The sequence below is a fragment of the Caballeronia mineralivorans PML1(12) genome, assembly GCF_001028175.1.
In the GTDB taxonomy this organism is placed as follows: Bacteria; Pseudomonadota; Gammaproteobacteria; order Burkholderiales; family Burkholderiaceae; genus Caballeronia; species Caballeronia mineralivorans.
The window spans coordinates 1-57473 of the sequence record NZ_AEJF01000231.1 but is presented as its reverse complement, the minus strand read 5'-3'; the positions used below and the strand labels follow the sequence as shown (position 1 = coordinate 57473).

Genomic DNA, 57473 nt, shown 5'->3' with positions numbered 1-57473 from the left:
ATCGCGCGACGATCTTATCGAATGCGCGGCGTTGCTCGATTGCGTGGCGCGCGGAGAACTCGATGCGCTGCATATTCCCCAAGCGCCGCTCGATATCCTCGCGCAGCAGATCGCGGCCGAAGTGGCGTGCCGCGAATGGAGCGAGGACGCGCTGTTCGACCTTGTGCGCCGCGCGATGCCGTACGCAGCGCTGAGTCGCGAGCAATACGACGAGGTGCTGCGGATGCTCGCCGAGGGCTACACGAGCCGGCGCGGCGTGCGTGGGGCGTATGTGCATCGGGACGCGGTGACGCGCAGTTTGCGCGGCCGGCGCGGTGGCAAGCTGACCGCGGTGACATCGGGCGGAGCGATTCCCGACAACGCCGACTTCGCCGTGCTGCTTGAACCGCAGGGTTTGCAGATTGGTACGGTAAACGAAGATTTCGCGGTTGAAAGTCTCGCCGGCGATGTGTTTCAACTCGGTAATGCGTCGTACAAGATCCTGCGTGTGGAAGGCGGGCGTGTACGGGTGGAAGACGCGCATGGCCAGCCGCCGAACATTCCGTTCTGGCTTGGGGAAGCGCCGGGGCGGAGCGATGAATTGTCGTCGGCGATCGCGCGGTTGCGTGCTGGCATCGACGCGTGGCTCGGCGAATTCTCGCTCGACATCGCCATTACCAAGCTGGTTAATCAAACCGGTATCGGCGAGGAAGCGGCGCGGCAGATCGTCGATTATCTGGCGCGTTCCCGTGCGGCACTTTCTGTTCTGCCGACGCAGGATGTGCTGGTGATGGAGCGTTTCTTCGATGCCTCCGGCGGCACACAGCTCGTTATTCACGCACCGTTTGGCAGCCGCGTGAACCGCGCGTGGGGGCTTGCCCTGCGCAAGCGCTTTTGCCGGACGTTCAACTTCGAATTGCAAGCGGCCGCGACCGAGGACGCGATCGTGCTGTCGCTAACGGGCAGCCACAGCTTTCCCCTCGATGAAGTCTGGCGTTATCTGCGTTCAGCCACGGCGGAACATGTCCTGATCCAGGCGCTGCTAGACGCGCCGCTGTTCGGCGTGCGCTGGCGCTGGAACGCGACCAATGCGCTCGCGTTGCCGCGCTATGCGGGCGGGCGCCGGGTCGCGCCGCAATTGCAGCGCATGAAAAGCGAGGACCTGCTGGCGACCGTGTTCCCCGATCAGGTTGCGTGCGTCGAGAACGTGGTGGGCGAACGCGATGTGCCGCGTCATCCGCTGGTGGATCAGACGATCGACGATTGTCTGCACGACGCCATGGACTGCGACGCGTGGATCGCGTTGCTGCGGCGGATAGAAAGCGGCGAGGTGCGGCTTGTCACGCGCGATTTGCCCGCGCCGTCGCCGTTGGCGGCTGAGGTTTTATCGGCGCGTCCGTACGCCTTTCTCGACGATGCCCCTATAGAAGAACGCCGCACCCGGGCCGTGCTGGCGCGCGGCTGGACTGACCCTCAATCGACCGATGACCTGGGCGCGCTCGACGCCGATGCCATCGCGGGCGTGCGCGAAGAAGCGTGGCCGTCGGTGCGCAACGCCGACGAAATGCATGAGGCGCTATCAGGACTTTCATGCATCACCGAAACCGAGGCGCAAGCGAACGACGGCTGGCCAGCCTTGCTTCAAACGCTCTCGGCTTCAGGGCGCGCGACGCGTTTGCAGGTGACATCGGCGGATGGTTTGTGGGTGCCGGTCGAACGCCTGACATGCTTGCGCGCCCTCCACCCGGTCGCGCCGATGCAGCCGCCGCTCGAAGCGCTTCCCGGTTTCGATGAAACCTGGACGGAAGACGACGCACTCGTCGAAATCGTGCGCGCGCGGTTAAGCGGCTTTGGTCCATTGCCAGCGCCTGTTATCGCCCGGGCTTTGGCGGTGCCGGTCTCATCAGTGGCGCTTTCACTGACGCGCCTCGAAGCTGAGGGCTACGTGATGCGCGGCCGCTTCACGCCGGGCGCTACGGAAGAGGAATGGTGCGAGCGGCATCTGCTTGCGCGTATTCATCGATACACCGTGCGGCGTTTGCGGCGCGAAATCGAGCCGGTCGAGTTGCAGGATTTCATGCGTTTCCTGTTTGACTGGCAACACCTCAGCGCAGATTCCAAAGCCGACCCGCACGGCGACGGCCACGACGCGCTGATGCAGGCTATCGAGCAATTACAAGGTTACGAAGCGCCCGCCGTGGCGTGGGAAGACGAGATTCTGCCCGCCCGCCTGACTGACTATTCGATGACTTGGCTCGACGATCTCTGCCGCTCTGGCAAGGTCGTCTGGAGCCGGCCGGGCGCACGTTCGCGCAGTTCGGGCGGTCCGGTGCGCACCACGCCCATCGTGTTGCTGCCGCGACGCAACCTGCCGGCGTGGAACCCGCTGATGCAATCGATGCAAACGCCGGAACCGTCGTCGCGCGCCCAACTTGTGTTCGATGCGCTCACGAAACACGGCGCCATGTTCTTCGATGAACTGCGCTCGGACGTCCGCCTGCTGGATACCGAGCTTGAAACCGCACTGGGCGAACTGGTGTCGCTGGGACTGGTGAATGCCGACAGCTTCGCCGGCCTGCGCGCGTTGCTCACGCCGGCTGCGCGCCGCAACAGTTTTGGCCGGCGGCCCCGGCGCGGCGGGCGGTTTATCGGCGGCATGAACGACGCCGGGCGCTGGGCCTTGCTGCGTCGCTCTGAAAGTAGCGACCGAGTCGCTCCCGGCAACGATTCACTCGAACACGTCGCAATGACCCTCTTGCGCCGATACGGCGTGGTCTTCTGGCGCCTGCTCGAACGCGAAGCCGATTGGCTGCCGCCGTGGCGTGACCTGCTGCGGGTATTTCATCGGCTGGAAGCGCGCGGCGAAATTCGCGGCGGCCGTTTTGTCGCGGGGCTGGCCGGCGAACAATTTGCGTTGCCCGAAGCCGTGCCGCTTCTGCGCGACATGCGCAAGCGGCCCGCCGACGGCAGCTTTATCGCGATAAGCGCGGTCGATCCGCTGAATCTTGCGGGAACCTTGCTGCCCGGGGAGAAGGTGCCGGCGCTGCCGGGCAATCGCGTGTTATATCGCGATGGTTTGCCGGTGGGGGCGGTTATCGCAGGGAAAACGCGCTTTCTGATAGAACTCGATACCGAGTCGCAAGAGCGCGTGCGCTGGCATCTCGTCAGACGCAGTTTCGACCATATGCCGAGTTCTACGATGGTTATGAGCCGTTGAAAACACGCCATCGCGTTCTCACGATAAAACGCTGATTTCCTTGATAAAACTTACCGTGTAAAACAAATCGAGAAATCGTAAACGCGTTTAGCGAACCCGTCCCTTATTAATCCGGTCCGGCCATGGGTTTCTGAGCGAGGGGCTAGGCGAACCGCGACAAAAACCAGTAACCGATATACGGGCGATCCCACGCGAGTCGCATTATCGATTCCAATGCCTTTATTAATAAGCACTTAGCCGCATTCCTTGGCGCATCGGCGGACGGCGGCGTCAGGAAAGCCGCTGCCCCGATTGACCCGTTCCGCAAGAAAATAAACCTGAAAATAGCGATAACCCCCGGTTCCCTCAGGATCGTTTTAAACACATGCTAAAGTTTTAGTGCTAAAACGCCGTTAAATTCTTTGAGATGTCGGATAAAGGCATGAAAGCCTGGTCCGAAAAATCTGCAATGCCATGTCGAACCCTGCTGCTATGGAGGCTGAGTAACACCATGTCCCCGCCCATCAGATTCGACAGTGCCGAGTTCGCGGAGAACGACGCAGAGGAAATCTGGCGCGAAGGAATCGACGCCATATTCGAGATCCAGCGTCCGAAAGATCCACCCGCGCCATTTCGCGCAAAGATGGAAAGCTGGGCCCTCGGCGGGATGCTGCTTATGTCGCACGTCGTGGGCGGCGATGTCGAGTTTCAGCGTACCCGCCGCAGGATTGCGACCTCCGGCATCGATCATTACCTGGTGCATTGCCTGCTCGACGGCACGCTGATGTCGACGTTCGGCCGCGACACCCAGCAGGTGCCGCTCGGCTCGGTGGTGATGCGCGACCTCGTCGTGGAAAACATCGGCTTTACCCGGGACGCGCCCATGCTCACGCTCACTATTCCGCGTCAGGCGATCGACCGGCGCACGGGCGGCGCGTTGCGGATGCACGGTTTATCGTGGGACCCCACCGACCCTATCGGCGTGCTGATCGCTTCGCACATGCGCACCCTCGCGAGCGTCGCGACCGCGATGGACGACGAGCAGGCGCTCGTGGCCGGCGAAGCCACGCTCGACTTCATCGCGGCTTGCGTGCTGCGGCGCGCCGAGCGCTGGGCGGAATCCGGCGACCCGCGCCTGACGCCGGTGATCCGGGCTCAGGCGCTGAGTTATATCGAAGGCAATCTGGCGGACACGAGCCTCGGCCCGGCGAGGCTGCGCGAAATCCTGAAAGTATCCCGAACGGCGCTATACGAACTCTTTGAACCGATGGGCGGCGTCGCCGAATATGTGCGGGCTCGCAGGCTCGATGAAGCTATGCGCCGGCTCGAGTCGCCGCTGCACGCGCGCGATCTTATCGGCGCGATTGCCAGTGCGGTCGGATTCATGAGCGAATCGACGTTCAACCGCGTGTTCAAGGAGCGTTTCGGCTGTACGCCGACAGAAGCGCGGGGACGACGCGCGGGCGGCGTTTTTACGGGTTTCGGCGTGACGGCGACGGGAAATGGCGCCGGGCACCCGGACGATGCGCGCGGCGTCGGGGCCATGACTGCCGCGAAGATCCGCGACCTGCGCGCCTGAGCACGTAAGGGGCGAGTAATGAGTGCGTAATGGATATGCGGGGGTGTAGGAGGAAGTAGACATTTCATCGGCATCCCGGAACGAAATGGGCGAAAAGAGCGGACGGAATGAGAGGGCGGCAGGGCGTGTCGAGGGCATCATGTGCGGACTTTGACGCAGGCGTCGTGGACGGTGTCGACCCGACGCTGAAGTGGCTCAAGTGTGGAGGTCGACTATTGCGCGGTCGCGGCTTGTATTTCGATCCGGCTGGCCGCTTTCGGCGCAGGACAGCACCCTCCCAGCGCGTGTTGCACGCGTGGCCGGCGCCTTCTGCATCGCACGCACACGCCAGGGATCATCGCGTGCGCGTTCCCGACAAGCGCCACCAAGGCGGCCCTAATCGGCCAGCAGGACTACGACCATGCGCGCCGCGCGGCGGGGATGTTGTGATTCTGCTGGACCATCCATCGCCAACGCCGCCGCGAAGCGTGGGAGAGGCTCCACGCCCATCGACAAGCCCACGCCTGAGCGCTGCAAAGTACAGGAATCGCCGGCTGAGAGAGAAAGCGTCATCAAGACGCTTCACGGCGAAAAAGCGCCTCGCGGGGACATGTCACCGACATGCGACCCGCCGCGTGTTCGATCCTAAACCAAGAAAAAAGTGACTTCGGGAAAACTCATGTGGCTGTTCGCTTTCTTCCAGGCTGAAACCCCGCTAGGCCGGATCCTCAAGACGGGCGTGTGCGGCGCGGCAATCGTCGCGTTTTATAACGGTCTCGCCTCGACACCGCAATCGAATGCCCAGATTGGACTATCGCTGGCTGTGATCGTGGCGCTCTGGCTGCATGGTTTTCGGGAAAGCCGGCGGTTGTCGTATGCGTCGGCGTTATGCGACGCCGAGATCCGTGAGGAGGAGGGCCGGATTCGCGTGGCCGGCGGCGGTCTCGATCTCGTTTTGCATCTCCCATCGCGAACGCTCACCGTGAACAAAGTGGCTAGGCGGTTCGTCTCGCCCGATGCCCCCGGTGAATTTCAACGCTTGCGCTCCGGTCGCTTCGAGTGGCCGTTCGGTGCGCTGGCCGTCGAGCCCGAGCTGACTGCGGCGAATGCTCGCGCCGCGTCAAAGCGCTGGACGGGCGAGGCGGTAACGATCCCTTCCGGCACCGCCGATACGGCAGCACGCGAGGCCGCTAGCGCGAACGAGACACCGATCGGCGAGCGCGAAATCGACGTGTACTGGATGCATCCGGGCCAGGGAGATCGCCTGTTGTTTTCGGTGGCTGGCCCAGCGGGAAAATACGAAGCGATGGAACGCGCGTTTTCGATCTTCGCTGCGTGGACCGATCGAGAGGACGACGCAAGGCGCGCGATCGAACGCCGGCATAAGGCGGAGGCCTGGCAACGCGACTGGGAAGCGAAACGGCTGGCGGAGGAACTCGAACAAACGCGGCGCAGAGGGGACGGCGCCACCGACGAAACTCCTCCGCACTTGCTTGCCACGGCCAGGACGATGACGCGATCGAGAAGGTGGTAACCGCTGTACACCTTCTGAAAAACGGCTGACGGAGTCGCTTTACTGCTGGGGAATGGCATAAACGCGCAGGCGATGGCCGTCCGGGTCCAGCGCGACGAAGGTAAGGCCAAATTCCATTTCCGTTGGACGCTGGATGATTTCCAGGCCGCGCTTGACCCAATCGGTGAAGACGCCATGCACGGTGTCGTTGTCGTTCACCGGGAAGGCGATCTCGCCGCCGCCCGCCGCTGTCGCCGCGGGTTCAACCGTATGCCTTGACCACAATCCCAGCTTGAGACCCGACTCAAGGACGAACATGGCGAACGCCGGGGAAGACTCGACGGGTGTCTTGCCCAGCAGGCCGGCATAGAAATCGGCACTGGCCGAAGCGTTGTCCACGTACAGGACGATGAAGTTGGGATCGGTCATAGTGAGCGCTCACGAAGGGTCGGTGGGAAGCAGCCGGCGTGCTGCCGGTGTTTGAAGCCGAGCCCATCGTAAGTGTTGCGACTGCCAGTTTCTGTCAGCAGCGCAAGTTGGGGGAGCAGCGTCCTTTATTCACCGATCTTGTCAGTCTTTAGTTCGTAGTCGACTCGCCAGCCTCTTCCCGGTTCACCTCCATACAAACCCGGATTGTCCCCGTCAATTCGGCGCTGCTATCGTTCGCAAGCGCTTGTGGAAGCGCTTCCACTCCAACGTTCAACAGGAGTTCTCGTGGCACTCGACGCATCCGTTGTCTCCAGCGATCCGTTTTCCCCACCCTCCGATTCAGCCCTCTGGCGACGAGATTTCCTGCTCGGCGCAGCAACTGCTTCCTACCAGATCGAAGGCGCCACGCACGAAGATGGCCGCCTCCCGTCGATCTGGGACACGTTTTCGGCCACGCCCGGCAAAGTGCTGGCAGGCGACACCGGCGAGGTTGCCTGCGATCACTATCATCGATGGGAATCGGACCTCGAGTTGCTCTCCGCGCTTAACGTCGATGCATACCGTCTTTCCATTGCATGGCCGCGTGTGATGGACGAAGCAGGGCGCCCGAACCGGAAGGGTATCGACTTCTATAAGCGGCTTATCGGCCGGCTGAAAGAGAAGGGGCTCAAGACCTTTGTCACGCTCTATCACTGGGACTTGCCGCAATATCTGGAAGACCGCGGCGGCTGGCTCAATCGCGACATCGCGTATCGCTTCGCTGATTACGCCGACCTGATGAGCCGCGAACTCACAGGCCAGGTCGATGCCTGGGCCACGCTCAACGAACCCTGGTGCTCGGCATATCTCGGTTACGGCAATGGCCATCACGCACCGGGTCTTGCCAATGACCGCTACGCCACGCAGGCGATGCATCATCTGCTGCTTGCGCACGGCAGCGCAATACCGGTCTTGCGCGCGAACGATCCCGCATCGCTCAAGGGCATTGTCGCGAACGTCGGCCGTGGAACCGCCGATACCAACAGCGAAGCTGACACACGCGCCGCGCATCTTTTCGAAGTCCAGCATAACGCCTGGATCCTCGACCCACTGCTGAAAAAGGCCTACCCCAAGGATCTTTTCGAACTATGGCCAGGCACCGAGCCGCTCGTGCTCGATGGCGATATGGAAACTATCGGCACGCCGCTCGACTTCCTCGGCATCAACTATTACTTCCGTACGAACGTGAAAAGCGATGGCGCGCACGGCTTTACGGAAGTGCCGCTGCAAGGTGTCGAGCGCACGCAGATGGGCTGGGAGATTCATCCCGATGGCCTGCGCGACCTGCTGATCGGATTCAACAAGACCTATGCTTCCTTGCCGCCGATCTATATCACCGAGAACGGCATGGCGTCGGATGACAAAGTGGTCGACGGCCGCGTCGATGATCAGCAGCGTATCTCCTTCCTCAAGCGCCACCTTGCCGCCGTCGATAGCGCGATCAAAGCCGGCGTGGACGTGCGCGGATATTTCATCTGGTCGCTGATGGACAACTTCGAATGGGCATTCGGTTATGAGCGGCGTTTTGGCGTGTTTCATGTCGACTATGAAACGCAGAAACGCACCATGAAACACAGTGCCGAACTGATCGCGAAGTTCCTTAAGGAGCGCAAGACCCGCACCTGAATTAAATCCTGACCTGCAGCAAGATTCAATGCCGAATCCGTTGGACCACATGGGTGCGACAACCCGGAGGAGACTCAATGAACAGCATGAAGAAACTGGTCGTCAGTGTTTTTGCAGCCGTCGCTGCGAGCAGCGCAGCGCACGCCGATCCGCTGAAAGCCACCGTGATCCACTGGTGGACCTCGGGCGGGGAATCGGCGGCTATCAAGCAGTTCGCCGATGCCTATAACAAAGCCGGCGGTTTGTGGGTCGACAACGCCGTGGCCGGTGCGGACCAGGCGCGTTCCACTGCGCTCAACCGCATCATGGGCGGCGATCCGCCCACGGCCGCGCAGTTCAATACATCGAAGCAATTCCACGACATCATCGACCAGGGTTTGCTGAACAACGTCGACGACGTGGCCGCCAAGGAGAACTGGGACACGACCTTCCCGCCTTCGATCATCGCCAGCATCAAGTCGAACGGGCACTTCTACGCTGCGCCCGTGGACATCCATATGCCGGCCTGGTTCTTCTATTCGAAGCCGGCCTTCCAGAAGGCGGGCATTGCGAAAGAGCCGGCCAACTACGATGAGTTCATCGCGGACCTCGACAAGCTGAAAGCGGCGGGTGTGATTCCGCTCGCGCTCGGCGGTCAGGCATGGCAGGAGAAGATCACCTTCGACGCCGTGTTCGCCGATGTCGGTGGCCCGGACCTGTACCTGAAGATCTATCGCGATCGCGATGTGAACGCGGTCAAATCCGACGCGTTCAAGAAGGTGCTGACGCAGTTCAAGCGCCTGCACAACTACATTGATCCGGGTTCGCCGGGACGTAACTGGAACGACGCAACGGCGCTGGTGATCTCGGGCAAAGCCGGCGTGCAGATCATGGGCGACTGGGCGAAGGGCGAGTTCGTTGCTGCCAAACAATCGGCGGGCAAGGACTTCGGCTGCTTCCCGGGCTTTGGTCCGCATTCGCCGTATCTCGTGGCAGGCGACGTGTTCGTGTTTCCCAAGACCGACGATGCCAACGCGGTGAAGGCTCAGAAATTGCTGGCGAGCGTGATGACGTCGCCGGCTGCACAGGTTGCGTTCAGTGCGAAGAAGGGTTCGATTCCGATCCGCTCGGACATCGACGATTCGAGCCTCGATATGTGCGCGAAGGAGGGCATCGCGATCATGAAGGACAAGTCGCGGCAGTTGCCGAATCCGGAAATGCTGACCCCGCCTGATATCAATGGCGCGTTGCAGGACGTCATCACTAACTTCTGGAACAAGAACCAGTCGGTGGAAGACGCACAAAAGGCCTTTGCCAGCGGGCTGAAAAGCTGATGGCCGTGACGCCCGCCGACAAAGCCTTGCACGAATCGGTCCGGCAGGCGAAGCGCAAACCGCTGAGGAAGCGGCTTGCGCTGGGAGCCTATATCGCGTTGTTGCCGATGGCCTTGACGGTCGTGTTCGCTTATCTCGGCACGATGTTATGGAGCTTGCGCACGTCGTTCACGAACTCGCGCACGTTCGCATCGACGAGCTTCGCGGGCGTCTCGCAATATGTGCGGCTTTTTAATAACGACCGCTGGATGTTGTCGCTGCAAAACATCGTGATCTACGGGGTTTTGTTTATCGTCATATGTCTTGTGATCGGCCTGCTGCTGGCGGTGTTTATAGACCAGAAGGTGGTAGCGGAGGGCGCGTTGCGCACCGTGTTCCTGTATCCGTATGCAATGTCTTTCGTGGCGACGGGTCTTGTGTGGCAGTGGATCCTGAATCCGGAACTCGGCATTCAGGAGGTGCTGCACAGGATCGGTTTCACGCACGCGCGCTTCGACTGGATTGTCGACCAGGATAGGGTGATCTATACGCTCGTGATTGCAACTGTCTGGCAGGCGTCGGGGCTGGTGATGGCGTTGTTGCTTGCGGGACTGCGCGGTATTGACGAAGAGATCTGGAAAGCTGCGCGTATAGATGGCATTCCGCGTTGGCGTGTCTACGTCAGCATTGTGATTCCCATGCTCGGTGCGTCGATTTCAACGGCCTTCATCCTGCTGTTCGTGATGGTCATCAAACTCTACGACGCAGTCGTCGCCATGACGCAAGGCGGTCCCGGCACGGCGAGCGAAGTGCCCGCGAAGTTCATCATGGAGTACCTGTTCGGGCGCGCGAATCTGGGACTGGCATCGGCGGCGTCGATCGTTCTTCTCATTACAGTGCTCGCGATTCTTGCACCGGTCTTCTATGTTCGCAGCCGCGCGTTGCGGTTGAGGGATACCCGATGAACGCGCCACGCCACCCGTTGAAACGCAGGTCGCGCCGCAGGTCGCGTTTTACGCCCGCGCGCTTGGGCGTGTATGCGTTCCTGCTGACATCGGCATTGTTCTTCCTGCTGCCGCTGTACGTTATGCTCGTCACGTCGGTCAAGCCGATGACGGAAATTCGTCTCGGCAATATCCTCTCGCTGCCGATGCATTTCACGCTCGACGCATGGCGCGTAGCCTGGCAATCGGCGTGTACGGGACTCGATTGCCAGGGCATCCAGGTCGGCTTCTGGAACTCGGTGCGTATCGTCGTACCGAGTACGGTGCTGTCGATTCTGGTGGGTGCGGTGAATGGCTACGCGTTGTCGTTCTGGAAACCGCGTGGTGCGAGCACGCTGTTCGCGATCCTGCTGATGGGCGCATTTATTCCCGTGCAGGTGATGGTCTATCCGCTGGTTCGAGTGCTCGCTACCGTGCATTTATTCAGCTCCTTGCCCGGCATTGTTGTGATCCATACCATCTTCGGCATGCCCGTGATGACGCTGCTGTTTCGCAATTACTACGCAGCGCTGCCGCATGAGCTCTTTCAGGCGGCGCGCGTGGACGGCGGCGGTTTCTGGCGCATCTTCCTGCAACTGATGGTGCCCATGTCCACGCCGATCATCGTGGTGGCCATCATCATGCAGGTCACCGGCATCTGGAACGATTTCGTCCTGGGCCTTGTCTTCGCCGGTACCAAGAACCTGCCGATGACCGTTCAACTGAACAACATCATCAACACGACGACAGGTGAGCGCCTCTACAACGTCAACATGGCGGCGACCATTCTCACGTCCATGGTGCCGCTCGTCATCTACTTCGTGTCGGGTCGCTGGTTCGTTCGCGGCATTGCTTCCGGTGCGGTCAAAGGTTAGTCCAGGGCTCATTCATGTCTGCCGTCATGTCGAACGTTTCAATCCGGGATCTGGAGATTCAGCTCGGTTCCAACACGATCATCGAGTCGCTGGACCTGGAGGTTGAACCGGGCGAGTTCCTCGTGCTGCTGGGACCTTCGGGGTGCGGTAAGTCCACCTTGCTGCACAGCATCGCGGGGCTGATCGACGTGAGCGGCGGCAGCATCGAAATTGGTGGCCAGGATATGACGTGGGCCGATCCGAAAGATCGCGGCATCGCGCTCGTGTTCCAGTCCTACGCGCTTTATCCCACGATGAACGTCGAGCGTAATCTCTCGTTCGGCTTGCGCATTGCCGGTACGCCCAAAGCCGAGATCGAACGGCGTGTGACGCGTGCTTCGGAGATGCTGCAACTTGGGCCATTGCTCAAGCGTAGGCCGGCTCAGTTATCGGGCGGGCAACGTCAGCGCGTTGCGATAGGCCGTGCGATCGTGCGCGAAGCGGACGTGTTCCTGTTCGATGAACCGCTCTCCAACCTCGACGCGAAACTGCGCACGGAACTCAGGCGGGAGCTGAAGCAACTGCATAAGCGGCTCGGCGCAACGATGATCTACGTGACCCATGACCAGGTGGAAGCGATGACGCTCGCGACCCGCATGGCGGTCATGCGCGGTGGTGTGATCCAGCAGATCGGCACGCCCGCCGAGGTTTATGCGCATCCGAACAATTTGTTTGTTGCTACATTCCTGGGCTCTCCGGGTATGAACCTGCTTAAGGGAACGCTGCAACGCGAGGCAGGAACGCTGCGGTTTCGCAACAACCATATCGACCTTGATGTCTCCGCGTATCCGTTTCGTCAGGCACCATTGGAGAACCAGCCATGCGTGCTCGGCGTGCGCCCCGAGGACGTCTTGATCGACCCTTCGTTCCAGCGTCGCGGCACGGTGTCGCTGGTCGAACCGATGGGCAATCACCGGGTAATTTGGCTCGATTATCATGGCGCCCAAATCGCGTCGATCGCGCAGGACTCGGCGACGGCAGCGGTTGACGAAATCACGGGCTTTTCGATCGACAGCAAGCGTATTTCGCTCTTCGACGAACCCGCCGGGGATCGGCTTTAAGTCGGCTCGAATGAATACGAAGCCTTAATTCACGGAGTAACAGTGGCAACCCTGAAGGACGTCGCGGCTCTGGCCGGCGTGGGCATGTCCACGGCATCGCGAGCAATCTCCGGCCGTGGACCGGTCTCGGCAGACGCGCTCGCGCGCGTGCAGGCAGCAATAGCGGAACTGAATTTTCGGCCGTCATCGATAGGGCGCGCGTTGTCGACGCAATCGCTCGGCATGATCGGCATCTTCGTGCCGACGTTCTTCGGCCCGTATTACGGCACCATCCTTAAGCAAACCGATACCGAGTTGCGCAAGGTACATCGCCATGTGGTGGTGGCGACCGGCTATGGTGACGACTCGCCGCGCGACCAGGCTATCGACGCCGTGCAGTTCCTGATCGGCCGAGATTGCGATGGCGTAGTCGTGACGAGCCACGATCTGCATGACGACGACCTCATCAAGCTGCATGGCATGCATCCGAAAATGGTGTTCCTCAATCGCGACTTCGCGCAGATGCCGGAAGCGTCGTTTTGCGCGGATCATCATCGTGGCGGGGTGTTGGCGGCGCAGACGCTGCTCGCGCACCAACACAAGAAAATCGCCGTGATTTCAGGGCCTTTTCAGGCTTCGGACAATGAAGCGCGGATCGCGGGATTCTTCGAAGAACTCGCGCGCAACGGCATCGACCGGGCTGCGGTCCAGTTGATCGAATCGGATTTTTCGCCGGACGGCGGATTTGATTCCGCACGGCGACTGCTGGCATCGAAGAAACGTTTTACCGGATTGTTCTGCGCCAACGACACGATGGCGATCGGCGCATTGTCGTGTTTGCAGCAAGCGGGCATCTCGGTGCCGGACGATATTTCAGTGGTGGGTTACGACGATGACTACTCGGCTGCGTTTTCAGCGCCGGGGCTGACCTCGGTGCACATCCCGACCGCCGATTTGACGCAGAACGCCGTTCGATGGTTGCTCAACCAATGTTATGGGACCTCGTACACGATCTATCGAGAGTTCCCCGTGACCGTCACGGAACGCGCTTCCGTCGCTGCGCCGGCGAAACGAACACGCGCATAAGGTCGCGGCTTAAAGGTTCTCTTGCGCGCGCCGCAGCCGCTCGCGGCTGTTGATCAGGTGGAGCCGCATGGCGGTGCGCGCGGAGTCGGCATCGCCACGCTCGATGGCATCGCAGATCTGCTCGTGCTCGCGATTCACGCGTGTCAGATAGTCCGCGTATTCATCGGGTGGAATCTGCGTCGCGGTGAGGCGGGCGCGGGGAATCAAGTGAATGCCGAGGTGCGTCATGATCTCCACGAAATAGCGGTTGCCGGTGGCATGCGCAATCTCAAGATGAAAGTGGATATCCGGCGAGATGGTCTCGGTCGCTTCGCCCACGTTGCGCTCGAAGTCGCTCAACGCACGCCGCATGGACGCGATCCGCGCTTTATCGCATCTGGCAGCGGCTAGTCCCGCGCTCTCCGTCTCGAGGCTGATGCGTAGTTCGAGGACGGCGAGGGCGTCGATGGAACCGGCCACGTCCGCAGGATCAAGTTGAAACAGTCCTCTGCCCCGCGCCTCGCATACAAAGGTGCCGATCCCATGACGTGTCGCTACTAATCCCGCTGCCTGTAACTTCGACAACGCCTCGCGCACGACCGTGCGGCTCACGTTGAAGCGCTGGACCATTTCCGCTTCGGTCGCCAGCCGGTCGCCCACCTTGAGCTCGGCTGCCTCGATCTGCTGGCGGAGTGCATCGACGACCTCGGTAGTCAGGCTGCGCCGGCCCGAGGGGTAGGCAGGGGCTTCGAAGAGAGCACGAGTCGATCGCTGCACGGCCACCTCGATTGGGAAAATGTTTCACCAAAGTTGACAAACGGATGTGCGAATGATTATATGCAGGCTATAGTCATATGACAACGTACAATATCAGTTAAGTGAAGTGGCTAACCCGTTGGAAAGGAGCATGAAAGCTCCGGGTGGCCGCGCTTATTGGAGACAGGCTTACATGGCCAATCAAGAACACAACGTTCCTAACGTTCCCTTTCGTCGTCTGCTGCTGACCGGCGCTGCCGGCGGGGTAGGCAAGGTCATACGTGCGCGCGTGGCTGAATTCGCGGAAACAATTAGGGTGTCGGATCTCGCTGTCGCGTTATCTTCCGATGCTGCGCCGCACGAGGAAGTCGTCCCTTGCGATCTCTCGGACAAACAGGCGGTCGATGCGCTCGTCGCCGGTTGCGATGCGGTCATCCATCTCGGCGGGGTATCGGTGGAAAGGCCCTTCGAAGAAGTGCTGGAAGCCAATATCAAGGGGGTTTACAACCTCTACGAAGCCGCCCGCCGGCACAACGTCAAGCGCGTCATCTTCGCCAGTTCCAATCACGTGACCGGGTTTTATCGTCAGGACGAGAAGATAGACTCTCATGCGCTGCGACGTCCCGACGGTTACTACGGCCTGTCCAAATCGTTTGGCGAAGACACGGCCCAGTTCTATTTCGACCGCTACGGAATCGAGACCGTGAGCATCCGCATTGGATCGGCGTTTCCGGAGCCGAAAGATCGCCGGATGATGGCGAGCTGGCTCAGCTACGACGACCTGCTCGAACTCCTGCGCCGCAGTCTCTTTACGCCGGATGTGGGTCATACCGTCGTCTACGGGATGTCTGACAACGTAGTCAAATGGTGGGACAACCGGTTTGCATCGAAGCTGGGATTTGTCCCGCGGGATTCGTCGGAGCCGTTCCGGGCGAAAGTCGAAGCGCAGCCGGCGCCCGCGCCCGACAGCGCCGTTGCCTTGTTGCAGGGCGGGGCGTTCACCACCACCGGGCCGTTCGAATAAAGCCGTTGCCCGGCGCATTCGAAGCGCGATGGTGAAGCACCCGAAGACTCGACGGGCACGGCGCCGCAAAGCCCGTCCTCGTCACAACCCTAGACATTGCTGCGATGACTTTCTCTCTCGATTTCAGTCCGCTGCTTCCGTACTGGCCCGTCTTCCTGAAAGGCGCGTGGCTGACGTTGAAGATGACGACCGTGGCGGTATTTTTCGGCGTGATCCTGGGTACGCTGGTCGCGTTTGCGAAGCGCGGCAAAAACCGCCTTTTATCGCGCGTGTGTTCAATCTATATCGAGGCCGTGCGCAATACGCCTTTCCTCGTGCAGATCTTCCTCTTGTACTTTGGGCTTGCCGGCTTCGGCGTGCGCATGCCGACGTTCGCTGCAGCCGCACTCGCGATGATCATCAACATCGGCGCCTACGCGGCTGAGATCATTCGTGCAGGTCTCGAATCGGTGCCGCGCGGGCAGCTCGAGGCGGCCGAATGCCTGGGCTTGTCGCGCTGGAGGATTGGCTGGCATGTGATGCTTCAGCCGTCTATCGAAAAGGTTTATCCGGCACTGACCAGCCAGTTCCTGCTGATGATGCAGGCCTCGGCCATCGCGTCGCAGATCTCGGCGGAAGAACTCACGGCCACCGCCAACACCGTGCAATCCGATACCTTCCGTTCGCTCGAAACGTACATCGTGGTGGCGCTGCTGTATCTCGCGTTGTCGTTGTTGATCAAGCTGGTTGCCTGGGCTGTAGGCGAGGTCGCGTTCAAGCGGCGGCGGGTCTTGCGGCAAGCAGCGGAGCGGGCAGGCAAGCCGGCGCCGGATCAAGGACGTATCGACACCGTGATTCCCGGAGGTGCGGCATGACCGGCGGTTTCACTACGGCGCATCTGTTTTATCTCGTGCACTCCATCTGGTGGACGCTTGTGCTTTCCGCACTCGCGTTCGTGCTGGGCAGCATCGGCGGCTTCGGCGTGATGCTCGCGCGCATCTCGCCGCGCCGCTGGCTCAGCCGTCCGGCGATGGTTTATATCGAAGCGATTCAGGGTATTCCGCTGCTGATCCTGCTGTTCATCGTCTACTTCGGTTTGTCGGTGTATGGCTTTCAAGTGCCTGCGCTCGTCGCCGCCGGGCTCGCGCTGATGGTCTACACGAGCGCGTATCTCGGCGACATCTGGCGCGGTTGTATTGACGCCATGCCGAAGCCCCAATGGGAAGCCGCGGAATGCCTGTCATTGACGCGCTGGCAGACCTTGCGCCTCGTGATCATTCCGCAAGCGCTGCGTCTCGCCTTGCCGCCAACGGTCGGTTTCCTGGTGCAGGTGATCAAGATGACATCGCTGGCTTCAGTGATCGGTTTCGTCGAATTGACGCGCGCCGGCCAGATCATCAACAACTCGATTTTTCAGCCGTTCCTCGTGTTCGGGTTGGTCGGGGTCTTCTACTTCGCGCTGTGTTATCCGCTCTCGCGCTGGAGTCAATCGATGGAGAAAAAGCTCAATGTCGGCAATCGTTAAACTCGGGGAGGTCTATAAGAGCTTCGGCTCGAACCAGGTGCTCAAGGGTGTGTCGCTGGAAGTGGCCAAGGGCGAAATGATCGCCGTGATTGGCGCGAGCGGTTCGGGGAAAAGCACGGCGCTTCGTTGTATCGATCGCCTGGAAACCATCGACCGCGGCACGATCGAGGTCTGCGGCATTCGTGTCGACGACCCCAAGGTGGACCTGCATCAGTTGCGCCGCGAAGTCGGCATCGTGTTTCAAAGCTACAACCTGTTCGCGCATCTGACTGTGGAAGAAAACATCATGCTGGCGCTGCGCCACGTGAAGAAGCTCGGGCGCGACGAAGCGCGCCGCGTGGCGATGGCAGTGCTCGATCAGGTCGGCCTCGCGCAGAAAGCCGATGCCTACCCGGAGCAACTGTCGGGCGGACAGCAGCAGCGTGTGGCGATTGCGCGGTCGCTGGCGATGTCGCCGAAGGTCATGCTGTTCGACGAAGTGACGTCCGCGCTCGATCCGCAATTGACGGGTGAAGTGCTGCGCGTGATGGAGGATCTGGCAAAGGACGGCATGACCATGTTGCTCGTCACGCACGAGATGGCGTTCGCCAAGCGCATGGCGGACCGGATCATTTATATGCATCAGGGGAAGGTGTGGGAAGTGGGCAGCGGCGACATGCTCGACTCGCCGCAAACGCCTGAGTTGCGCACCTTCCTGAACAACGGCTTATAAGCATAGGCCTGAAGATCATCTTTTGAACCGATCATAAAAATGGAGACTGCTTTGAAGACCAACCGATTCATCATGCGCGGCTGCGTGGCCGCTTTGTTGCTCGCGGGCGTAGCGCACAGCGCGATGGCCGACCAGCTCGACGACATCAAGAAGGCAGGCAAGATCCGCGTGGCGATCGCGATGGGCACGCCGCTTTTCAGTTACGCCGATGCCAACCTTCAGCCCGCGGGATCGGATGTGGACACGGCCGCGGCGCTTGCCAAAGACCTGGGCGTGAAGCTCGAACTCGTGCAGATCACGAACGCAGCCCGCGTGCCGACCTTGCAGGCGAAGCGCGCGGACCTCGTGATAGCGGACTTGTCGATCACGCCGGAGCGGGCGAAGGTCGTGGACTTCTCGATCCCCTATGCGGTCATCACGATCATCGTGGGCGGTACAAAAAATCAGAAGGTCAAGAACTACGATGACCTGAACGGCAAGACAATCGGCCTCACGCGCGCGACCGTCAACGACACCATCACCACGCAAATGGCGAAGGGTGCGCAGATTCAACGATATGAAGACGACGCCACGCTGATCACGTCGGTGGTGACGGGGCAGGTCGACGTCTTCTCGAGCACGCCGTCGAACCTGGCCGAGATGGTCAAGCGCGCGCCGAATCGCGAGCTTGAACTGAAGTTCCCGCAGAAGGATTTCGACCTTGGCATTGCGATGAACAAGGACGAGCCGAAGCTCAAGGAGTGGGTCAATAACTGGGTGAGCACGAACCAGAAAAGCGGCATGCTCAATACGATCTACAAGAAGTACCACGGCCGCGATTTGCCCGCGAGCGTGACGAAGGGTTAAGCCTGGGCGGTATGAAAAAGGGCATCGCGATGTGTTGATCGCGATGCCCTTTTTGCGTTGGTAGAACGCAGGCCGCAGATCAGCCAGCCGGCGTCTGTCCGATCTCGTGGTTGGCCAGGTACTCGAGCGCGCGGACCATTCCCGAGTGATCCCATGCCTTGCCGCCGTGCGCCGCGCAAGCGTTGAAAAGCGCCTGGCACGTCGCGGTGTTGGGCAGCGATACCCCAAGCGATTGCGCCGTCGAGAGCGCGAGGTTCAGGTCCTTCTGGTGCAGTTCAATGCGGAAGCCCGGATTGAACGTACGCTTCGTCATGCGTTCGCCGTGCACTTCCAGAATGCGCGAGGAGGCGAAACCGCCCATCAACGCCGTACGCACTTTCTCTGCATCGACACCGGCTTTCGATGCCAGCAACAAAGCCTCGCCAACCGCTTCGATAGTCGCCGCGACGATCACCTGATTCGCCAGCTTGCAGACCTGTCCCGCGCCGACTTCGCCGATCAGCGAGATGTTTTTTCCCATCATGTCGAACAGCGGTTTCACGCTGTCGAAGGTAGCTTGCGAACCGCCGACCATGATCGTGAGCGAGGCGGCTTTCGCGCCGACTTCGCCGCCCGAGACGGGCGCATCCAGATAGTCCGCGCCGCGCTCGCGCACCTTGGCCGCGAACTCGCGTGTGGCGATCGGCGAGATCGAACTCATGTCCACCACGACCTGACCTTCGCGCAGCGACGCGACCACGCCGTTCTCGCCGAACAGCACACGTTCCACATCCGGCGTATCCGGCACCATGATGAACACCACGTCAGCCTGCGCGGCCACCGCAGCGGGGCTGTCGCACGCCACAGCGCCAGCCTGCGTCAGCTCGGCCGGTACACCGCTGCGGGTGAATGCCGCGAGCGCGACGCCGTTCTTGATGAGGTTCTCGGCCATGGGTTTGCCCATGATGCCAAGACCGATGAAGCCTGCTTTTTGCATGTCTTTCTCCACAAGTTGTCTAGGTGCGGTCCGGCTACTTCTGCATGAAATGTTTCTGCACGGCTTGCGCCGCATTCCTGAGAAGGCCCATGTCGGCACACACTGCGATCACCTGGCAGCCCATCGACAGATAACGTTCTGCTTCTGCCTGCACGGGTGCAAGTGTGCCGCTCGCTTTACCCGCGACGCGGGCGCGCTCGAAGACGTGCGCGATGGCCTGCTGCACGTCCGGGTGATTCGGATTGCCGATGTGTCCATAGGACGCCGCCAGATCCGACGGGCCGAGGAATACAGCATCGACGCCTTCGACGGCCAGGATTTCATCGATTGCTTCGACCGCCGTGCGACTTTCGATCTGCACCACGACGCAAATATTGTCGTTCGCGGTGCTCAGATAGTCGCTCACGGTTCCGTAGCGATTGCCGCGATGCCCCACCGATACCCCGCGAATCCCCTGCGGCGGATAACGTGTGGCGGCGACGGCGCGTGCGGCATCGGCGGCGCTGTCGACGAAGGGGATCAGAAAGTTGAAGAAGCCGCTGTCGAGCAGGCGCTTGATCACCACGCTGTCATTGGCCGGCGGCCTCACCACGGGGGCGCTGCAGCTGTCCTTGAGCGCCATGAGCTGGGGGATGAGGGTGAGGACGTCGTTGGGGGCATGCTCGGCGTCGAGCAGGATCCAGTCGAAGCCCAGCATGCCGAGCAGTTCGGTCGTGATCGGGCTGCCGAGCGATGCCCAGCATCCGATCAGGGTTTCGCTCTTCAGGACCGACTGGCGAAATGTGTTGGGCAAGGGCTGGTAAGGCGAAGACGGTGTCATGGCTAGGCTTCCTCTGGCTTGACGCCTTAAGTTGGACGCCGGCGTTTCTCGGCGACCTCATACGTTATCAGACGTCATATTACATCGTCGCTTTTCGGAACTGCAAGTGCATTGGCCGCGACTAGGGAAATCGCTGATGAAGTTCTGGATTTGCCTGGTTTGTGTTCCGGTCTGCGCGATGAATCCTTCCAACGCCAAAGCGTTGCCACGGTTATAGCCGGTATTTGCCGAATCGTCGTCCGGCGCTGTATGACGCCCGCCAGAGCCTTATAAAACAAGGCTTTTCGGCACGACGCTCCAACCCGCTCCACGCTTCTGCCTGCCTAAACTTCCCCGCTGATGCGCCGTAAGGAGAGGGTCGGCACGGGCCGATGTCCTCGCGCGAAGCGGCGCATCGTATGGAGATTCGATGAAAACAGCGGTAAGCATCAAGGCATGGCTCAGTATCCTGGTAGCGGCGTTCGCCATCATGTTGGCCGCCACGGGCGGCTACAGCATCTATGCTGCACGAACGGCCGACGTTTCCATGCGCGCCCTCTACACGCAGGACACGCGCGGCCTGGACCTGCTGGCCAAGGATACGATCCGCTTGCTGATCGCACGCGCGGCGCTGCAGGACTACGACCCACGCGCAGGCACCGCGGCGTCGGCCGCGTTGCTGCGTGACGCCCAAGGTGCCATCGACGGCGCCAACGCCGCCTGGAAGGCATTTGCGATGCTTGCAAGCGGCAACGAGGAGCAGGGGCTCATGCACGCCGCAAACAACGCCCGCGAGCAGCTCGTCCAGCAGACGTTATTGCCGGCGGTGGAGGCGCTGGAATCGAAGCGCGTAAGCGATATTCGCGAGTTCAACGAGAACCAGATCAAGGACGCATTCAACGCCTACGACGCCGCGCTGCAGCCGCTCGTCGCCATGGAGTTCGAGCATGGCAAGGCACGTTTTGAAGCCTCGCAGCGACGCACGGAAACAGTCACCTGGATTGCGACGACACTGCTTGCGGCGGGTCTCGTGCTTGCCTTTTTCGCACGTTTAACGTTGGCGCGGATCGTGATCGCGCCTCTGCGGGTAGCTGTCGATGCTTGCACGCAGATCGCGGGAGGCGACCTGACGACCCGGCTCACCGCGCGCCGGCACGATGAGATTGGCCGCCTGATCGAGGGGTTATCAACGATGCAACAAGGCTTGAGCGCGATAGTCGGTGGCGTAAGGGACGGCACCGGGCAGATGGCCGTAGGGACGCGCGAGATCGCATCGGGGAACATCGACCTGTCACAGCGGACCGAAGAACAAGCCGCTTCGCTGCAGGAAACCTCCGCGAGCATCGGGCAACTGACGAGTACGGTTCGCCAGAATGCCGAGAGCGCGCGGCAAGCAAGCGGCCTTGCGCTGACGGCATCGGCAACGGCTAATCACGGCGGTCAGGTCGTCACGCAAGTGGTGTCGACCATGGACGGAATAAACAGTAGTTCGAAGCAAATATCGGAGATTATCGCGGTGATCGAAGGCATTGCGTTCCAGACCAATATCCTTGCGCTGAATGCAGCGGTTGAAGCTGCGCGAGCCGGAGAACAAGGGCGCGGATTCGCCGTGGTTGCAGGCGAAGTGCGCGCGCTGGCGCAACGTTCAGCGGGGGCCGCGAAGGAGATCCGCGAACTGATCACCACGTCGGTAGCGCGCGTCGGCAACGGGGCGGTGCTGGTCGAGAACGCCGGCAGCGCGATGCGCGACATCATCGTTGCGGTGGGAAGGGTTACGGACATCATGGGGGAGATCACGTCGGCGTCGGAGGAACAGACGATTGGCATCGAGCAGGTCAACGTGGCCATCGCGCAGATGGATCAGGTGACGCAGCAGAACGCGGCACTGGTCGAACAGGCGGCGGCAGCGGCGGCGTCGCTGGAAACGCAGGCGGCGCAGATGAACGCGGCCGTCGCTCTGTTCAAACTGGCGGAGGTTTAGCGGCCTGGTTCCAGACTCTTCATGCGTCCGGATGGGGCAGCGCGTCGGGCCAACGGTTCTCCTCGACGCATAAAGACGTCGGTACGCGCTTCGCCCAACCTTCTGCTTGCAGCATGGGTTCGTCGTAGAAATGCTCGACATGTCCGATGCAAAGAATGGCTACCGGCTTCGCGTCGCTGGGCATATGCATCAGCCGTTGAACCGCGCCCACGTCGAACAGCGACACCCAACCCAAACCCAGCCCTTCGGCGCGCGCGGCCAGCCAGATGTTCTGGATGGCGCACGCGACCGACGCGAGATCCATTTCCGGCAGCGTCCGGCGGCCGAAGATATGACGCTCGCGATCTTCCATCAAACCGACGACCACGACCTCGCCGCAATCCAGAATGCCCTGGACCTTGAGCCGCATGAATTCGTCGCTACGCTCGTTGAGCGCCTCGGCGGTTGCGCGCCGCTCGGTTTCCACAATGTCGTGCAGCGCTACCCGCAGGCTCCGGTCCGTTATACGGACGAAGCGCCACGGCTGCATGAAACCGACGCTCGGCGCATGGTGCGCGGCGTCGATCAACCGCGCCATTTGGTCGGCGTCGACGGGGGTGCCGGTGAAATGCCGCATGTCGCGGCGTTCGCGGATCGCCCGGTAAACGGCGGCAATCTCCGGGTCGGAAAAACGCTTGAAGGTCGATTCGGTCATACATCCATGCTCAAAAAAATGCCTTGAGGGCGAACGATTCCGTGATTTTGAGGGTTCAGGCCGCAGTCGCTGAGAATCGAAGGCGGACGGTTTCCAGCACCGGGGGAACGGGATCTTGGCGGCTCCCCTCCGCCGCCACGTCTCCCGTACCACGAACGCGCACCTGATGTCGCTATTCGCCACATCCGTGTCGCCTTGCGATAAATCTTTGCATTGCCGGCTGCCGTTATCTGGTTAATCCACGTAATCGACGCTTGATTCCAGTGGTTCCCTTCACGGTTCGCCCCAGATATCCGGAGGATACAGACCTGTTGCGCCGCGGACTACCGCGACGCAGTGGGGACTAGCCCTTATGCGCAAACACATGACTATTCGCGGCGGCCTGGTCGCGACGATCGCCTTGTATACCATTCTGCTCATCGCGGTCATCGCAGTGGGCATCTTGGGCTTGTACGGCAGCAATTCTGCGCTCAGGGAGATGTATCGCGACGACACCGCTTCGCTGCTGCACCTTAAAACCAGCTCGGAGCGCTTGCTTTTGCTGCGCGGCGGTTTTGGCGAAGTAGAGCAACTGATTAGCGCCGGCAAACCGGCCCAGCGCGAAATTGCCCGGCAGCATGCTCTTCTTAACGAGAGCAACAAGGAGCTGGAGGCATTCCGGAAGCTTCACGAGCCGGTGCCGGCGGAGAAGGCGCTCATCGACGCCATGCAGGCGCGGCGCGACCAACTGCTGGGCCAGGTGTTCCAGAAGGCGCTGACGGAACTCGATCAGGACAATCTGGTGGACTTCCTCACCACCCAGCGTGAGGCGCCGGTCGCGCTGTTCTCCGATTATCAAAGCGCGCTGAGCGCGCTGGAAAACTTCCAGGTCGACCGCCAGAAAGCCCGCTTCGACACTACCGATGCGCGTTTTTCCGCCATGCTCTGGACGCTCGGCGCGGCGGCGATCGCCGCGCTTGTCATCGGCTTCTTTGCGCAGAGGATCTTGACCCGGGCGATCGTACGGCCGATCGACAAGGCCGTCGATCATTTCGGCCGGATCTCGGCCGGCGACCTGACCAGCACAGTAACGGTCCAGAGCAACAACGAGATGGGCTATATGCTTAACGCGTTGAAGGGCATGCAGGAGGGGCTGGCGCAGACTGTGCATAAAGTGCGTTCGAGTGCGGAGACGATTGTGCGTGACGCGCATGCCATCTCTGGCGGCAATCTGGATCTGTCGGCGCGTACGGAGCAACAGGCTGCGTCGCTTCAGGAAGCCGCATCCAGCATGGAGCAGTTGACTGCCACGGTGAGGCAGAACGCCGACAACGCGCGCAACGCCAGCGAACTCGCTGCCGGCGCGTCCGACATCGCACTGCGCGGCGGGGAGGTGGTGAACCGCGTGGTCGCGACCATGGACGCGATCTCCGGCAGCTCGGACCGGATCGTCGGCATTGTCGGCGTGATTGAAGGCATTGCGTTCCAGACCAATATCCTCGCGCTGAATGCGGCCGTGGAAGCTGCGCGGGCGGGCGAGCAGGGACGAGGTTTCGCTGTCGTCGCGAGCGAAGTGCGGAGCTTGGCGCAGCGTTCGGCATCGGCGGCTAAAGAGATCAAGGAATTGATTGGCGACTCTACGCTGAGCGTCAAGGACGGCAGCCAGCTCGTGGCTCACGCAGGCTCGACCATGGTCGAGGTGGTGGAGGCCGTGAGGCGCGTGAGCGCGATCATGGCGGAGATCAGCCTGGCATCCGGGGAGCAGAGCGCCGGTATAGAGCAGGTCAATCTGACCGTAGCGCAAATGGAAGAGATGACGCAGCAGAACTCGGCGCTGGTGGAAGAAGCATCGGCGGCGGCGGTGTCGCTGGAGGAGCAGAGCCGGCAGTTGAACGATGCGGTGGCGCTGTTTCGTCTGAAAGACGATGTTGGTAGTTTTGTCTAAGGGGTTTTCGCTCGCGCTCGGGGTTTGGATTTGGGGTTCTTGCGCTCGTGGGGCTGGGTCGATGCCGGGTTACTGCTCCTCAGTCTGGCGGTTGTTCTATGTTAGTTGTTCTATTTATCACTATTAGCCACTGTCCGTGGCGGGACTTCATTTCTTTTTCCACCGGCGAAAAAGAAACAGAAGCAAAGAAAACGCCTCTCAACAATCGGCTAGTTAGTGTCCCTAGCGTGCAGGCTCGGAGTTTTTGGCACCTGATAGCACGGTGCTCACCAGACTCACCGATGTTTGAAGCCCTCCTTCTCGCGAATCCTGACACGAACACGCTTCGCCCCCAGCCCCCGTCCACCAACCTATTCGGCGGTAGGCCAAGCCAGATGCGGCGACGTCCAGTCCAACTCACTCCCAACGACCATCACCTTGTCGTCGCGCGTGAAGGCCATGGTCACCCCGACCGACGCCCGCCCGCTGGTCAGCGACAAATACGGCTGGCAGAACACGGCCATTCCCATGCTCGCCACCGCTTTCCAGTAATACGGCCGGTGGTCCCATCGCCCCGACTGCGGGCCGGCTAACGGGCCGAGCCGGAAGTCCGCACCCGGTCCCGCACGGCCAATAATTTCAGGTCCCACAATGCGCCCAGTTTCATCGAGAACGAAGCAGCGCTTGCAGAGTTCCAGCTTCGCCATAGGCGCGATGGCCTCTTCGATATTCGCGCCGTTCGACAACGCGGTGGCCGCGCTGGTCAGCATCGCGAGATACGGCGCCAACTGCGCTTCAAAACGTGCAGTCCGCACGGTCCGGCCTTCGGCAATCACATCGAACGCATGGTCGATCCGCCGCATGACCGCCGCCGCCGACGGTAGCGTGGCACTCGGTCTGCCAAGCAGAAACCCCTGCGCGAAATCGACGTTGGATTCGACCGCGAGTATGAGCTCCTCGGTCGTCTCGATGCCTTCCACCACCACCAGCATGTCGGCCCGATGCAGCAGCGAAACAATGGTGGGGAGCAGCGGCTGATCGGAGGCGCGGCTCTTGGCGCGGATCAACTCGCCATCGAGCTTGACGAAGTCGGGCTGAATACGCAGCAGGCGGTCGAGGTTGGAGTGGCCTGCACCGAAGTCGTCGACTGCAATCAGGAAGCCGCAGCCGCGATACCGCCACGCGGCCAGCGCGAGTTCCTCCACGTCCACCCCTTCGGATTCGAGAATCTCGAGCACGACCCCGCCAGGATCGAGTCCCGCCTCGGACACGATGGCCGCCAGCGTCTGCTCATAACCCGCCTGGATGAACGTGGAGGGCGCAACGTTCAGGAACAGCCAGGTGTCCAGCGGCAGGCGCTTGCGAGCGTTCGCGAGGTGAAGATGATGCGTCAGCGAATCCAGTTCGGTCACGCCGGGATTCGACTGCGGGGCGAACAGGGAGTCGGGCTGAAGCGGCGTGCCATGCCGGTCGAACCCGCGCAGAAGGGCTTCGAACCCCACTTGCTTCTGATGCGACAAACTGTAGACCGGCTGGTAGTGGGTGAACAGATCGAAGGCGCCCCAGCGGGTGGCAACAACGGGCTCTTCGTCGACCCGGGTGTCGCTTTCTTCATCGATAGCGGTCGCGCGCACGCGCTCGACCCGCCTGGCCTGCTCGACAAACACCCGGTTACGGCCCGCATGTTTCGCGCGCAACAGCGCTTCATCCGCGCGGTCCAGCAACTCGATGGCGCTCTCGTTCGACCGGCGATGGGCCAGGCCGAAGCTGGCGGTGAGAAAACCGTCAGGCCGCAGGATCGCCGCGACGAGTATGCGCAGCGTGTCGGCAAGCTCGGCCGCGCGTTGCGGCCCGGGCGTCTTGATCAGGACCGCGAACTCCTCGCCTCCAAGCCGTCCGATCACCCCGCCGGGCGGCACGGCGTCGTTCAGGACCTGCGTGACTTCCATCAGCGCGTCGTCGCCACGCGCGTGGCCGTACTGATCATTCAGGGACTTGAAGCGATCGATGTCCAGGAAGATCGCGCTGACGACTTCGCCTTCCGCTTGCGTCTCGCCCAGCACCCGTTCCGCCTGCTCGAGAAAAGCGCGCCGGTTCAGGAGCTTGGTCAAGGGATCGGTCCCGGCGAGCGCCAATAGTTTTTCTTCCAGCATGAAGTGGCTGAGCCGGAACCAGTAGAAGCCGAAATGGAACGTGGTCGCCGTCGGGATGCCGATGGCCACCCACATGGCGCATAAAACGTAGTCGTCGTGAGTGAAGGGCACCGACAGGACAAAGGGCAGCCCGGCGAGGTAGAACGCAATGGTTCCCAGAATGAAATGCCGTGGCGTCAGCCAGAGCGGCGCCGCGCAGATCGGAATGACCATGCCGGCCGGCAACATCCAGAAGAGCGGTTTTTCGACACCTTCGACGTTGATTACCACCCCAATCTGCAGAACGACGATATAAAGCACGCCGATCAGGCCGAATATGAAAGTAGAGGGCGCTTTGGGAATGGCCGCGACGAGCAGCAGCATTGCCAGCGCGCATAGCAGGCGTGGCCAGAGCGGCAGGTCCATGCCCGTCACATGCGAGCGCGCCATGACGAAGATCAGGAATGCCACCACGGTAAAAGCCATCGTGACCGTCGACAGCGGCCGTTGCTGCTCCATCGAACGGCGGTGAAAACAGAGACGAAGCGCGGGTGTGATCGTTGGCGGAAGCAGGGATGTGAGCATGTTCTCGGGTAAGTTTTAGCAGCCTCATTGACCTTTGAGGCTGTCGGCTGCGCCGGGCCGAGTTGTTAGAACTACCGCAGTTATTAGAATCACATGGTCCGGTTATCGTCGGATGAAACGGATTGTCTTACCTTGCGCGATCCGGCTCAAGGAAATGTTTATTCAAGTTCGCCGACTGACGGAATAAGCCCACACGCGCTTCGAATGCCGGAGCAACACGCAGAATGGGTAAAGGCCCTATTCACGCTGAATTCCGGCAATCATGGTCCACTTTTGCGCAGGAATCCACAGACCAATTAGCGGTGTCGCAGCCGTGCCGCGGGTGTCCGGCATTGCAGACTATTTGGGTGCGAATAAAGGGGCAAAAGCTGAACTCGATGCCATCAGTACGATGGCATCTTTAACGGCACGAATGCCAAAAAACATGAGCTGGTCTTTTTCGTCCGGGATGGTTTTGAGCAGCCAATAGGAATGCCATGATCGGGCTATTGAGTTGTGCGTCGCACAACTCCGTCGCGCAGTGCCGTGGCCGCAGTTCAGTGACATGGCTCCACGTGCTGCATTCACGCCACGCGGTCTCCTGGATAAGACCCGCCCAAGCGCGCAAGGTCAGGGCTCAGGTCAACCGGGAGCGGGCGTTGCGGCGCACTTCGGCCAGTTGCCATCCGGCGAGCGCGATGCAGCCAAACAGCACTTCGCGCATTCGCTTCACGAGGGCGAGCGCGATACCCGCTTCCCTGTCTACGCCGGCCATGTGCGCAAGCACCATGATCGCGGCTTCCTGCACACCTAGCCCGGCCGGCATGAAGAACGCCGCGTGCCGGACAGCTTGCGTAAGCGCTTCGACAGCAAGGGCGCTGGCAATCGATACAGGGTGGCCGAAGAAGGCGAGCGCCCAATACACCTCGAGCGCGCCGAGCATATAACCGGCGAGCTGCCACGCGAACGCGCAGGCCAGCAAACCGGGGCGCCGCATCAGCGTATCTATTTCCCGGTCGAGCTGCGCGCCATCCAGCTTCGATAGCAACCGGTGCGACGACCCGAGCCAGCGGGCCGCGTGCTTTTCGAGCGCCTGAAACAACCCGCCACGCCGGACAAGAATAAAAAACACAATGGGAATCGGTAACGACAGCAGCAGCGCAAGACCGATCAGCCGGACTCCTGCGAATGCCTGGGTGGTCGCGACCAGCAATAAGAGGCCGAGTGCCGAGAACGCGTATTGCACGACTATGGTCACCAGCACTTCGACAATGACCGATGCACTGACCCGATTGATGTCGGTGATATACCAGTTGGCAAGCCGTATCCCGACCAGTTCGCCGCCCACGCCCGCCGCCGGCAGCAGGCGGCTGACCGACTCGCGCACGGCTGCTATCCACCACAGCACGCGCAGCGGCGCGAGGCGGCCGAGGAGTAGACGCCATCCACATGCGTCGAGTAACAAGGGCAGCGCGTGAAACGGGACGAGCCAGAGCATGGCGACACCGGCTTGCGGAATACCACGCAGAACATCGGCGAAACCCTCATGCATGGCGAACGCGCCCAGAATGCCGACGGCGAGCGGCCAGCGCGCCCATGCAAGCCAGCGCAGCACTGCGGTCATAGGGTGCGCAACGCCGGTTCGCCGGGCGAGGCGGGAGTCGGGAAGATATCGCTGAAGCCGCCGCGCGGGATACCGGTGGCGTTCATCGCAGCAGCAACGCGCGGTGAGACCAGCGCCGCGAGCTCGTCGGCGTGCACGTAGCCGGCCATAGAAGGCGTGATTGGACCGTTGCCCGGCGCCGCCGGGTGGCAGTAGATCTCGTTCACGCCAGCGGGGAGGGTGGCGAGCGCCTTGATGAAGGCCGCTTCGTCCATCCGTCCGCTCCCTGCAATACCCGCTACGTGATCATTATGCGCAATGTGGCGCCGGTCCAGCCGGGCCCGCACGAGCGCGATCCAGGGGCGCAGCGCCAGCGATCCGCCAGCCTCGTACGGCAGGCGCATGCTCCGCATGCCGTACTCGCTGCCAATCTCGAGCAAGAGCGACAACACCGTTGGATGAAGATGGAAATGCTTGTGGGTATTGACATGATCGAGCGTGAGCCCGGTCGCGGCGAACGCCTCGAACTGCGCGCGAATCTCACGGGCGAGCTGCGCACGGACGCGCGGAAGAAAGAAAAAGCGAATTCCGTCGCGCACCATGGTGTCGCCGAAACGGCCCTGGGCATCCACGAGTTGTGGAATCTCGCTACGCGGCGACATTGCCCGGCCATCTGCCAGGACGACATGTAACCCCACACGCAACGTGGGCAGGCGTCGTGCGCGCTCGACGGCATCCGCGGCGGCATCCCCTGCGACCATCAGGCTGGCCGCCGTCAGCACGCCACTCTGGTGAGCGTGCTCCACCGCCTCGTTCACACGCGTGTGCAGGCCGAAATCGTCCGCGGTGACAATCAATGCACGCCGTGCCGGTCGAGCCGCCGCAGGCGTTGCGATCATGCTTCGTGAGTGCGCAGGAAGCGGAAGAACTCGACGCCTTCACGCAAGCGCCGTTTCATCATCTCCCAGCTCATGAGCATTTCGCGCACGATTTCCCAGATCTTCGATGGCCGGAAATAGAACTGCTTGTAGAACCTTTCGAGCCCGTGATAGATCTCTTCACGCGACAAATGCGGATAACCGATGGCGGCCAGCTGCACGCCTTCCGCGCTCACCAGATTGATGACCTTGTTCTCCTCGAGCCAGCCGTTGTCCACGGCCTGCTTGTAGAGCGTGGTGCCCGGGTAGGGCGCAGCAAGCGACACCTGGATGGTGTGCGGATTGATTTCCTTCGCATAGCGAATGGTATTTTCGATCGTCTCACGTGTTTCGCCGGGAAGCCCGAGAATGAACGTGCCGTGAACCTTGATGCCGAGTTTCCGGCAGTCAACGCTAAAGCGCCGCGCCATGTCCGTGCGCAGCCCTTTTTTAATGTTCAGCAGGATCTGGTCGTCGCCGGATTCATAGCCCACCAGCAGCAGCCGCAAGCCGTTCTCCTTCATGATCTTGAGCGTCGCATACGGCACGTTGGCCTTCGCGTTGCAGGACCATGTGACGCCGAGCTTGCCGAGTCCGCGCGCAATCTCTTCCACGCGCGGCTTGAAGTCGGTGAAGGTGTCGTCGTCGAACATGATCTCCTTGACTTCAGGCATGTTGTCGCGAATCCACTTCACTTCTTCCAGCACGTTCTCGACCGAGCGGGTGCGATAGCGATGACCGCCCACGGTCTGGGGCCACAGGCAGAACGTGCAGCGCGAGCGGCAGCCACGGCCCGTGTAGATCGACACATAAGGGTGTGACAGGTAGCCGATAAAATAATTGTCGATCTTGAGATCGCGCTTGTAGACCGGCGCGACGAAGGGCAATGAATCCATGTCCTCGAGAATGGGACGCGCCTCGTTATGCTCGATCGAACCGTCGGGCAGCCGGTAGCTCAGGCCCAAGATCTGCGCGAAGGGTTTGCCTTCGGACACTTCCAGGCAGGTGAAATCGAACTCTTCACGGCAGACGAAATCGATCGCATCGCTTGCCGCCAGCGAATTGTGCGGATCGACCGCGACTTTGGCACCCACCATGCCGATCAGGAGCGAGGGTTTGTGTTCCTTCAGCTTCTCGGCGAACAATGCATCGCTTGGAAACGACGGGGTGCTCGTATGGATGATTACCAGCTCGTAAGCCTCGGCAATCTTGAGCGTGCCCTCGACGGACAAACCGTCGGCCGGCGCATCGAGCACGCGGCTGTCCGGCACCAGCGCAGCGGGCTGGGCGAGCCAGGTCGGATACCAGAACGAGCGGATTTCGCGCTTCGCCTGGTAGCGCGAACCTGCGCCGCCGTCGAAGCCATCGAACGATGGGGCCTGCAAGAACAGCGTTTTCATGTGGGGCTCCTGAAACTTTTTGCATGGTACCGCTTCATTGATTTTTCTTCACAACTCACCTTGCGCCCTCGGGCGGGTGCGGTGTTTCAGCGGTCGTCCGACACGTCGGTCAAATTCACCTCCGGCGCGACGACTCTCGGCACGATCCGGATGCGTGCCCCGCGCCACATCACGTGCGAACCGAACGCCGCCGCGATCCATTCGGCGGACAACAGCAGGTCGCGCAGCGGAATGAGCGGGAGGTCGCGCCAGAATGAACGCCAGTCGCGCGTGTTTCTCCAGTGCAGCAGCAGCCGTGCACTGAGGCCGAACGAGGTGCTCAGGTCGACGATCATGTCGGCCGTGGAGTCGGCAATCGAGCCGCCGCTCCAGTCGAAGCCGAGGCCCAGCAGCCAGCTCGCGATTAACCATGGCGTGGTGAAGGTGATGAAGAGAAAGGCGAAACCGAGCGGATTGATCGAGCGGATGGTGCGCAGCCAGCGTGTCTCGCGTAACCAGAGCGAGGGCAGGTCGCGCTCGGTTACGTCGGTGGTCACGGTGAGTTCCGACACATGCGTGCGCAAGCCCAGCTCGCGTACATATTCGGCCAGCCAGAAGTCGTCCGCGACGCAATCCTTCAGTTCATGAAAGCCGCCGATCGCATCGAGCGTTTCGCGCCGCAGCGCGAGCGTTGCACCGAAACCAAAACGGCTCGTGCCGACCGCCCGCGCGACATGCACTGAAGGCACGAACCATTCGTCGATGAACAGCGCGCCGAGCCGTGCCCACACGTCTCCCACCCGCCGGGCGCGGTAGAGGCACGTGACCACGCCGACCTGGCCCGAAGCCAGCGGGGCGGAGACGGTATGCAGATAATCCGGCGGGACCGCAATGTCGCTGTCCGCGATCACGATGACCTCGTGGCGCGCGTGCTGTGCGAGATTGATCAGGTTGCTGACCTTGAGGTTGACGCCGTGCACGGAGTCGTTGACGACGAGCGTGATGTCGAGCTCCGGATACGCCTCGCGCAGCCGGTTCACGACGCCGACGGCCGGGTCGCTTGCTGACGACACGCCAAAGAGCAGTTGAAACTGCGGATGCGTCTGCCGGCAGAACGTCTCGAGGTTGGCGTAGAGGCGCGGCTCCAGGCCGCATAAAGGCTTGAGCACGCTGATGCTCACGGGCTTCGGGCGCTGTCCGTCCGGGTGCGCCATCCTCCACCAGGGCCGTGAACCGTGACGCATGAGTGCTGCGACCGTTATGTAGAGGGATGAGAGGCAGCAGAGAACAATCAGCATCCATTCGGTAACGGGTAGCGGCGACCAGGTCATGCGGTTCCCCTGCATCTATCGGTGGCATGTCTTGCTCAGACAAGACATGCCGGTTAGCGGGTTATTAGACCGAGCTGTTTCGTCCAGGAATACATCCCGCTTCGGTCGTTGTTCAAGCGTTGGTGGGTGCCAGCGGATAGGTCGCTGTCGCACGTAAATATATCGTGCACTGATTCGATACATCAATTGAAATCTCTTACGTTAGACGGAACGATCTGTTGCGTCAGACAGAACGAGCGGCGTAAAGTTTATTTCAATTTGCTTTCGACAGACAGGCGCTGCTGAGGCAATTGTCAATAAACACGCTGTTTATGGGCGTGGGCCGGCGGGTATCTGCGCCTGAGGGAATACGTTCACCAAACTGGAATCGGAAAACGTCGGCCAATGGTCATTGTTGAATGAGATGCAACAGCGGCTCACCGTGCCTTTTGCGCCACGCCTCGTGTCGTGTGCCGCGTATTTAACCCGGAGCTTATTTCTTCATATGCAAGCTTTGGCAGGTCGCGCCTTGACACATGATTCTCATCCCGCCAGCAAGGTTAGCGCGCTCAATACTGTTTTGTTTCGGGCAACTGGAGTAACGCGCGTCTAGCGTCGTTTCATTGCATCACCGGTTCAGCAGCGCCAGCGCGATCATGCGATTCACTGCAGCGGCACGGCCGCTTCGGACATGGCCAATTCGTGTATTCATCTAGACGTCTTGCAAGCGTCACCGCAACGTCATGTTGCATTCCTAGAATCCGTCCGACGCGGCAACGCTTTGAACTCGATCGTGAGGACACCATGGACGCAATTCGCATTGAACGTCTCTGCAAGACGTTCAATAACGGCCGAAAGGCGCTCGACTCCATCGACCTGAAAGTCGGTGAAGGAGAAATGGTGGCGCTGATCGGTGCATCGGGTTCGGGGAAGTCCACGCTTTTGCGGCACATTGCCGGCTTTACGGCATCCGACCTTGCGCCGTCGCATATCACGCTGCTCGGCCGGCCCATCCAGCAAAACGGCAAGATCGCACACGAGGTTCGTCGAATCCGCCGCGACGTTGCGTTTGTTTTTCAGCAGTTCAATCTCGTCGGGCGTCTCACTGTGCGCACCAATGTGCTGCTTGGCGCGTTGTCGCGGGTGCCGTTGTGGCGGCGTCTTATCGGCCGGTTTCCGCGTGCCGAGCATGAACTTGCGATGGTGTCGCTCTGTGCCATGGGAATTGGCGATCACGTCAACGAGCGCGCAAGCACGCTGTCCGGCGGCCAGCAACAGCGCGCAGCATTGGCGCGCGCGCTCGTGCAGCGAGCACGTATCGTCCTCGCCGACGAGCCCATCGCATCGCTCGATCCCGAGTCGTCGCGGCGTGTCATGGAGCTGCTCCAGTCGCTCAACGAGGACCATGGCTTGACTGTGGTGGTGTCCCTGCATCAGATCGATGTGGCGATGAAATATTGCGCGCGAACGGTCGCGCTGCGCGAGGGGCGCGTGGTCTACGACGGACCGTCCGCCCAACTCACGCCATCTCTTCTGCGTGACCTTTATGGCGCCGCGGCCGAAGAGCTGCTGACGGACGCAGAGAGCGCCCAGCGCGACGTGGCGAAGCAAGCCGAGCGCGTCGCAGACAGGGCGGCGGTACGCCCCGAAGGCGCCTCGGCACGGTCTGCCGCGTTCGCGTCAGCCGCCAGTTCCTGAAGTCACGGGTCCGGCGCCTTCATTCTATTTTTGATCACCCTTTTTGATCACCCCAAACCTGGACTTATTCGATGAAATCAGCCCGTCTTCTTCTGGCCGGTGCGGCCCTTGCTGCCTGCTTCGTCACGCAGGTAGTGCGCGCCGAAACGCTTAACTTCGGCATCATCTCGACCGACAACTCGTCCGCGCTCAAGCAGCGCTGGCAGCCGCTGATCGACGACCTGAACAAGCAGACCGGCCTCGACGTCAAGCCGTTCTTCGCGACCGACTATGCCGGCATTATCGAAGGCATGCGTTTTAACAAGGTGCAGATCGGCTATTTCGGCAATGCCTCCGCCATCGAAGCGGTCGACCGCGGCAATGGCGAAGTGTTCGCGAAGGTGAAGTACAAGAGCGGTGAAGCGGGCTATTACTCGCTGCTGATCACGAACGTGAACAGCAAGTGGAAGACTGTCGATCAGGTGCTGAAAAACACCCACGATATCAACCTCGGTTTCGGCGATCCGAACTCGACCTCGGGCACACTGGTGCCGTCGTACTACCTGTTTGCTAAGAACGGCATCTCGGTGCGCAGCGACTTCAAGAGCGTATTGCCGTCGAGCCATGAAGCGAACATGCTGGCTGTCGTGAACAACCGTGTCGACGTGGCGACCAATAACACCGACATGGTGGAGACGTTGCGCCAGACGCATCCCGAGTTGCTTGAGAAAGTGCGCGTGTTGTGGAAGTCGCCGCTGATTCCGTCGGACCCGATGGTATGGCGTCGCGACCTGCCGCAGGCGACGAAGGACAAGCTGCGCAACTTCTTCGATCACTACGCGCAGAGCGATCCGCGCGAGCAGGCGATCATGGCGGGGATCACGGGCATGTCGGGCTTTGAGGATTCCTCCGATGCGCAACTCGTGCCGATCCGTCAAATGGCCTTGTTCCAGAAGAAGCAGCAAGTCCAGAACGATGAGCATATGTCCGACGAGGATAAGAAAGTGCAACTCGCCGCACTCGATCAGAAACTGTCGCAACTGAACAAGGTCGCGGCGAAGTGAAGCATCCTGTCGACGCTTATCCCCTCGACGGTCCAAAGACGCGTCCGCTGCCTATGAGACCCGAGCTGCACGAGCCCAAGCGAAGCTGGTTGTCGGTGTTCGGCTGGGTTGCGGTGGTGGCCGTGCTTGGGCTGTCGTGGCGCAGCGCCGACATGCGTCCACTCGATCTCTTCGCCGATCCCGGCAACATGGTGCAGTTCGGCAAGGACTTCTTCCCGCCGGATTTCTCCGACTGGCGCACATACGTCCACGAGATGATCGTCACGCTTGCCGTGGCGGTGTGGGGCACGGCGCTCGCGCTCGTGTTCGCGGTGCCATGCGGGCTGCTGTCGGCGTATAACATCGCACCGATGTGGGTCGCGCAGCCGGTGCGGCGGGTGATGGACGCCTGCCGCGCGATCAACGAGATGGTCTTCGCGATGTTGTTCATCGTCGCGGTGGGGCTCGGGCCGTTCGCGGGCGTGCTTGCGCTTTGGGTGCATACCACGGGCGTGCTTGCCAAGCTGTTCGCCGAAGCGGTCGAGGCAATCGATCCGCGGCCTGCGGAAGGCGTGCGCGCAACGGGCGCAAGCAGTTTCGACGAAGTGCTCTACGGCGTGCTGCCGCAGGTCATGCCGCTGTGGATATCGTTCGCGTTGTACCGGTTCGAGTCGAACGTGCGCTCGGCGATGGTGGTCGGTATGGTGGGGGCGGGCGGTATCGGCGTGGTGTTGTATGAGGCGATTCGCTCGTTCAACTATGCGCAAACCTCAGCGGTGCTGCTGATGGTGATTGTAATTGTGAGCTTGATCGACCTTGGATCGGCTTGGCTTCGTGAGCGGGTGATCTGACGTTGGCAGATATCGGCCGGTTTGTCCCGGCCGATAGTATTGCTTCAGGCTAAATGCGTGGGATGATTGATCGCCGCCAGGAGCTGCTGTCCGGCATCGGCCAGCAAGCCCGAGTTATCGATGGTGATCACGTTCGCCTGCTCGGGCAGTGCCAGCGCCGGTCGCCGCGCAAGACGTGCTTCCATCTGCCGCGAATCTTCACGGCCGCGCCGCTCGAGCCGCGCCGCGAGGACCGTGGGGCTTGCATGAATGTGGACGAATTGCGTGAACGGGTAACGTTCGAGTGCAGCCGGCGCATGTTGACGCGACCCGTTCACCACGACCGGCAAGCCGCGCGTGAGCCACGCGTCTATCTCAATGCCGATGCCGTAGTGAAGCCCAAGGCTTTCCCAATGCATGGAGAAAACGCCGCTGGCCAGGCGCGCGGCAAATTCCTCGTGCGTCAGGGCGACGTGATTTTCGCCATCGGAGACGGGTCGTGTGATGTAGCGATGCGCGAACATCACCTGCGCGCCAATGCGTTCGCGAACGAAGCCCAGCAACGAGTCCTTGCCGGCGCCTGACGGCCCCATCACATAGATCAATTTACCGGTTTCCGTGCTCATTACAGGGTGAGTGTCTCAGAGAAGGCATTTGCAAAGGGCAGGCGCTGCCAGAGCGTGAATGGCGCACCGGGCTGCGGCTGCACAAAAAGCGCGGCGCCGTGGAAGGGAAGCGGTCCGAGCGCTTTAGCGCGGGCTTGCCACAGCGACACGATGGCAGTGCGAACAGACGCTGTGTCGAGCGAATCGGAGAGGGTCATGTGGAAACGAAATTCATCGAGCACATACGGGTAGCCCCATTCATGCAGCAGCGCGCGTTGACGCTTATTCAAGCCTGAAGCGAGGCGCCGCTCGGTATCTTCCGCCAAGGGACGTGCGCGCAGCGAAGCAAGCGAGTGCAGCGCGCTCGCGGCGATCCGGCGGATTGTCTCGTCGTCGTTTTCCGCGCTGGCTCGCAACGCGACGAAGCGGCCCATCTCGACGGCTGACAGGGGGACATCGATGCACTCGATGTGACTGGCCCACTCGCGAGCAACCGACAAAACCCGCTGCGGGGTCACTCCTTCGGCAGGTCGAAACGGCGCAACAAGCGTTCCATGCCAGCCATAACGACGAGGCGATCCCGTCAGAGCCGCAATGGTCTGCCCGAGCGCGGAAATACCCGGTTCTGCAGGCGCTTCGATCGAACGTCCGGTCTCGGCATCACGGCCCAGCCATTCGCAGCCCGCGTGCCACCACGCGGAAGACGCGGGCGGTGCGTAGTACAGCGCGATGCGCGCATCGGGCGTCCATTCGTTCAATACGGCATCGTTGGCTCCGCCGCTCATACACCGTCCTCGACCAGCAGTTGCACCCGGTCGGCGGCGAAGTGGGTAATGCCATATTTGATGGGCACGCCGGCTTCATCCACATCCACGCTTTCAACCCACATGACCGGTTGCGCACGATTGATCTGCAGGCGCCGCGCGACTTCCGAGCTCGGCAAGACGCAGCCGATACGGCTCCATTTACGCGTGTAATCCGTAACACCGAATTCAGCCAGCGCTGCGCTGACGCCCTGCACGCCGGCAAGCACGTCGGGCAGGGCGGTAAAGCGCATGGCGGGAAACCAGCTGCGCGCATAGGTGAGCGGCACGTCCTCGGAATCATGACGAGTCTCGATCTGATACACGAGCGTCCCAGCGCGGATCGAGAGTGCTTTCGCGGTGACCGGATCAGCCTTCACTTTTTCGCTGGAGAGGACCACCCCCACCGATGACTGGTTGTTGCGCCGCAGGTTTTCGGTGAAGCGCGTGCGGCGCCCGATCTGATAGTCGATCGCGCCGGGTTGTACGAACGTGCCGCGGCCCTGTTCGACGCTCACGAGTCCCGTGGCGGCCAGCCGCAACATGGCACGGCGCACGGTGTGCCGGTTGACGTCGAAACGCCGGGCGAGTTCGGCTTCGCTGGGCAGGCGGCCGTCGTCGCCGAAGCTGTTCGCCGTAATCTCCGCCGAAAGAATCTGTTCGATCTGACGCCATACCGCGACGCCCGCGCCGCGCTCCACGGCCAGGCCCGGCGTACCAGTTTCGTTAGATGTCATGTCGCTGTCATTCCTGTCGGTTTGAATATCGTCTTCGGCATTGTAGTGCGTGGCCGATGGCGGAAATGTGAAAGCAGGGCGCTATGAAGTTTTTTTTGTCCGGTTGCACAAACGTCTAGACGACCGGATGACTATTCTAGTAGCGTTCAGGCTGGACGGCACGACGAAATCACGGACGCGGCGCTTTTATCGTGCCCTGCGTCGTGCCCTTATCGTTCCCTTAGCGCCCTTTTATGGAAGAGGTAGGACCATGAGTACATTTGCGCAGACGTCTGCGCCGTCGGGTCTCGCGACGCGGCAGGAGTGGCTGGCGATCCTGGCGCGCACGCCGCGCGCCAGGATGAAAGAGGCCCTCGATACGGCACTGGACGGCGTTGCGCCGCCTGAGTTCGACTGGCTGCGCGCGCCCGATATCGGTCTTGCCATGGTGCGTGGGCGCGTTGGCGGCACTGGGGACGCCTTCAATCTCGGCGAAGTGACCGTGACCCGCGCGACGCTTCGGTTGCGGGTGCGCGAGGGGCGGGCCGCTGTCGGTGTCGCTGTTCACATGGGTCGGGACAAGGAGCGCGCGACACTTGCCGCGCTCGCCGATGCGCTCCTGCAGACGCCAGCCTTCGAAGCCCGGATGCACGAGCACTTGCTGGCGCCGCTCGCTGCGCGGATCACAGAAAGCCGGGCGCAGAAACAGGCTCGGGCTGCGGCCACGAAGGTGGAATTCTTTACGATGGTGAGGGGCGACTGATGTTACCTGACAAGCTTTCAACAACCCTGCACGGTTCGAACGCGGCCGGTATCGATCTCGCTACGCTTACGCCGGGTTTCAGCGACACCGTCCATGATTCCCAGGGGGTGTTTCGTGCATTGCTGGATGCGCTTTCCCGACCCGGCAAGATCGTATCGATCGATGCCGTGCTGCCCGGCTTTGAGCAGGATGGCGGCACGCACGTTCCGATGGCCGCATTCGCCGCGCTGCTCGCGCTCGCCGACTACTCGACGCCCGTGCTGTTGCAGCATGAACATCGCGGGTTGAGCGATGCGCTGCGCTTCCACACCGGTGCACCGCTGACGCTCGATCTCGCGCAAGCAGTGTTCGCCTATCTGCACGATGCGGGATCCATGCCGCCGCTCGATGCCTTCTCGCTTGGCGACCCCGAGACGCCGGAGAGCGGCGCGATGCTGTTTATCCGCGTGGATTCGCTTGAGCATGGCACGCCGATGACCTGGCGTGGACCCGGTATCCGCGACAAGCAGACCGTGCGTATCGCAAGCGTGCCGGCTTCGTTCTGGCACGAGCGCGCACTGCTGGCGAGCGAGTTTCCTTGCGGTATCGACTGTTATTTCGTGCATGGCGGATCGGTTATCGGCTTGCCGCGCACGACTCGCGTGGAGGTGGCCTGATGTACGTCGCAGTCAAAGGCGGAGAACGCGCCATAGAACGTTCATGGGACTTGCTCGCGGTCAACCGGCGGGGCGATGAAGCGTTCGCGGAACTCAGCGTCGACCAGATTCGCGAGCAACTTCGGCTTGCCGTCGCACGCGTCATGACCGAAGGTTCGGTCTACGACGAAGAGCTTGCTGCGCTGGCGATCAAGCAGGCAGCGGGCGATCTTGTGGAAGCTATTTTCCTGCTGCGGGCGTATCGCACGACGCTGCCTCGCTTCGGTTACACGATGCCGCTCGACACGCAAGCCATGCAGGTGGAGCGGCGCATTTCGGCCGCGTTCAAGGACATCCCGGGCGGACAGATGCTCGGGGGCACCTACGATTACACGCAACGTCTGCTCGACTTCAGCCTGCTCGCCGAAGGTGGGTCGCGTGCCTGCAACACTGATACCAAGAGCGCGTCTGCATCGAAGCAGGAAGCGAAGCAAGAAGCGATGCCACGCGTGCTCGCGCTGCTCGACAAGGAGGGTTTGATCGAGCAGGAAAAGATGCACGACGACGCGCCCGAACCCGGCGATCTCTCGCGTGAGCCCTTGATGTTTCCCGTCGAGCGCCCGGTCCGTCTCCAGAATCTCGCCCGCGCCGATGAGGGTTTCCTGCTTGCCGTCGGTTACGCCACGCAACGCGGTTATGCCAACAGCCATCCGTTCGCCGGCGAGATTCGCCACGGTGAAGTTGCCGTGGAACTGGAGATCGAGGAGTTGGGATTCGCGGTGGAGATCGGCGATATAGAAATCACCGAGTGCCAGATGATCAATCAGTTTGCCGGCAGCAGCAAGGTGCCGCCCACCTTCACGCAGGGTTATGGCCTCGCATTCGGCCACTCGGAACGCAAGGCCATGGCAATGGCGCTGGTCGACCGCGCACTGCGCGCGCAAGAACTCGGCGAGACGGTTGCGGCGCCTACACAAGACCCTGAGTTCGTGCTTTATCACAGCGACAACGTGGAAGCATCTGGCTTTGTGCAGCATCTGAAACTGCCGCACTACGTCGACTTCCAGTCCGAACTCGAGTTGCTGCGGCGCCTGCGTGCAGGCATGGAGAAAGAAGCGCTGCACGAGCAGCAGGTGCCGCACGTGCAGCAAGAGCCCAGTGAGGAGAACGCCGCATGAATGCGCGTATCGAAGAAAGTGCTACGGCCGAGGGGTATAACTTCGCCTACCTCGACGAACAAACCAAGCGCATGATCCGTCGCGCGCTTCTGAAAGCCGTCGCGGTGCCGGGGTATCAAGTCCCGTTTGCGTCGCGTGAAATGCCCTTGCCGTATGGCTGGGGAACGGGTGGATTGCAGGTCACGTCCGCGATCATCGGGCGCAGCGACACGCTGAAGGTGATCGACCAGGGTTCCGATGAAACCACCAACGCCGTGAATATCCGCCGCTTTTTTGCGCGCACGGCCGGCATCGCGACGACGACACGCACGGCTGAAGCGTCCATTGTCCAGACCCGTCACCGGATTCCGGAAACGCCGCTGACCGAAGCGCAGATCATCGTGTACCAGGTGCCCATGCCCGAGCCGTTGTTCCGGCTGGAACCACGCGTGACCGAGTGCCGCAAGCTTCATGCGCTGGCCGATTATGGGCTGATCAACGTAAAGTATTACGAGGACATCGTCCAGCACGGCAGCATTGCGACGACCTACGATTACCCGGTGCTCGTCAACGACCGTTACCTCACGTCGCCGTCGCCGATCCCCAAGTTCGATAACCCGAAGATGCACATGAACCCCGCGCTGCAACTTTTCGGGGCGGGCCGCGAACGCCGCATCTACGCGATTCCGCCTTACACGAAGGTGAAGAGCCTCGATTTCGAGGATCATCCGTTCAGCATCCAGCACTGGGATCACGAATGCGCGTTATGCGGCTCTCACAAGAGTTTCCTCGACGAGATGATTGTGGACGACGCGGGCGCACGCATGTTCGTGTGCTCTGACAGCGACTACTGTCAGGAGCGTCGCGCTGCTCAGGAGGGCGTATGAATCCGTCGGCACCCGCAGTCCCTTTGCTCACCGGCCGCGGACTCACGAAGCGCTACGACGGACGTGGCGGCTGCGTCGATGTGGATATCGATATCTATCCGGGCGAGGTGCTTTGCATCGTCGGCGAATCCGGCTCGGGGAAATCCACGTTGCTCAATGCGCTCGCATTGCGTACGCCTGTGAACGATGGCGCGTTGCACTATCGCACCGCGGAGCATGAGCTACTCGATCTGTTCGAGTTGCCCATGCCGCGCCGCAGGATGCTGGCACGTACCGACTGGGGTTTCGTGCATCAGAATGCGCGCGATGGTTTGCGTCACGGCGTGTCGGCCGGGGCGAACATCGGCGAGCCGTTGATGGCGAACGGTGCGCGCCATTACGGGCGGCTTCGCGAAACAGCCGCCGACTGGATGAACCAGGTCGAACTCGATGCCGCGCGTATCGACGAGCTGCCTTCCGCGTTTTCAGGCGGCATGCAGCAGCGGCTTCAGATTGCGCGCAACCTGGTGACGAAACCGCGGCTCGTGTTCATGGACGAGCCGACGGCGGGGCTGGATGTATCGGTGCAGGCGCGCTTGCTGGACCTGCTGCGCACGCTGACGGCCAAGCTTCATCTGGCTGCCCTTATTGTCACGCATGATATTGGTGTCGCGCGTTTGTTGGCGCATCGTCTGATGGTGATGAAGGACGGGCGGGTGGTGGAGAGCGGGCTGACCGACCAGGTGCTCGATGACCCGCAACATCCCTATACACAGACGCTGGTTGCGTCCGTGCTGCCAGTTTGAGGTATGACAATGAATGCCAATGCCGATCTTTCCAACGAGCTTGCGTTTGCTGAACGTGGCACGTTGATGCTGCGTGCGCGCGGCATCGAGAAAACTTTTACGCTGCACCAGCAGGGTGGCGTGCGCATTGCTGCGTTGAGTGGTGTTTCACTCGATGTCGAACGAGGCGAGTGTGTTGTGTTGTCGGGACCTTCGGGTGTCGGCAAGAGCACGTTGCTGCGTTGTATGTATGGCAACTATCTGCTCACGCGCGGCACGGTCGCTATCCGCGATGACAGGCGCACATCGCGCTATCTGTCGCTTTCGGATGCGCTGCCGCATGACGTGATCCGCTTGCGCCGCACCACCATGGGCTACGTGAGCCAGTTTCTGCGCGCTATCCCGCGCGTGTCGTCGCTTGATCTGGTCAGCGAGCCGCTGGTCTCGCGCGGCATGGACGAGGAAGAAGCGCGGACACGGGCGGGTGCGCTGCTCGAACGCCTCAACGTGGCGCGGCGCCTATGGACGCTGGCACCCGCCACGTTCTCCGGCGGCGAACAACAACGTATCAATATCGCGCGCGGGCTGATCGCCGAACAGCCGCTGCTGCTGCTCGATGAACCCACGGCTTCCCTCGATGCCGAAAACCGGCAGGTGGTGGCCGATCTCATTGTGGAAGCACGCGAGCGGGGCGCCGCGATCGTCGGTATCTTTCATGATGAAGACACGCGTGAACGTGTCGCCACGCGCCTCATCCAACTCAACGCTCCCGCCGGGCAGGCGGCAACGACTACGGAAACCTTGCAGACATGCTGATCAAAAACGCGCGCATCGTTACTCGCGATGAAGAGTTCACGGGCGTGGTACGGATAGCCGACGGCCGCATTGCGGAAGTCGCGCCCGGCACGACCTCGGTGAGCGAAGCCGAGGACTGGGGTGGCGACTACCTGTTGCCCGGACTGGTCGAGCTGCATACCGACAACATCGAAAAGCATATCGCGCCGCGTCCGGGCGTGTTGTGGAATCACGACTCAGCCATCCTTGTGCACGACGCCCAGGTGGCGACTGCAGGCATCACGACCGTCTTCGATGCACTCGGGATCGGCTCGCGCGGAGGCGTCGGCGTGCGCGGTAAGGAAATCCAGACCAACTGCGCTCGGTCGATCGAGCGGCTGGCGGGGCTTGGGCTGCTGCGCGTCGACCACTTCCTGCATCTGCGATGCGAAGTCGCGGCGGCCGACGTCATCGAAGTCTTCGACGGACTCTGCTCGCACTCGTTGCTGCGGCTGGTCTCGGTGATGGACCATACGCCTGGCCAGCGCCAATGGCACGACCCGGCCCAGTGGCGCCGGTATCAGGAGCGCCATGGCAAATGGACCGACGAACACGCGAGCACGGTGCTCAATGAACTGACTGACGACCAGCACCGATACGCGCGGGTTCATCGTAGCGAGATCGTCTCGCGTTGCAGAACTCTGGGTGTGCCACTCGCGAGTCACGACGACACGTCCATCGAGCACGTGCTGGAAGCCGTGGATGACGGTATCGTCCTCGCCGAATTTCCCACGACCCTGCCTGCCGCGCAGGCGGCCAAGGATCATGGCATTGCGACGATCATGGGTGCGCCGAACGTCGTGCGGGGTGGCTCGCACTCGGGCAATGTGTCCGCACTCGACATGGCGAAAGCGGGGCTGCTCGACATCCTGTCGTCGGACTACGTGCCGTCGAGTCTGCTGACCGCCACGTTCGAACTCGTCGATAAGGCCGGCTGGACACTGCCCCAGGCTATCCGCACGATCTCGTCGGCGCCGGCCAAGGCGGCGGGGCTCACGGATCGTGGCGCGATTGCTCCGGGGCTCAGGGCCGACTTCGTGCGCGTTGCGATGGCGGACCGCCTGCCGGTTCCGCGTGCCACGTTCCTGGAAGGCAGACGTGTCGCGTGATCGCTTGATCGCCCGAGCCGCATGAAGGACAACTCCGTGCCGCTGCCCGAATGCACCGGCACGGAGTGGTACGTGTTGCATCGGTGAGTCCGCCATGTACGGGCGTTAAGCAAAACGGAATTCCCGCTCATCTGACTAACGTCGCGTAAAGCGGAACCGGTGTTACCCCAGCCGCCCACACAAAAATTCCAGGAACAGTCGTACCACCATCGGCAACGTGCGCCCGACCAGCGTCTGCACTTCTATATGACGCGCGTCCATGCCCCGGTCGCGGATCGGGATCATCACCAGTTCACCCCGCGCCGCACGGTACCGGACCGTGACCTCGGCAGCGATCGAAATGGTGTCGGACATGATCGCGAAATTATGCAGCGCCTCGACATAGTTGCTGACGACCGCCGGTTCGAGCGTCAGCCGCTGCTGCCCCACGACAATATCAAAGAGTTGCCGGATGGTCGTGCCAGTATCGGGCAGGGCGAGCGGATATTCGCTCATTTGCGACAGCGACAAGGTCTCGAAGCGCGCGAGCGGATGGCCGCAGCGCATCACGGCCATCATCGGCGCCGCCTGCCGGGACTCGACCTTGATTTCGCTTTGCGTGGTCCGGCTGAAGGTCACGCCTATGTCCGTCTCGCCTTCGCGCACCCGCCGCGTGACTTCCGCCGGCGCACTGACGAGCATCTGGAACACGATGCCCGGATACTTCCCGCGAAAGTCGGCCATCGCCTGCGGCAGGAATTCGATGGCGAACCCTTCCGATGTAGCGACCCGCACCTGGCCGCGTCGCAAGCCATGCAGCGCGTCGATGTCCTGCACCAGGCGGTCCGCTTCCAGCGCCGTGCGGAACGCAAACGCTGCGAGCATTTCGCCGGCGGCGCTCGCGATCATCCCGCGCGGCCGCCGTTCGAACAGTGGCGTGCCGAGCGCTTGCTCGAGGCCCGCGATCTGGCGGCTGATCGCGGAACTGGCGACGTTCAGGCGCGTGGAAGCCTCGCTGATCGAACCGGTACGCACGACCTCGAGAAAATAGCGTAGCGCGGTCTCCTGCAAATGGTGATGTTTCATTCTGGTCCATTCGAGCGCATCTGCGATGCCGATTCGGCAACGGGCGATTATTGTTTCGATGATAGTCGCGACAAAATTCAGCGTTTAGTCTTGACTCAGAAAACCCGCCGAAAGTGGGCCGAGCGTTAAAGCGCAGCCCTTTCCACAGGAGTCAGACGATGAATGTTGCCGGTCGATTCAAGCTGGCGTTGCTTGCCGCTTCGCTGTTTTTTTCCAGCCAGGCCTTCGCGGGAAAGTCCAACGACACGCTGATTTATGCCTCGGACAGCGAACCGGAAAACATCTCGCCGTATCACAACAACTTGCGCGAAGGCGTGATCGTCGCGCACATGGTGTGGGACACGCTGATCTACCGCGACCCGTCGACCGGGCAATACAAACCTGAACTGGCGACTGCCTGGAAGTGGGAATCGCCGACCTCGATGCTCGTCGATCTGCGCCGCGACGTCACGTTCCAGAACGGCGACAAGTTCACCGCCGATGACGTTGTCTTCACGTTCAACTATGTTGTGTCGCCCGACTCGAAGGTCGTCACGCGACAGAACGTCGACTGGATCAAGGGCGCCGAGAAGGTCGGCGACTACCAGGTGCGCATCCTGCTGAAAGCACCGTTTCCGGCCGCGCTGGAGTATCTGTCCGGCCCGACGCCGATCTATCCGGCCGCGTACTTCAAAAAGGTCGGGCTCGAAGGGTTCAGCAAGGCGCCGGTCGGTACCGGCCCCTACAAGATCACCATCGTCACGCCGGGTGTCGGCGTGACGATGGTCAAGAACACCGGCTACTTCAAGGACAGTCCGCTCGGCACGCCGAAGATCGGCACGATCAAGTTCCTGGTGATCCCCGATCCGGAAACACGCTCGGCGCAACTGATGACCGGCGCGGTCGACTGGATCTGGCGTGTCCCCGCCGACCAGGCCGACTCCCTCAAGGCGATGCCGAACCTGAGCGTGATCGGCGGCGAAACGATGCGGGTCGGTTATCTGTCGATGGACGCCATCGGCAGCTCGACCCCGAATTCGCCGTTCAAGGACGTGCGTGTGCGCCAGGCCGTCAACTATGCGATCAATCGCGGGGCGCTGACAAAAGATCTGGTGCGCGGCGGCAGCCAGCCGGTCTACGCGCCCTGTTTCCGGACCCAGTTCGGCTGCGATAACGCGGTTGTCGTCAAGTACGACTACAACCCGGCGAAGGCGCGTGAGCTGCTCAAGGCAGCGGGCTATCCGAACGGCTTCGAGACTGATCTCTATGCGTATCGCGAGCGTGAATATGCTGAGGCGATGATCGGCGACCTGCGCAAGGTCGGGATCAATGCGCGCCTGCATTATTTGCAATACGCAGCCTTGCGCACCGCTCAGCGCTCGGGCAAGACGCCGATGACATTCCAGGCGTGGGGTTCGTTCTCGGTCAATGACGCCTCGGCCTTCGTCAGCGTGTTCTTCAAGGGCGGTCCCGACGACGGCGCCAAAGATCCGGACGTGATCAAGGTACTCGACGCCGCCGATTCGTCTAACGATGGAGCCGTGCGCAAGGCGGACTACGCGACGGCGCTCAAGCGGATCAGCGAGCAGGCTTACTGGGCGCCACTGTTTTCGTACTCGACCAATTACGCGTTCACGTCCGATCTGAATTTCAAGGCGTATCCGGACGAACTGCCGCGCTTCTATGAAGCCAGCTGGAAGTAACACGCGGCAACGGTCGCAGCGGCGGCGTCGTTTCACGCCGCCTCTGCGCCGCCTTCATCAACCAGGAAGCTCTCATGCTCGCCTACGTTCTTCGCCGTCTCGGGCTGGCGATCGCGGTTGCGCTGACCGTGTCGATCGTCAGTTTCGCGCTGCTGCATCTTTCCGGCGATCTCGCGACCTCGATCGCAGGGCCGGAAGCATCCGCCGCCCAGGTTGACGCGCTGCGGATCCAATACGGACTGAACCGGCCGATCACCTCCCAATACATCGACTGGTTGTGGCACGCGGCTCACCTCGACTTCGGGCGCTCGTTCTTCTTCCAGTCCTCGGTCATGGACCTGGTCGCCGAACGTCTGCCGATCACGCTCAAGCTCGGTGGCATTGCGCTGGCCATCGCCGTGTTCGTGGCGATTCCGCTCGGCGTGCTGGCCGCGCTGTATCGCGACTCATGGATCGACCGGCTCGCGTTGCTGATCGCCGTGATCGGGCAGGCCATGCCGAGTTTCTGGTTCGGCCTCACGCTGATCCTCGTGTTCTCGGTGGGACTGAAGTGGCTGCCGGTTGCGGGTAATTCGAGCTGGCAGAACTTCGTGCTGCCGGCTATCGCGCTCGGTTACTACGCGACCCCCGCGATGATGCGGCTCACGCGTGCCGGCATGCTCGACGTGCTCGGCGCCGATTACATCCGCACGGCGCGCGCCAAGGGCCTGAGTCCCGCTCGCGTGGTCTTCAAGCACGCGTTGCGCAACGCGTTGATTCCGGTCGTCGCGCTGGCAGCGGTCGAACTCGGATTCATGCTGGGCGGGTCGGTCGTGATCGAATCGGTGTTCTCGCTGCAAGGGCTCGGCCAGCTCGCGTGGGACGCCATCGCCCGCAACGATTTCCCGGTCGTGCAGGCCGTCGTGCTGATCATCGCGATGTTTTATATCGCGCTGACCTTCGTGGCCGATGTCGCCAACGCTGCGCTCGATCCGCGTATGCGTACCCGCTAGGAGAGCACCATGACCTCGGATACCCGCATTCTGCCCGCGCTGCGCCTCGACGCGGCTGCCATGCCGCCGTGGCGACGCATGTTGCGCCGCGTACTGGGCCAGCATGGGCTGACGCTCGGCGCGGTGCTGCTCGGCCTGATCCTGCTGGCGGCGGTCTTCGCGCCGTTGCTCGCGCCTCACGATCCCTACGGGCAGGACCTGTCGCGCCGTCTGGTGCCGCCGGTCTGGAGTGCCCGCGGCAGTTGGCAATACATTCTCGGCACCGACAAGCTCGGGCGCGACTATCTCAGCCGGCTGCTCTACGGCGCGCGGGTGTCGCTGCTGATCGGCGTGGCGGCCGCGACCATCTCCGGTTTGATCGGCACGACCCTCGGCGTGCTCGCGGGCTACTTCGGCGGCCGGGTCGACGGGCTCATCAGCTACATCATCACCACCCGTCTCGCGATGCCGGTCGTGCTCGTGGCGCTGGCAATGTCCTCGCTGATCGGCGGTTCGCTCAAGACCGTCATCCTGCTGCTTGGTCTGCTGCTGTGGGATCGCTTCGCTGTGGTCTCGCGTTCGGTCACGCAGCAGTTGCGTGACGCTGAATTTATTGCGGCGGCCAAAGCGGTCGGTGCCTCGACCTCATACATCCTGCTGCGCGAACTGCTGCCGAATATCGCGAGTGCACTGATTGTCGTGCTGACGCTCGAGATGGCTCACGCGATCCTGCTCGAAGCCACGCTGTCGTTTCTCGGGCTCGGCGTGCCGCCGCCCATGCCGTCCTGGGGGCTGATGATTTCCGAAGGCAAGGCGTACATGTTCTTCCAGCCGTGGGTCATCGTGATTCCGGGCGTCGCGCTCGCGGTGCTGGTCCTCGCGATCAACCTGGTCGGCGACGGTCTGCGCGATCTCAATGCACCCGATGGCCGGAACTAGGAATCGAACCATGAGCCTGTTACTCGAAGTCGAAAATCTCCAGGTTGAACTGCCGACGCAAAACGGTCCGTTGCGCGCCGTGCGCGGCATCGACTTTCACGTCGAGCGCGGCGAAATGCTTTGTCTGGTGGGAGAATCCGGCTGCGGCAAATCGATGACGTCGCTGGCGCTGATGGGCCTGCTGCCGCGCCGTGCGAAACGGCAGGCCACGCGCCTCAGGTTCGATGGCGTGGACCTTCAGGCGCTCGACGACCGCGGCATGGCGAAGCTGCGCGGCAACCGCATGGCGATGATTTTCCAGGAGCCGATGACGTCGCTGAACCCGTCGTACACGCTCGGTAACCAGTTGTGCGAAGCGCTGCGCCAGCATCGCAAGGTATCGGCGGCGCAGGCTCGCGAGCGCGCTGTGTATTTGCTGGAGCGGGCGGGGATCGCGAATGCGGCCGAGCGGCTGGGACAGTATCCGCATCAGTTGTCCGGCGGTTTGCGGCAACGCGTGATGATTGCAATGGCGCTGATGTGCGAGCCGGACCTGATCATCGCCGATGAACCGACGACTGCGCTCGACGTGACCATCCAGGCGCAGATCCTTCACATGTTGCGCGATCTGCAGCGCGAGTTCGGGACCGCCGTGCTGTTCATCACGCATGACCTGGGCGTGGTCGCGCGCATCGCGGACCGGGTCGCGGTGATGTATGCGGGGCACGTCGTTGAAACAGCGCCTGTCGGCGTGTTGTTCCGAAGGCCGAGCCATCCTTACACGCGCGGTTTGCTGAACAGCATTCCGGTGCGCGGACGTACTCAGCCCGGCACGCATCTGGCGGCGATTCCCGGTGTGGTGCCCTCGCTGATCGGCGATATCTCCGGCTGCGCATTTCGCAACCGATGCGAATTCGCCCACGACGCATGCGCGCAGACACCGCCGTTCGTCGACGTGGAGGGCGGACACAGTGCGCGCTGCGTGCTGGCCGAAACACTGCTCGAGGAGCCCGTCCGATGAAACCCGTCATGTCTTCCTCGTCGCCTGCCATGGCCGGCCAGGACATCGCGCTGGAACTCTGCGCGCTCAGCCGGACGTTTTCGATTGGCGGCGGATTGTTTCGGGCCGGTCGCCCGTTCCAGGCCGTCAACGAAGTCTCGTTGCGGCTTTACCGCGGCGAGACGCTCGGGCTCGTGGGAGAGTCCGGCTGCGGTAAAAGCACGCTCGCCAAGATGTTGCTAGGCTTGCTCGCGCCGAGCGCGGGCAGTGTGCTGATCGACGGCAAGCAGATCGATCCGCGTGCGTCGCTGCAGATGGCGCAGCGTATTCAGCCAATCTTTCAGGATCCCTATTCATCGCTGAATCCACGCAAGACGGTGGCGCAAATCGTCGGCTTGCCGCTGATGCTGCACAAGCGCGGAAGCCAGGCCGAACGCAACGCCGAAGTCAAACGGATGCTCGATCTCGTCGGCATGCCCGAACGCACTCACCAGCAGTATCCGAATCAATTGTCGGGCGGGCAGCGCCAGCGGGTGGCGACTGCGCGGGCGCTGATCCTGCGGCCGGGCATCCTGGTCTGCGATGAACCGACCTCGGCGCTCGATGTCTCCGTGCAAGCGCAGATTCTCAACCTGCTGCTCGATCTGAAGGCTGAGTTCGGTCTCAGTTATTTGTTCATCAGCCATGACCTTGGCGTGGTCGAGCATCTGGCCGATCGCGTCGCGGTGATGTATCGCGGCAGCATTGTCGAGCAGAAAAGCCGCGAGGCGATTTTTTCGAATCCCGAGCATCCGTACACGCAGATGCTGCTGTCCTCGGTGCTGACGCCCGAACCCGGTCTCGGCCTGCCCGAGCCGGCGCCGCTTTGATTATTTCCTGAACCTCTTCTTGACCCCAACCGGAGACACGACCCGATGAGTCGCACCCGAGCCATCGACCTGGCCACTTCCTATTTCGACGATGGTCAATTCATGCGCGTGCTGGACCAGCGCGTGGCGCAACGCACGGAGAGCCAGTCGGCCACGAGCCTGCCGGCGCTGTACGCCTACCTGACCGAGCAGATCGTGCCGGAGCTCGAAGCGCTCGGTTTTACATGGCAGATCGTCGATAACCCGTTGCCGGGCAAAAGCCCGTTCCTGATCGCCGAGCGGATTGAAGATCCGGCTGCGCCGACCGTGCTGACCTATGGTCACGGCGATGTCGTGCTGGGCTACGCGGAACAATGGCGCACCGGCTGCGAGCCGTGGAAGATCGTGGTCGAAGGCGACCGCTGGTATGGCCGCGGCACGGCCGACAACAAGGGCCAGCACACCATCAACATCGCCGCGCTCGCGCAGGTTCTGGAAGCGCGTGGCGGCACGCTCGGCTTCAACGTCAAGGTCATCCTCGAGATGGGCGAGGAGACCGGCTCGCCGGGGCTGGCCGCCGTCTGCGCGCAGCATCGCGACGCGTTGAAAGCCGATGTGTTCATCGCCTCCGACGGACCACGCGTTTCGGCTTCGCGTCCTACGCTGTTCCTCGGTTCACGCGGCAACCTTAACTTCACGATGAAACTCCAGTTGCGCGACGGCGCTCATCATTCGGGCAACTGGGGCGGCTTGTTGCGCAGTCCCGGCATTCGCCTCGCTAACGCGATAGCGTCAATGGTCGATGAGCGCGGCCGGATTCTCGTAAAGGGCCTGTTGCCCGAGTCTTTGCCGGCGAGCGTGCGCGATGCCCTGACATCGATCGAAGTCGGTGGCGGCCCGAACGATCCTGAAGTCGATCCACAATGGGGCGAGCCGGGTCTCACGCCGGTCGAGCGCCTGTTCGGGTGGAATGCACTCGAAGTGCTGGCGTTCAAGACCGGCAATCCGGACGCGCCAATCAATGCAATCCCCGGTTATGCATTTGCGGCTTGCCAGTTGCGATATGTGGTCGGCAGCGACAGCGAGAATTTCCTGCGGCATGTGCGCGAGCATCTCGACGCGCTTGGCTATAGCGATATCGATGTCACCGAGAACGGCACGCGGATGCACGCGACCCGGCTCGATCCCGATGATCCATGGGTGCGCTGGGGCATGGCATCCATCGAAGCGACGGTTGGCGAGTCGCCTGCGCTGTTGCCGAACCTGGGCGGTTCGCTGCCGAACGATGTGTTCGCGCAGACGCTCGGCTTACCCACGTTGTGGGTGCCGCACTCTTATCCGGCCTGCTCGCAACATGCCCCGGACGAGCATCTGCTGGGCAGCGTCGCACGGCAGGCGTTGCAGATCATGGCCGGCCTTTTCTGGGATCTGGCCGAGCAGGGAGCCGAGATCCGTACGCGCCGCGCCGCCTGAAGCGCTGCCTCCTTTCATCTTGCTAAAGGACCGCTTACTGCCCGATTCTTCACATTGAGAATGACTGTTTTGCCCGTTGTGTGGATTTTTGACATTTGCATTGCTTCTTTTTTGAGAACTTACACTGCAATCGGTCAAATCACACACTCGCATGCGGAGCGAATCGATGACAATGGAATCTGGATCACGTCGTAAAGCGTTGAAGTTCGGGGCAGCGGCGGCGGTGGGGGCACTGGTGGGGCCCTACGTCACCCGGAGCGCATCGGCTGCGGAGCCGATCAAGCTGGGCAGCCTGCTCGATGGCACGGGCGCGCTCGGTATCGAGGGCCGCCGCATGATCCAGGCCACCGAATTCGCGGTCGGCCAGATCAACGACCACGGTGGTTTGCTCGGACGCCCGGTCAAGCTGATCGCCTACGACACCCAGAGCAGCATCCAGCTCTATACGCAGTACGCGCAGCAACTGGTCTTCCAGGACAAGGTCGATGTCATACAGGGCGGTATTACATCGGCTTCGCGCGAAGCAATCCGGCCCATCTTCGATCGCAGCAAGACCCTGTTTTTCTACAACACGCAATACGAGGGCGGCGTGTGCGACCGCAATGTCTTTTGCACCGGCACCACGCCCGCGCAGACCGTCGATCATATTGTTGAATACGCGCTCAAGAACTGGGGCAAGAAGGTCTACATCATTGCCGCGGACTATAACTACGGCCACATCACCGCGAGCTGGATGACCAAGTTCGTCAAGGACGGCGGCGGCTCGGTCGTCAGCACCGATTTCTTCCCGCTCGACGTCACCAATTTCTCGTCCACCATCAGCCGCATCCAGGAAGCCAAGCCCGACATGGTGCTGTCCGCACTGGTGGGGGCAAATCACGTCGGTTTCTACCGGCAATGGGCGGCAGCGGGCATGAAGTCGAAGATTCCCGTGGGCGCGACCGTGTTCGGCCTCGGCGACGAATTGACCACCATGGACGCCGCCACTACCGACGGCATCATCACGTGCTTCGGCTTCTACAACAACCTTGGCACCCTCAATGCAAATGCCTTCGTCAAGGGCATGCAGGCCAAGTACGGGCCCAGCCTGACAGACCTGGGCGAACTCGATACGGCCACCTATGAAGGGATCATGTTGTGGGCCGAAGCGGTGAAGAAAGCCGGCTCGGTCGAGCAGGCCAAGGTCGTGACGGCGCTTGAGACGGGTATCTCCATCGAGGGGCCTTCAGGCACCGTGAAGATGGACCCGGCGACGCACCACACCATCCGCAACGCCTATCTGGCGCGCCCCAAGGACCGTGTATGGGAGATTCTCCAGACCTTCCCGAACCAGTTCCCGTCGGACACGGGCGGCGCCTGCGATCTCATCAAGTCGCCACGCACCAATAAGCAGTTCATGCCTCAAGTCTAAGCGGAGTCACTATGGACCTGACCGGCCTCCTGGCCTTCAATGTCCTGACCGGGATTGCCACGCTCGCCCTGATCACCATAGGGTTGGGCGTGATCTACGGCATGATGCGGATCATCAATCTCGCCCACGGCGAATTCATGATGCTCGGCGCTTATACGGCGGTGACGGCCAGCACGGCGGGCGTCAACATCTGGGTGTCGATGCTGATCCTGCCGCCGCTTGTGGTCGGCCTGATCGGACTCGTGCTCGAGCGCACCATCATCCGCTTCCTGTACGGCCGGATGATGGACACCATGCTCGCCACCTGGGGCATCAGCCTCGGGCTGATCGGCCTGATTACGTCCATCTTCGGCAACGTGGTCAAGTCGGTGCAGATGCCGGTCGGCAGTTTCGCGATCGGGCAATACCACGTGAGCGCCTATAGCCTCGTGATCATCGGCGTGGGCGTGGTGGTGCTGAGCTCGCTGCTGTTGTTGCTGCGCAAGACCCGCTTCGGGCTCGTCCTGCGCGCGACCATGCAGAACCCCGCCATGTCCGCGTCGCTGGGCGTGCGCCCCGCCGCTGTCTACATGGCGACGTTTGCTCTTGGCGCGGCGCTGGCCGGTCTCGCCGGCGGTGTTCTCGCGCCCATCTCGGGCGTGTCGCCCGGCATGGGCGGCGCTTATATCGCGAAGGCCTTTATTACGGTGCTGGGCGGCGGTCCGGCGATTATCGCGGGTACCGGGCTGGCTGCGGGCTTGTTTGGTTTCATCAACGAGATCGTGTCGTTCCTGTCCACGCCGGTTATCGGAGACATTGCGCTGCTAGCGTCCGCGATCGTGTTGATCCGTATCTTGCCGCAGGGCATTACCGGCCGTTTCCTGAGGCGCAGCTCATGAAATTGCTTCGATCAAGTGGCGGGGCGCAAACCGTTGTCATCCTGAGCATCATCGTCATGTTCGCGGTGCCGAAGGTGCTGAGCGAGTTCGGCGTGATGCAGGCCACGCTATTCGCGGCGGTCGCCATCTTTGGCCTGAGCCAGGGGTTCGTCTGGGGATATGCGGGCATCATGTCCTTCGGGCAGGCTGCGTTCCTCGGGATCGGCGCGTACACCTATGCAATCGCCGCCATCAATCTCGGCAATACGCAGATGGCTGCGCTGCTGGCCATCGTCGTGCCCATGCTGTTCGCCGCGCTGCTCGGTTACTTCATGTTCTACGGGCGCATCAGCGACGCTTATGTCGGTGTCATCACGCTGACGGTCTCGGTGATCCTGTTCGAACTAATGAACTCGACGTCAGGCAGCCAGTATCACATCGGCGACGCGGTGCTGGGCGGCTTCAACGGAATTCCCGCGATCCCGCCGTTCGCGCCCCCCGGAAAACCGGACGAGCCGCTGGACCAGATTGGCGTGTGGTACGTGGCCATGAGCACGCTGATTGTCGCGTATGGGTTTCTCAAGTGGATACTCGCGTCGCGCTTCGGCCGGGTGGTTGTTGCCATCCGCGAGAACGAGACGCGCGCCATGTTGATCGGCTACGACCCGCGGCTCTACAAGCTGCTGTCATTTGTGATCGGCGCGGGCATTGCCGGTGCGGCAGGGGCTGTGTTCGCGACCTGGGGCGGTTTCATCAGCCCGACCGTGTTCGCGCTGACCATGTCGGCCCAGGTGATCATCTCGGTCCTGATCGGTGGCCTGGGCACGTTGATCGGCCCGATTCTGGGCGCCGTCGCCATTCAGTATCTGATCAACGTGGCTGGCACGCAGCACACCGTCGATCCAAGTCTCGGCCTCGGCATTGTGCTGGTGGCGTTCGTGCTGCTTGTGCCGCAGGGCGTGGTGCCGGTGGCGCGATCCTGGATCGTTCGCCTGAGTTCGAGCGGCCGCACTCCGCGTGCCAAAACCGCGAAAACACCGAATGCCAGCGAGCAGGAGTCCCGCTCATGAACAGCACACCGCCGCTGCTCCAGGCACGCAACGTCACCATGCGCTTCGGCGGCGTGACCGCCGTACGCTCGGTCGACTTCAGCCTGGGAGAAGTCGAATTGCGCTGCCTGATCGGTCCCAACGGCGCGGGCAAAAGCACCTTCTTCAAGATGCTCACGGGCCAGTTGCGGCCAAGCGAAGGCAGCATTCATTTTCGCAACACCGATATCACCGGCAGCAATCCGCATCAGATCGCGCGTCTCGGCGTGGGCATCAAGACCCAGGTTCCGAACGTTTTCAACGGCCTGAGCGTGCGCGAGAATGTCTTTATCGGGGCGGGACGGCGCAAGTCGCTGGCGCGTGCCCAGCGGATTGTCGACGAGACGCTGACGCGCCTGCAACTCGATACGATCGCCGACCGCATTGTCGGTCAGTTGGCGCATGGTCAGCGGCAATGGGTGGAGATCGCCACGGTGCTTGCACAGGAACCCGAACTAATCCTCCTCGATGAACCCGCCGCCGGCATGAACCACGAGGAAGTGCTGCGCACCGCCGAGCTGATTCGCGAAATCAACAAGACCCAGGCGCTCGTGGTGGTTGAGCACGACATGCAATTTATCCGGATGATTGCCCGCACCGTGACGGTTTTTTCGCAGGGCGAGGTGCTCGTGGAAGGTTCCGTTGAAACGGTCCTCTCCGACCAGCGGGTCAAGGACGTCTATCTGGGCAGGAGGGCGGCATGACCGGCAACAATACGAACGGAACGCTATTTGAAGTCAGCCATCTGTGCTCCGGTTATGGCCGCATACCTATTCTCAACCAGGTCAGTTTTTCCGTGCAAGCGGGGGAGCACGTGGGCATCCTCGGTCACAACGGGATGGGCAAGACGACCTTGTTGCGGACCTTGACGGGCCATCTGCCCACTACGTCCGGCCATGTTCGCTTCGATGGCCAGGACATCACCGGTTTCTCGCCGACAGCGCGAGCGAAGGCGGGTATCGGTTATGTGCCGCAGGGCCGCGAGATTTTCCCGGCGTTGAGCGTGATGGAAAACCTGCGCGTCGGATGTCTTCTTTCGACTCGCAGCGAGGCCGAGACCATTGCAGAAATACTCGACTTATTCCCACGCCTGAAAGCGTATCTGGACCGGCCGGGCGGCGCCTTGTCGGGCGGCGAACAGCAGTTGCTCGCGCTCGCGCGCTGCCTGTGCGGTGGCCCGCGCATCGTCCTGCTCGACGAGCCGACGGAAGGCATTCAACCGTCAATCATCGATGAAATCGCGGACACCCTCAAAGGGGTGGCGCATAAACGCAGCCTAACGGTGCTGCTTGTCGAACAGAACCTGAATTTTATCGCCTCACTATCCGACCGGATCCTCATCTTGCAGAAGGGGGCCGTGACCCGCGAGATTCCACCGGAGGTCGTTCGCGATCCGGCGATGCTCGACGAATTCGCGGGCATCGCTTGAAACTGTCGTGATCAAGACCGGCCCCGTCCTTTCCACTTCGCCCGATTCGTACGCCATGAACCCGACCAGCGCAAATATCGACGTCCTTGAACTGACCGTGGCCCAGATCCAGGCCGCTTTCGACAGCGGGGCAATGACCTCGGAAGCGCTGACCAGCGCGTATCTGGAACGCAT

At 61.7% G+C, this 57473-nt stretch carries 52 protein-coding genes (1 of these 52 running past the window's edge); 37 read left to right on the top strand and 15 right to left on the bottom strand.

The window, feature by feature from the left end:
- Together EOS_RS38630 and EOS_RS38625 are read left to right on the top strand one after the other, a co-directional pair.
- Positions 1-3196, top strand: part of the annotated coding region (locus tag EOS_RS38630; RefSeq protein WP_047897498.1) for a DEAD/DEAH box helicase (this coding region is incomplete at its 5' end). The annotated region extends 1010 nt beyond the left edge of the window; 3196 of its 4206 annotated nt are in view.
- A gap of 490 nt (positions 3197-3686) precedes the next feature.
- On the top strand, positions 3687-4754 hold the full coding sequence (locus EOS_RS38625) for a helix-turn-helix domain-containing protein (protein WP_047897497.1): 1068 nt from the start codon (positions 3687-3689) through the stop codon (positions 4752-4754).
- Positions 4755-5129: 375 nt separating this feature from the next.
- On the opposite strand, the gene EOS_RS47315 is transcribed toward EOS_RS38625, so the two are convergent.
- Positions 5130-5306, bottom strand: a complete 177-nt coding sequence (locus EOS_RS47315; protein ID WP_160312571.1) for a hypothetical protein — start codon at positions 5304-5306, stop codon at positions 5130-5132.
- A gap of 106 nt (positions 5307-5412) precedes the next feature.
- On the opposite strand from EOS_RS47315, the gene EOS_RS38620 reads away from it, so the two are divergent.
- Positions 5413-6267 (top strand): hypothetical protein, encoded by an 855-nt coding sequence (locus EOS_RS38620; RefSeq protein ID WP_047897496.1) that lies wholly within the window; start codon positions 5413-5415, stop codon positions 6265-6267.
- 39 nt (positions 6268-6306) lie between these two features.
- Here the strand turns inward: EOS_RS38620 and EOS_RS38615 are convergent, their stop codons facing one another.
- Positions 6307-6675: a VOC family protein gene (locus EOS_RS38615; protein WP_047897495.1), complete on the bottom strand. Its 369-nt coding sequence runs from the start codon at positions 6673-6675 to the stop codon at positions 6307-6309.
- Positions 6676-6960: 285 nt separating this feature from the next.
- Here EOS_RS38615 and EOS_RS38610 point away from each other — a divergent pair, with 285 nt between their 5' ends.
- The 6 genes from EOS_RS38610 to EOS_RS38585 all read left to right on the top strand — a co-directional run bounded on the left by EOS_RS38610 (position 6961) and on the right by EOS_RS38585 (position 13655).
- On the top strand, positions 6961-8340 hold the full coding sequence (locus EOS_RS38610; protein WP_047897494.1) for a GH1 family beta-glucosidase: 1380 nt from the start codon (positions 6961-6963) through the stop codon (positions 8338-8340).
- A gap of 77 nt (positions 8341-8417) precedes the next feature.
- Positions 8418-9653 (top strand): ABC transporter substrate-binding protein, encoded by a 1236-nt coding sequence (locus tag EOS_RS38605; RefSeq protein ID WP_047897493.1) that lies wholly within the window; start codon positions 8418-8420, stop codon positions 9651-9653.
- The gene (locus EOS_RS38600) at positions 9653-10597 is read left to right on the top strand and encodes a carbohydrate ABC transporter permease (protein ID WP_047897492.1); all 945 of its coding nucleotides are present in this window, start codon (positions 9653-9655) and stop codon (positions 10595-10597) included. Before EOS_RS38605 ends, EOS_RS38600 begins: the two co-directional genes overlap by 1 nt.
- The gene (locus EOS_RS38595) at positions 10594-11490 is read left to right on the top strand and encodes a carbohydrate ABC transporter permease (protein ID WP_047897491.1); all 897 of its coding nucleotides are present in this window, start codon (positions 10594-10596) and stop codon (positions 11488-11490) included. The genes EOS_RS38600 and EOS_RS38595 overlap by 4 nt, the downstream gene beginning before the upstream one ends.
- Before the next feature lie 14 nt (positions 11491-11504).
- Positions 11505-12590: an ABC transporter ATP-binding protein gene (locus tag EOS_RS38590; protein WP_047897490.1), complete on the top strand. Its 1086-nt coding sequence runs from the start codon at positions 11505-11507 to the stop codon at positions 12588-12590.
- Positions 12591-12632: 42 nt separating this feature from the next.
- Positions 12633-13655 carry a LacI family DNA-binding transcriptional regulator gene (locus EOS_RS38585; protein ID WP_075645473.1) on the top strand — a complete coding sequence of 341 codons (1023 nt, stop codon included), beginning with the start codon at positions 12633-12635 and terminating at the stop codon, positions 13653-13655.
- Between the two features lie 9 nt (positions 13656-13664).
- Here the strand turns inward: EOS_RS38585 and EOS_RS38580 are convergent, their stop codons facing one another.
- Positions 13665-14411, bottom strand: a complete 747-nt coding sequence (locus EOS_RS38580) for a FadR/GntR family transcriptional regulator (RefSeq protein ID WP_235443100.1) — start codon at positions 14409-14411, stop codon at positions 13665-13667.
- A gap of 172 nt (positions 14412-14583) precedes the next feature.
- On the opposite strand from EOS_RS38580, the gene EOS_RS38575 reads away from it, so the two are divergent.
- The 5 genes from EOS_RS38575 (at position 14584) to EOS_RS38555 (ending at position 18476) form a co-directional block, all read left to right on the top strand.
- On the top strand, positions 14584-15414 hold the full coding sequence (locus EOS_RS38575; RefSeq protein WP_047897488.1) for an NAD-dependent epimerase/dehydratase family protein: 831 nt from the start codon (positions 14584-14586) through the stop codon (positions 15412-15414).
- 104 nt (positions 15415-15518) lie between these two features.
- Entirely contained in the window at positions 15519-16268 is a 750-nt protein-coding gene (locus tag EOS_RS38570; RefSeq protein ID WP_047897487.1) for an amino acid ABC transporter permease, read from the top strand.
- On the top strand, positions 16265-16918 hold the full coding sequence (locus EOS_RS38565) for an amino acid ABC transporter permease (RefSeq protein WP_047897486.1): 654 nt from the start codon (positions 16265-16267) through the stop codon (positions 16916-16918). The genes EOS_RS38570 and EOS_RS38565 overlap by 4 nt, the downstream gene beginning before the upstream one ends.
- On the top strand, positions 16902-17630 hold the full coding sequence (locus tag EOS_RS38560; RefSeq protein ID WP_047897485.1) for an amino acid ABC transporter ATP-binding protein: 729 nt from the start codon (positions 16902-16904) through the stop codon (positions 17628-17630). Before EOS_RS38565 ends, EOS_RS38560 begins: the two co-directional genes overlap by 17 nt.
- 72 nt (positions 17631-17702) lie before the next feature.
- Positions 17703-18476 (top strand): transporter substrate-binding domain-containing protein, encoded by a 774-nt coding sequence (locus tag EOS_RS38555; RefSeq protein WP_087882061.1) that lies wholly within the window; start codon positions 17703-17705, stop codon positions 18474-18476.
- A 79-nt stretch (positions 18477-18555) separates the two neighbouring features.
- On the opposite strand, the gene EOS_RS38550 is transcribed toward EOS_RS38555, so the two are convergent.
- Together EOS_RS38550 and garL are read right to left on the bottom strand one after the other, a co-directional pair.
- The gene (locus EOS_RS38550; protein WP_268760393.1) at positions 18556-19527 is read right to left on the bottom strand and encodes a 2-hydroxy-3-oxopropionate reductase; all 972 of its coding nucleotides are present in this window, start codon (positions 19525-19527) and stop codon (positions 18556-18558) included.
- Complete coding sequence (gene garL / locus EOS_RS38545) at positions 19487-20272, bottom strand: 2-dehydro-3-deoxyglucarate aldolase (RefSeq protein WP_047897482.1); 786 nt, start codon at positions 20270-20272, stop codon at positions 19487-19489. The genes EOS_RS38550 and garL overlap by 41 nt, the downstream gene beginning before the upstream one ends.
- 409 nt (positions 20273-20681) lie before the next feature.
- Here garL and EOS_RS49075 point away from each other — a divergent pair, with 409 nt between their 5' ends.
- Positions 20682-22232, top strand: coding sequence for a methyl-accepting chemotaxis protein (locus EOS_RS49075; RefSeq protein ID WP_047897481.1), 1551 nt, complete (start codon positions 20682-20684; stop codon positions 22230-22232).
- A gap of 19 nt (positions 22233-22251) precedes the next feature.
- On the opposite strand, the gene bluB is transcribed toward EOS_RS49075, so the two are convergent.
- Positions 22252-22926 (bottom strand): 5,6-dimethylbenzimidazole synthase, encoded by a 675-nt coding sequence (bluB, locus tag EOS_RS38535; RefSeq protein ID WP_047897480.1) that lies wholly within the window; start codon positions 22924-22926, stop codon positions 22252-22254.
- 352 nt (positions 22927-23278) lie between these two features.
- On the opposite strand from bluB, the gene EOS_RS38530 reads away from it, so the two are divergent.
- Positions 23279-24850: a methyl-accepting chemotaxis protein gene (locus EOS_RS38530; RefSeq protein WP_053064197.1), complete on the top strand. Its 1572-nt coding sequence runs from the start codon at positions 23279-23281 to the stop codon at positions 24848-24850.
- A gap of 350 nt (positions 24851-25200) precedes the next feature.
- Here EOS_RS38530 and EOS_RS38525 read toward each other — a convergent pair whose 3' ends face one another.
- From EOS_RS38525 to hpnI, 5 genes are all read right to left on the bottom strand, one after another.
- Positions 25201-27546: a bifunctional diguanylate cyclase/phosphodiesterase gene (locus tag EOS_RS38525; protein WP_047897478.1), complete on the bottom strand. Its 2346-nt coding sequence runs from the start codon at positions 27544-27546 to the stop codon at positions 25201-25203.
- Between the two features lie 616 nt (positions 27547-28162).
- The gene (locus EOS_RS38520) at positions 28163-29140 is read right to left on the bottom strand and encodes a lysylphosphatidylglycerol synthase domain-containing protein (RefSeq protein WP_047897502.1); all 978 of its coding nucleotides are present in this window, start codon (positions 29138-29140) and stop codon (positions 28163-28165) included.
- Between the two features lie 5 nt (positions 29141-29145).
- Positions 29146-30027 carry a hopanoid biosynthesis-associated protein HpnK gene (gene hpnK, locus EOS_RS38515; RefSeq protein ID WP_047897477.1) on the bottom strand — a complete coding sequence of 294 codons (882 nt, stop codon included), beginning with the start codon at positions 30025-30027 and terminating at the stop codon, positions 29146-29148.
- Positions 30024-31445 carry a hopanoid biosynthesis associated radical SAM protein HpnJ gene (gene hpnJ, locus EOS_RS38510; protein ID WP_047897476.1) on the bottom strand — a complete coding sequence of 474 codons (1422 nt, stop codon included), beginning with the start codon at positions 31443-31445 and terminating at the stop codon, positions 30024-30026. Before hpnJ ends, hpnK begins: the two co-directional genes overlap by 4 nt.
- 86 nt (positions 31446-31531) lie before the next feature.
- Entirely contained in the window at positions 31532-32755 is a 1224-nt protein-coding gene (hpnI, locus tag EOS_RS38505; RefSeq protein WP_047897475.1) for a bacteriohopanetetrol glucosamine biosynthesis glycosyltransferase HpnI, read from the bottom strand.
- Positions 32756-33538: 783 nt separating this feature from the next.
- Between hpnI and phnC the strand changes: the two genes are divergently transcribed.
- From phnC to phnE, 3 genes are all read left to right on the top strand, one after another.
- Entirely contained in the window at positions 33539-34432 is an 894-nt protein-coding gene (gene phnC, locus EOS_RS38500) for a phosphonate ABC transporter ATP-binding protein (protein ID WP_047897474.1), read from the top strand.
- Between the two features lie 71 nt (positions 34433-34503).
- Positions 34504-35475: a phosphonate ABC transporter substrate-binding protein gene (gene phnD / locus EOS_RS38495; RefSeq protein WP_047897473.1), complete on the top strand. Its 972-nt coding sequence runs from the start codon at positions 34504-34506 to the stop codon at positions 35473-35475.
- Positions 35476-35528: 53 nt separating this feature from the next.
- A complete protein-coding gene (gene phnE / locus EOS_RS38490; protein ID WP_047897501.1) occupies positions 35529-36305 on the top strand; it encodes a phosphonate ABC transporter, permease protein PhnE in 777 nt (258 codons plus the stop codon).
- 44 nt (positions 36306-36349) lie between these two features.
- Here the strand turns inward: phnE and phnN are convergent, their stop codons facing one another.
- The 3 genes from phnN to phnF are packed head-to-tail and all read right to left on the bottom strand — an operon-like array spanning position 36350 to position 38429.
- On the bottom strand, positions 36350-36910 hold the full coding sequence (gene phnN / locus EOS_RS38485) for a phosphonate metabolism protein/1,5-bisphosphokinase (PRPP-forming) PhnN (protein ID WP_047897472.1): 561 nt from the start codon (positions 36908-36910) through the stop codon (positions 36350-36352).
- Complete coding sequence (locus EOS_RS38480; protein ID WP_047897471.1) at positions 36910-37674, bottom strand: DUF1045 domain-containing protein; 765 nt, start codon at positions 37672-37674, stop codon at positions 36910-36912. Before EOS_RS38480 ends, phnN begins: the two co-directional genes overlap by 1 nt.
- Complete coding sequence (gene phnF / locus EOS_RS38475) at positions 37671-38429, bottom strand: phosphonate metabolism transcriptional regulator PhnF (protein WP_047897470.1); 759 nt, start codon at positions 38427-38429, stop codon at positions 37671-37673. Before phnF ends, EOS_RS38480 begins: the two co-directional genes overlap by 4 nt.
- A gap of 250 nt (positions 38430-38679) precedes the next feature.
- Here phnF and phnG point away from each other — a divergent pair, with 250 nt between their 5' ends.
- Genes phnG through EOS_RS38440 form a run of 7 tightly spaced genes read left to right on the top strand, consistent with a single transcriptional unit; the run spans position 38680 to position 44557 of the window.
- On the top strand, positions 38680-39171 hold the full coding sequence (phnG, locus tag EOS_RS38470) for a phosphonate C-P lyase system protein PhnG (RefSeq protein ID WP_047897469.1): 492 nt from the start codon (positions 38680-38682) through the stop codon (positions 39169-39171).
- Entirely contained in the window at positions 39171-39827 is a 657-nt protein-coding gene (gene phnH / locus EOS_RS38465; RefSeq protein WP_047897468.1) for a phosphonate C-P lyase system protein PhnH, read from the top strand. The genes phnG and phnH overlap by 1 nt, the downstream gene beginning before the upstream one ends.
- Entirely contained in the window at positions 39827-40984 is a 1158-nt protein-coding gene (locus tag EOS_RS38460; RefSeq protein WP_047897467.1) for a carbon-phosphorus lyase complex subunit PhnI, read from the top strand. Before phnH ends, EOS_RS38460 begins: the two co-directional genes overlap by 1 nt.
- A complete protein-coding gene (locus tag EOS_RS38455) occupies positions 40981-41850 on the top strand; it encodes an alpha-D-ribose 1-methylphosphonate 5-phosphate C-P-lyase PhnJ (RefSeq protein ID WP_047897466.1) in 870 nt (289 codons plus the stop codon). The genes EOS_RS38460 and EOS_RS38455 overlap by 4 nt, the downstream gene beginning before the upstream one ends.
- Positions 41847-42635, top strand: a complete 789-nt coding sequence (phnK, locus tag EOS_RS38450) for a phosphonate C-P lyase system protein PhnK (RefSeq protein ID WP_047897465.1) — start codon at positions 41847-41849, stop codon at positions 42633-42635. Before EOS_RS38455 ends, phnK begins: the two co-directional genes overlap by 4 nt.
- Before the next feature lie 3 nt (positions 42636-42638).
- On the top strand, positions 42639-43430 hold the full coding sequence (gene phnL / locus EOS_RS38445; RefSeq protein ID WP_047897464.1) for a phosphonate C-P lyase system protein PhnL: 792 nt from the start codon (positions 42639-42641) through the stop codon (positions 43428-43430).
- Complete coding sequence (locus EOS_RS38440) at positions 43424-44557, top strand: alpha-D-ribose 1-methylphosphonate 5-triphosphate diphosphatase (protein WP_047897463.1); 1134 nt, start codon at positions 43424-43426, stop codon at positions 44555-44557. The genes phnL and EOS_RS38440 overlap by 7 nt, the downstream gene beginning before the upstream one ends.
- A 162-nt stretch (positions 44558-44719) precedes the next feature.
- Here the strand turns inward: EOS_RS38440 and EOS_RS38435 are convergent, their stop codons facing one another.
- Entirely contained in the window at positions 44720-45622 is a 903-nt protein-coding gene (locus EOS_RS38435) for a LysR family transcriptional regulator (RefSeq protein WP_047897462.1), read from the bottom strand.
- Between the two features lie 158 nt (positions 45623-45780).
- Here EOS_RS38435 and EOS_RS38430 point away from each other — a divergent pair, with 158 nt between their 5' ends.
- The 11 genes from EOS_RS38430 to EOS_RS38380 all read left to right on the top strand — a co-directional run bounded on the left by EOS_RS38430 (position 45781) and on the right by EOS_RS38380 (position 57299).
- Positions 45781-47304 carry an ABC transporter substrate-binding protein gene (locus EOS_RS38430; RefSeq protein ID WP_047897461.1) on the top strand — a complete coding sequence of 508 codons (1524 nt, stop codon included), beginning with the start codon at positions 45781-45783 and terminating at the stop codon, positions 47302-47304.
- A 74-nt stretch (positions 47305-47378) separates the two neighbouring features.
- A complete protein-coding gene (locus tag EOS_RS38425; RefSeq protein ID WP_047897460.1) occupies positions 47379-48296 on the top strand; it encodes an ABC transporter permease in 918 nt (305 codons plus the stop codon).
- 9 nt (positions 48297-48305) lie between these two features.
- Positions 48306-49214, top strand: a complete 909-nt coding sequence (locus EOS_RS38420) for an ABC transporter permease (RefSeq protein ID WP_047897459.1) — start codon at positions 48306-48308, stop codon at positions 49212-49214.
- Between the two features lie 10 nt (positions 49215-49224).
- Complete coding sequence (locus EOS_RS38415; protein ID WP_047897458.1) at positions 49225-50214, top strand: ABC transporter ATP-binding protein; 990 nt, start codon at positions 49225-49227, stop codon at positions 50212-50214.
- The gene (locus EOS_RS38410; RefSeq protein ID WP_047897457.1) at positions 50211-51062 is read left to right on the top strand and encodes an ATP-binding cassette domain-containing protein; all 852 of its coding nucleotides are present in this window, start codon (positions 50211-50213) and stop codon (positions 51060-51062) included. The genes EOS_RS38415 and EOS_RS38410 overlap by 4 nt, the downstream gene beginning before the upstream one ends.
- 45 nt (positions 51063-51107) lie before the next feature.
- Complete coding sequence (locus tag EOS_RS38405) at positions 51108-52514, top strand: M20 family metallopeptidase (protein ID WP_047897456.1); 1407 nt, start codon at positions 51108-51110, stop codon at positions 52512-52514.
- A gap of 166 nt (positions 52515-52680) precedes the next feature.
- Positions 52681-53925: an urea ABC transporter substrate-binding protein gene (locus EOS_RS38400; RefSeq protein ID WP_047897500.1), complete on the top strand. Its 1245-nt coding sequence runs from the start codon at positions 52681-52683 to the stop codon at positions 53923-53925.
- 11 nt (positions 53926-53936) lie between these two features.
- Complete coding sequence (locus tag EOS_RS38395) at positions 53937-54803, top strand: branched-chain amino acid ABC transporter permease (RefSeq protein WP_047897455.1); 867 nt, start codon at positions 53937-53939, stop codon at positions 54801-54803.
- Entirely contained in the window at positions 54800-55852 is a 1053-nt protein-coding gene (locus tag EOS_RS38390; protein WP_063779134.1) for a branched-chain amino acid ABC transporter permease, read from the top strand. The genes EOS_RS38395 and EOS_RS38390 overlap by 4 nt, the downstream gene beginning before the upstream one ends.
- Positions 55849-56574 carry an ATP-binding cassette domain-containing protein gene (locus tag EOS_RS38385; RefSeq protein WP_047897454.1) on the top strand — a complete coding sequence of 242 codons (726 nt, stop codon included), beginning with the start codon at positions 55849-55851 and terminating at the stop codon, positions 56572-56574. The genes EOS_RS38390 and EOS_RS38385 overlap by 4 nt, the downstream gene beginning before the upstream one ends.
- Entirely contained in the window at positions 56571-57299 is a 729-nt protein-coding gene (locus EOS_RS38380; protein ID WP_047897453.1) for an ABC transporter ATP-binding protein, read from the top strand. Before EOS_RS38385 ends, EOS_RS38380 begins: the two co-directional genes overlap by 4 nt.
- The last annotated feature ends 174 nt before the right edge of the window (positions 57300-57473 follow it).

Bases quoted from the DNA above. Each gene is read 5' to 3' on its own strand.
- EOS_RS38625 (WP_047897497.1), top strand. From the start codon at position 3,687: ATGTCCCCGCCCATCAGATTCGACAGTGCCGAGTTCGCGGAGAACGAC.
- EOS_RS47315 (WP_160312571.1), bottom strand. From the start codon at position 5,306: ATGACGCTTTCTCTCTCAGCCGGCGATTCCTGTACTTTGCAGCGCTCA.
- EOS_RS38620 (WP_047897496.1), top strand. From the start codon at position 5,413: ATGTGGCTGTTCGCTTTCTTCCAGGCTGAAACCCCGCTAGGCCGGATC.
- EOS_RS38615 (WP_047897495.1), bottom strand. From the start codon at position 6,675: ATGACCGATCCCAACTTCATCGTCCTGTACGTGGACAACGCTTCGGCC.
- EOS_RS38605 (WP_047897493.1), top strand. From the start codon at position 8,418: ATGAACAGCATGAAGAAACTGGTCGTCAGTGTTTTTGCAGCCGTCGCT.
- EOS_RS38600 (WP_047897492.1), top strand. From the start codon at position 9,653: ATGGCCGTGACGCCCGCCGACAAAGCCTTGCACGAATCGGTCCGGCAG.
- EOS_RS38595 (WP_047897491.1), top strand. From the start codon at position 10,594: ATGAACGCGCCACGCCACCCGTTGAAACGCAGGTCGCGCCGCAGGTCG.
- EOS_RS38590 (WP_047897490.1), top strand. From the start codon at position 11,505: ATGTCTGCCGTCATGTCGAACGTTTCAATCCGGGATCTGGAGATTCAG.
- EOS_RS38575 (WP_047897488.1), top strand. From the start codon at position 14,584: ATGGCCAATCAAGAACACAACGTTCCTAACGTTCCCTTTCGTCGTCTG.
- EOS_RS38570 (WP_047897487.1), top strand. From the start codon at position 15,519: ATGACTTTCTCTCTCGATTTCAGTCCGCTGCTTCCGTACTGGCCCGTC.
- EOS_RS38565 (WP_047897486.1), top strand. From the start codon at position 16,265: ATGACCGGCGGTTTCACTACGGCGCATCTGTTTTATCTCGTGCACTCC.
- EOS_RS38560 (WP_047897485.1), top strand. From the start codon at position 16,902: ATGTCGGCAATCGTTAAACTCGGGGAGGTCTATAAGAGCTTCGGCTCG.
- EOS_RS38555 (WP_087882061.1), top strand. From the start codon at position 17,703: ATGCGCGGCTGCGTGGCCGCTTTGTTGCTCGCGGGCGTAGCGCACAGC.
- EOS_RS38550 (WP_268760393.1), bottom strand. From the start codon at position 19,527: ATGCGGCGCAAGCCGTGCAGAAACATTTCATGCAGAAGTAGCCGGACC.
- garL (WP_047897482.1), bottom strand. From the start codon at position 20,272: ATGACACCGTCTTCGCCTTACCAGCCCTTGCCCAACACATTTCGCCAG.
- EOS_RS49075 (WP_047897481.1), top strand. From the start codon at position 20,682: ATGAAAACAGCGGTAAGCATCAAGGCATGGCTCAGTATCCTGGTAGCG.
- bluB (WP_047897480.1), bottom strand. From the start codon at position 22,926: ATGACCGAATCGACCTTCAAGCGTTTTTCCGACCCGGAGATTGCCGCC.
- EOS_RS38530 (WP_053064197.1), top strand. From the start codon at position 23,279: ATGCGCAAACACATGACTATTCGCGGCGGCCTGGTCGCGACGATCGCC.
- EOS_RS38525 (WP_047897478.1), bottom strand. From the start codon at position 27,546: ATGCTCACATCCCTGCTTCCGCCAACGATCACACCCGCGCTTCGTCTC.
- hpnK (WP_047897477.1), bottom strand. From the start codon at position 30,027: ATGATCGCAACGCCTGCGGCGGCTCGACCGGCACGGCGTGCATTGATT.
- hpnJ (WP_047897476.1), bottom strand. From the start codon at position 31,445: ATGAAAACGCTGTTCTTGCAGGCCCCATCGTTCGATGGCTTCGACGGC.
- hpnI (WP_047897475.1), bottom strand. From the start codon at position 32,755: ATGACCTGGTCGCCGCTACCCGTTACCGAATGGATGCTGATTGTTCTC.
- phnC (WP_047897474.1), top strand. From the start codon at position 33,539: ATGGACGCAATTCGCATTGAACGTCTCTGCAAGACGTTCAATAACGGC.
- phnD (WP_047897473.1), top strand. From the start codon at position 34,504: ATGAAATCAGCCCGTCTTCTTCTGGCCGGTGCGGCCCTTGCTGCCTGC.
- phnE (WP_047897501.1), top strand. From the start codon at position 35,529: ATGAGACCCGAGCTGCACGAGCCCAAGCGAAGCTGGTTGTCGGTGTTC.
- phnN (WP_047897472.1), bottom strand. From the start codon at position 36,910: ATGAGCACGGAAACCGGTAAATTGATCTATGTGATGGGGCCGTCAGGC.
- EOS_RS38480 (WP_047897471.1), bottom strand. From the start codon at position 37,674: ATGAGCGGCGGAGCCAACGATGCCGTATTGAACGAATGGACGCCCGAT.
- phnF (WP_047897470.1), bottom strand. From the start codon at position 38,429: ATGACATCTAACGAAACTGGTACGCCGGGCCTGGCCGTGGAGCGCGGC.
- phnG (WP_047897469.1), top strand. From the start codon at position 38,680: ATGAGTACATTTGCGCAGACGTCTGCGCCGTCGGGTCTCGCGACGCGG.
- phnH (WP_047897468.1), top strand. From the start codon at position 39,171: ATGTTACCTGACAAGCTTTCAACAACCCTGCACGGTTCGAACGCGGCC.
- EOS_RS38460 (WP_047897467.1), top strand. From the start codon at position 39,827: ATGTACGTCGCAGTCAAAGGCGGAGAACGCGCCATAGAACGTTCATGG.
- EOS_RS38455 (WP_047897466.1), top strand. From the start codon at position 40,981: ATGAATGCGCGTATCGAAGAAAGTGCTACGGCCGAGGGGTATAACTTC.
- phnK (WP_047897465.1), top strand. From the start codon at position 41,847: ATGAATCCGTCGGCACCCGCAGTCCCTTTGCTCACCGGCCGCGGACTC.
- phnL (WP_047897464.1), top strand. From the start codon at position 42,639: ATGACAATGAATGCCAATGCCGATCTTTCCAACGAGCTTGCGTTTGCT.
- EOS_RS38440 (WP_047897463.1), top strand. From the start codon at position 43,424: ATGCTGATCAAAAACGCGCGCATCGTTACTCGCGATGAAGAGTTCACG.
- EOS_RS38435 (WP_047897462.1), bottom strand. From the start codon at position 45,622: ATGAAACATCACCATTTGCAGGAGACCGCGCTACGCTATTTTCTCGAG.
- EOS_RS38430 (WP_047897461.1), top strand. From the start codon at position 45,781: ATGAATGTTGCCGGTCGATTCAAGCTGGCGTTGCTTGCCGCTTCGCTG.
- EOS_RS38425 (WP_047897460.1), top strand. From the start codon at position 47,379: ATGCTCGCCTACGTTCTTCGCCGTCTCGGGCTGGCGATCGCGGTTGCG.
- EOS_RS38420 (WP_047897459.1), top strand. From the start codon at position 48,306: ATGACCTCGGATACCCGCATTCTGCCCGCGCTGCGCCTCGACGCGGCT.
- EOS_RS38415 (WP_047897458.1), top strand. From the start codon at position 49,225: ATGAGCCTGTTACTCGAAGTCGAAAATCTCCAGGTTGAACTGCCGACG.
- EOS_RS38410 (WP_047897457.1), top strand. From the start codon at position 50,211: ATGAAACCCGTCATGTCTTCCTCGTCGCCTGCCATGGCCGGCCAGGAC.
- EOS_RS38405 (WP_047897456.1), top strand. From the start codon at position 51,108: ATGAGTCGCACCCGAGCCATCGACCTGGCCACTTCCTATTTCGACGAT.
- EOS_RS38400 (WP_047897500.1), top strand. From the start codon at position 52,681: ATGACAATGGAATCTGGATCACGTCGTAAAGCGTTGAAGTTCGGGGCA.
- EOS_RS38395 (WP_047897455.1), top strand. From the start codon at position 53,937: ATGGACCTGACCGGCCTCCTGGCCTTCAATGTCCTGACCGGGATTGCC.
- EOS_RS38390 (WP_063779134.1), top strand. From the start codon at position 54,800: ATGAAATTGCTTCGATCAAGTGGCGGGGCGCAAACCGTTGTCATCCTG.
- EOS_RS38385 (WP_047897454.1), top strand. From the start codon at position 55,849: ATGAACAGCACACCGCCGCTGCTCCAGGCACGCAACGTCACCATGCGC.
- EOS_RS38380 (WP_047897453.1), top strand. From the start codon at position 56,571: ATGACCGGCAACAATACGAACGGAACGCTATTTGAAGTCAGCCATCTG.